Origin of the sequence: Streptomyces sp. NPDC005438 (assembly GCF_040606315.1) — a bacterium.
In the GTDB taxonomy this organism is placed as follows: Bacteria; Actinomycetota; Actinomycetes; order Streptomycetales; family Streptomycetaceae; genus Streptomyces.
Window position 1 is genome coordinate 1 of record NZ_JBEXEP010000012.1, and the last position, 57,671, is coordinate 57,671.

Annotated in this window: 34 protein-coding genes (1 of these 34 running past the window's edge); 21 read left to right on the forward strand and 13 right to left on the reverse strand. The window is 72.3% G+C overall.

What is annotated here, in order from left to right:
* The 3 genes from ABZT14_RS22235 to ABZT14_RS22245 form a co-directional block, all read right to left on the reverse strand.
* Positions 1 to 1,623: beta-ketoacyl synthase N-terminal-like domain-containing protein (locus tag ABZT14_RS22235; RefSeq protein ID WP_356305482.1), on the reverse strand; the 1,623-nt coding region annotated here is incomplete at its 3' end.
* Positions 1,623 to 13,712, reverse strand: a complete 12,090-nt coding sequence (locus ABZT14_RS22240) for an SDR family NAD(P)-dependent oxidoreductase (RefSeq protein WP_356305484.1) — start codon at positions 13,710 to 13,712, stop codon at positions 1,623 to 1,625. The genes ABZT14_RS22235 and ABZT14_RS22240, both read right to left, overlap by 1 nt.
* Positions 13,713 to 13,823: 111 nt before the next feature.
* The gene (locus ABZT14_RS22245; RefSeq protein ID WP_356305486.1) at positions 13,824 to 15,152 is read right to left on the reverse strand and encodes an NDP-hexose 2,3-dehydratase family protein; all 1,329 of its coding nucleotides are present in this window, start codon (positions 15,150 to 15,152) and stop codon (positions 13,824 to 13,826) included.
* Between the two features lie 267 nt (positions 15,153 to 15,419).
* Between ABZT14_RS22245 and ABZT14_RS22250 the strand changes: the two genes are divergently transcribed.
* The 7 genes from ABZT14_RS22250 to ABZT14_RS22280 are packed head-to-tail and all read left to right on the forward strand — an operon-like array spanning position 15,420 to position 22,297.
* A complete protein-coding gene (locus ABZT14_RS22250) occupies positions 15,420 to 16,172 on the forward strand; it encodes an alpha/beta fold hydrolase (RefSeq protein ID WP_356305488.1) in 753 nt (250 codons plus the stop codon).
* Positions 16,173 to 16,188: 16 nt separating this feature from the next.
* Positions 16,189 to 17,424 (forward strand): macrolide family glycosyltransferase, encoded by a 1,236-nt coding sequence (locus tag ABZT14_RS22255; protein WP_356305490.1) that lies wholly within the window; start codon positions 16,189 to 16,191, stop codon positions 17,422 to 17,424.
* A 58-nt stretch (positions 17,425 to 17,482) separates the two neighbouring features.
* Positions 17,483 to 18,592 carry an ATP-binding cassette domain-containing protein gene (locus ABZT14_RS22260; protein ID WP_356305492.1) on the forward strand — a complete coding sequence of 370 codons (1,110 nt, stop codon included), beginning with the start codon at positions 17,483 to 17,485 and terminating at the stop codon, positions 18,590 to 18,592.
* Positions 18,589 to 19,443, forward strand: coding sequence for an ABC transporter permease (locus tag ABZT14_RS22265; protein WP_356305494.1), 855 nt, complete (start codon positions 18,589 to 18,591; stop codon positions 19,441 to 19,443). The genes ABZT14_RS22260 and ABZT14_RS22265 overlap by 4 nt, the downstream gene beginning before the upstream one ends.
* 15 nt (positions 19,444 to 19,458) lie before the next feature.
* Entirely contained in the window at positions 19,459 to 20,682 is a 1,224-nt protein-coding gene (locus tag ABZT14_RS22270) for a DegT/DnrJ/EryC1/StrS family aminotransferase (RefSeq protein WP_356305496.1), read from the forward strand.
* A 59-nt stretch (positions 20,683 to 20,741) separates the two neighbouring features.
* The gene (locus ABZT14_RS22275; protein ID WP_356305498.1) at positions 20,742 to 21,185 is read left to right on the forward strand and encodes an FdtA/QdtA family cupin domain-containing protein; all 444 of its coding nucleotides are present in this window, start codon (positions 20,742 to 20,744) and stop codon (positions 21,183 to 21,185) included.
* Complete coding sequence (locus tag ABZT14_RS22280; protein WP_356305500.1) at positions 21,182 to 22,297, forward strand: DegT/DnrJ/EryC1/StrS family aminotransferase; 1,116 nt, start codon at positions 21,182 to 21,184, stop codon at positions 22,295 to 22,297. The genes ABZT14_RS22275 and ABZT14_RS22280 overlap by 4 nt, the downstream gene beginning before the upstream one ends.
* Before the next feature lie 468 nt (positions 22,298 to 22,765).
* Here the strand turns inward: ABZT14_RS22280 and ABZT14_RS22285 are convergent, their stop codons facing one another.
* Complete coding sequence (locus tag ABZT14_RS22285; RefSeq protein ID WP_356305502.1) at positions 22,766 to 23,338, reverse strand: TetR/AcrR family transcriptional regulator; 573 nt, start codon at positions 23,336 to 23,338, stop codon at positions 22,766 to 22,768.
* A gap of 253 nt (positions 23,339 to 23,591) precedes the next feature.
* Between ABZT14_RS22285 and ABZT14_RS22290 the strand changes: the two genes are divergently transcribed.
* From ABZT14_RS22290 to ABZT14_RS22300, 3 genes are all read left to right on the forward strand, one after another.
* Positions 23,592 to 23,951, forward strand: a complete 360-nt coding sequence (locus ABZT14_RS22290) for a darcynin family protein (protein ID WP_356305504.1) — start codon at positions 23,592 to 23,594, stop codon at positions 23,949 to 23,951.
* 225 nt (positions 23,952 to 24,176) lie between these two features.
* On the forward strand, positions 24,177 to 24,860 hold the full coding sequence (locus ABZT14_RS22295) for a siderophore-interacting protein (protein ID WP_356305506.1): 684 nt from the start codon (positions 24,177 to 24,179) through the stop codon (positions 24,858 to 24,860).
* A gap of 664 nt (positions 24,861 to 25,524) precedes the next feature.
* Positions 25,525 to 26,154 carry a class I SAM-dependent methyltransferase gene (locus ABZT14_RS22300; protein ID WP_356305508.1) on the forward strand — a complete coding sequence of 210 codons (630 nt, stop codon included), beginning with the start codon at positions 25,525 to 25,527 and terminating at the stop codon, positions 26,152 to 26,154.
* Positions 26,155 to 26,378: 224 nt separating this feature from the next.
* On the opposite strand, the gene ABZT14_RS22305 is transcribed toward ABZT14_RS22300, so the two are convergent.
* A complete protein-coding gene (locus ABZT14_RS22305) occupies positions 26,379 to 27,542 on the reverse strand; it encodes an alpha/beta hydrolase (protein ID WP_356305510.1) in 1,164 nt (387 codons plus the stop codon).
* A 146-nt stretch (positions 27,543 to 27,688) separates the two neighbouring features.
* Here ABZT14_RS22305 and ABZT14_RS22310 point away from each other — a divergent pair, with 146 nt between their 5' ends.
* Positions 27,689 to 28,648, forward strand: a complete 960-nt coding sequence (locus tag ABZT14_RS22310) for an ACP S-malonyltransferase (protein WP_356305512.1) — start codon at positions 27,689 to 27,691, stop codon at positions 28,646 to 28,648.
* 295 nt (positions 28,649 to 28,943) lie between these two features.
* On the opposite strand, the gene ABZT14_RS22315 is transcribed toward ABZT14_RS22310, so the two are convergent.
* The 3 genes from ABZT14_RS22315 to ABZT14_RS22325 all read right to left on the reverse strand — a co-directional run bounded on the left by ABZT14_RS22315 (position 28,944) and on the right by ABZT14_RS22325 (position 41,072).
* Entirely contained in the window at positions 28,944 to 38,189 is a 9,246-nt protein-coding gene (locus ABZT14_RS22315; protein WP_356305514.1) for an SDR family NAD(P)-dependent oxidoreductase, read from the reverse strand.
* Between the two features lie 107 nt (positions 38,190 to 38,296).
* On the reverse strand, positions 38,297 to 39,382 hold the full coding sequence (locus ABZT14_RS22320; protein ID WP_356305516.1) for an AMP-binding protein: 1,086 nt from the start codon (positions 39,380 to 39,382) through the stop codon (positions 38,297 to 38,299).
* A 130-nt stretch (positions 39,383 to 39,512) separates the two neighbouring features.
* Positions 39,513 to 41,072, reverse strand: a complete 1,560-nt coding sequence (locus ABZT14_RS22325) for a beta-N-acetylhexosaminidase (RefSeq protein WP_356305518.1) — start codon at positions 41,070 to 41,072, stop codon at positions 39,513 to 39,515.
* A gap of 154 nt (positions 41,073 to 41,226) precedes the next feature.
* Here ABZT14_RS22325 and ABZT14_RS22330 point away from each other — a divergent pair, with 154 nt between their 5' ends.
* From ABZT14_RS22330 to ABZT14_RS22350, 5 genes are read left to right on the forward strand one after another with little or no spacing between them, the layout of a single operon-like run.
* Positions 41,227 to 42,558 carry a macrolide family glycosyltransferase gene (locus ABZT14_RS22330; RefSeq protein WP_356305520.1) on the forward strand — a complete coding sequence of 444 codons (1,332 nt, stop codon included), beginning with the start codon at positions 41,227 to 41,229 and terminating at the stop codon, positions 42,556 to 42,558.
* Between the two features lie 4 nt (positions 42,559 to 42,562).
* A complete protein-coding gene (gene rfbA, locus ABZT14_RS22335; RefSeq protein WP_356305522.1) occupies positions 42,563 to 43,444 on the forward strand; it encodes a glucose-1-phosphate thymidylyltransferase RfbA in 882 nt (293 codons plus the stop codon).
* Positions 43,441 to 44,664 (forward strand): macrolide family glycosyltransferase, encoded by a 1,224-nt coding sequence (locus ABZT14_RS22340; protein ID WP_356305525.1) that lies wholly within the window; start codon positions 43,441 to 43,443, stop codon positions 44,662 to 44,664. Before rfbA ends, ABZT14_RS22340 begins: the two co-directional genes overlap by 4 nt.
* Positions 44,661 to 45,905 carry a macrolide family glycosyltransferase gene (locus ABZT14_RS22345; protein WP_356305527.1) on the forward strand — a complete coding sequence of 415 codons (1,245 nt, stop codon included), beginning with the start codon at positions 44,661 to 44,663 and terminating at the stop codon, positions 45,903 to 45,905. The genes ABZT14_RS22340 and ABZT14_RS22345 overlap by 4 nt, the downstream gene beginning before the upstream one ends.
* Complete coding sequence (locus tag ABZT14_RS22350; protein ID WP_356305529.1) at positions 45,902 to 47,137, forward strand: cytochrome P450; 1,236 nt, start codon at positions 45,902 to 45,904, stop codon at positions 47,135 to 47,137. Before ABZT14_RS22345 ends, ABZT14_RS22350 begins: the two co-directional genes overlap by 4 nt.
* Before the next feature lie 145 nt (positions 47,138 to 47,282).
* On the opposite strand, the gene rfbB is transcribed toward ABZT14_RS22350, so the two are convergent.
* From rfbB to mqnE, 5 genes are read right to left on the reverse strand one after another with little or no spacing between them, the layout of a single operon-like run.
* Positions 47,283 to 48,242, reverse strand: a complete 960-nt coding sequence (rfbB, locus tag ABZT14_RS22355) for a dTDP-glucose 4,6-dehydratase (protein WP_356305531.1) — start codon at positions 48,240 to 48,242, stop codon at positions 47,283 to 47,285.
* Between the two features lie 10 nt (positions 48,243 to 48,252).
* Positions 48,253 to 49,464: a cyclic dehypoxanthinyl futalosine synthase gene (gene mqnC / locus ABZT14_RS22360; RefSeq protein ID WP_356305533.1), complete on the reverse strand. Its 1,212-nt coding sequence runs from the start codon at positions 49,462 to 49,464 to the stop codon at positions 48,253 to 48,255.
* 40 nt (positions 49,465 to 49,504) lie between these two features.
* Positions 49,505 to 50,410, reverse strand: coding sequence for a menaquinone biosynthesis protein (locus ABZT14_RS22365; protein WP_356305535.1), 906 nt, complete (start codon positions 50,408 to 50,410; stop codon positions 49,505 to 49,507).
* On the reverse strand, positions 50,410 to 50,703 hold the full coding sequence (locus tag ABZT14_RS22370; RefSeq protein ID WP_356305537.1) for a ferredoxin: 294 nt from the start codon (positions 50,701 to 50,703) through the stop codon (positions 50,410 to 50,412). Before ABZT14_RS22370 ends, ABZT14_RS22365 begins: the two co-directional genes overlap by 1 nt.
* A gap of 52 nt (positions 50,704 to 50,755) precedes the next feature.
* On the reverse strand, positions 50,756 to 51,922 hold the full coding sequence (gene mqnE / locus ABZT14_RS22375) for an aminofutalosine synthase MqnE (RefSeq protein WP_356305539.1): 1,167 nt from the start codon (positions 51,920 to 51,922) through the stop codon (positions 50,756 to 50,758).
* A 553-nt stretch (positions 51,923 to 52,475) separates the two neighbouring features.
* Here mqnE and ABZT14_RS22380 point away from each other — a divergent pair.
* From ABZT14_RS22380 to ABZT14_RS22400, 5 genes are all read left to right on the forward strand, one after another.
* Positions 52,476 to 52,886 carry a DUF6069 family protein gene (locus tag ABZT14_RS22380; protein ID WP_356305541.1) on the forward strand — a complete coding sequence of 137 codons (411 nt, stop codon included), beginning with the start codon at positions 52,476 to 52,478 and terminating at the stop codon, positions 52,884 to 52,886.
* A gap of 490 nt (positions 52,887 to 53,376) precedes the next feature.
* Positions 53,377 to 55,134 carry a thiamine pyrophosphate-binding protein gene (locus ABZT14_RS22385; RefSeq protein WP_356305543.1) on the forward strand — a complete coding sequence of 586 codons (1,758 nt, stop codon included), beginning with the start codon at positions 53,377 to 53,379 and terminating at the stop codon, positions 55,132 to 55,134.
* Positions 55,106 to 55,759 carry an SRPBCC family protein gene (locus ABZT14_RS22390; RefSeq protein ID WP_356305545.1) on the forward strand — a complete coding sequence of 218 codons (654 nt, stop codon included), beginning with the start codon at positions 55,106 to 55,108 and terminating at the stop codon, positions 55,757 to 55,759. Before ABZT14_RS22385 ends, ABZT14_RS22390 begins: the two co-directional genes overlap by 29 nt.
* On the forward strand, positions 55,756 to 56,757 hold the full coding sequence (locus tag ABZT14_RS22395; RefSeq protein WP_356305547.1) for a 3-oxoacyl-[acyl-carrier-protein] synthase III C-terminal domain-containing protein: 1,002 nt from the start codon (positions 55,756 to 55,758) through the stop codon (positions 56,755 to 56,757). The genes ABZT14_RS22390 and ABZT14_RS22395 overlap by 4 nt, the downstream gene beginning before the upstream one ends.
* 77 nt (positions 56,758 to 56,834) lie before the next feature.
* Positions 56,835 to 57,671: the 5' portion of an aminotransferase class III-fold pyridoxal phosphate-dependent enzyme gene (locus ABZT14_RS22400; protein ID WP_356305549.1), read on the forward strand. It continues 495 nt past the right edge of the window; 837 of the gene's 1,332 nt are visible here — the first part of the coding sequence; the start codon lies at positions 56,835 to 56,837; the stop codon falls past the right edge of the window.

Here is a 57,671-nt window from a genome sequence, read left to right on the forward strand (position 1 = left end):
CACCCCAGACAACCCACCCACACCCGACAACAACCGACCCGCCTGACCCTCCAAACCCCCACCAGACCGCGACGACACCACCCACGGCACCACAGGCCAAGAACCAGAAGACCCAGAACCAGCAGAACCAGAAACCAAAGACCCGGAAACCGAACCCGAAGACTCCACAGCCCCAGAAGCAGACCCCTCCGAGGACTCCACCACCTCGCCCTCGACCACCACCGCGGGCTCGGGCGCCTCCTCCAACACCACATGCGCGTTCGTGCCGCTCGCCCCGAAGGAGGAGACGGCGGCGCGGCGCGTCCGGTCGCCGGCGGGCCAGTCACGCGACTCCGCCAGCAACTTCACCGCGCCGGCTGACCAGTCCACATGGGTGGAGGGGGTGTCCACATGGAGGGTCCGGGGCAGCAGCCCGTGCCGCATCGCCAGGACCATCTTGATGATGCCGGCCATACCCGAAGCGGCCTGGGTGTGGCCGATGTTGGACTTCACGGTTCCCAGCCACAGCGGGTCGCCGTCGGCTCGGGCCTGGCCGTAGGTGGCCAGCAGGGCCTGGGCCTCGATGGGGTCACCCAGGGGGGTACCCGTACCGTGTGCCTCGACCGCGTCGACCTCGGAGGCGGTGACCCCGGCGTTGGTCAACGCCTGGCGGATGACCCGCTGTTGGGCCGGCCCGTTGGGGGCGGTGAGCCCGTTGGAGGCACCGTCCTGGTTGACGGCGGAACCCCGGACCACGGCCAGCACCTGGTGACCGTTGCGCTGGGCGTCCGACAACCGCTCCAACAGCAGCACGCCGACACCCTCACCCCACCCCGTACCGTCCGCGTCCTCGGAGAACGCCTTGCAGCGGCCGTCGACGGCCAGGCCGCCCTGACGGCTGAACTCGGTGAAGTTGCGGGGGGAACCCATCACGGTGACACCGGCCGCGAGGGCGAGGGAGCACTCCTCGGACCGCAGGGCCTGGATCGCCTGGTGCAGCGCCACCAGGGAGGAGGAGCACATGGTGTCCACGGTCACCGCCGGGCCCTCCAGGCCCAGGGTGTAGGCGATGCGGCCGGACAGTACGGCGCCGGAGCCACCGGTGAGCAGGTGTCCCTCGACCCCCTCGGGGGCGGTGCGTACCGAGGAGCCGTAGTCCTGGTCGCTGGCGCCCACGAAGACGCCGGCGCGTTCGCCGTGCAGGGTCTCCACGTCGATGCCGGCCCGTTCGAAGACCTCCCAGGAGGTCTCCAGCAACAGCCGCTGCTGGGGGTCCATCGCCAGCGCCTCACGCGGGGATATGCCGAAGAAGTCCGCGTCGAACTGGGCGGCGTCGGTGAGGAAGGCGCCGTACCGGGTGTAGCTGGTGCCGGGGTGGTCGGCGTCGGGGTGGTACAGCCGCTCCAGGTCCCAGCCACGGTCGGTGGGGAACTCGCCCACCAGGTCCTCACCGGCGGCTATGCGCTCCCAGTACTCCTCCGGGGTGGCGACGCCCCCGGGGAAGCGGCAGCTCATGGCGACGATCGCGATCGGCTCCTGCTGCCGGTCCTCCAGCTCACGCAGCTTCCTGCGGGTGCTCCGCAGATCCGTGGTGACCCGGTTGAGGTAGTCGCGTAGCCGCTGTTCGTTGGCGCCGGCGCTCATCAGATGCCCAACTCCCGGTCGATCAGGTCGAAGATCTCGTCGTTGCTGGCGGCGGTGAGGTCCTCGTCGGCCTCCTCCGTGGTGCCGCTCTCGCCGGTGGCTCCCTGCTCGGCGCGTCGGAGCAGGGTACGCAGCCGGTCGGCGACGTCCAGCTCCGCCCATGCCTCGGTGGGCAGCGCGGCGAGGGAGGCCTCCAGACGGTCCAGGTCAGCGGGCACGCTGCTGGCGCCGTCGGTCAGTTCCCGTCGCAGGTAGCGGGCGAGCACCGAGGGGTTGGGGTGGTCGAAGATGAGGGTCGCCGACAGCCGCATCCCGGTGGCGACGTTCATGCGGTTGCGGAACTCCAGCGCGGTCAGGGAGTCGAAGCCCAGTTCCCGGAAGGCCTTCCGAGGCTTGATCTCCTCGGGCCGTTCGGCCTTGAGTACGGCGGCGGCCTCCCGGCGGACCAGGTCCACCAGCGTCTGGTCCTGCTCCTCCTGGCTGAGCCCGGCGAGCCGCTTCGCCAGGTCGCCCTCGGGCCGCGCGTCGGTGGACTCGGGCTCCTCGTCGGCCGTGGCGTTCGCGGTCTGACCGGCGCGCAGCTCGGCGACCAGGGGCCGCTCCCTCGACATGGTGTAGAGGGACAGGAAGCGGCTGAGGTCGAAGGAGGAGACGGCCAGGCAGGTGTCGCCGTTGCCGACGGCGTCGGCCAGTGCCCGTACGGCCAGCTCGGGGCGCATCAGTCGGGTGCCCCGGCGGGTGAGGAGGTCGGCCACCTCGCCCTCGACCATGCCGCCCCCGCCCCAGGCGCCCCAGGCGACGGAGGTGGCGGGCAGTCCACGGGCCCGTCGGTTCTCGGCCAGGGCGTCCAGGTAGGCGTTGGCGGCGGCGTAGCCGCCCTTGCCGGTCTCGCCCCAGGTGCCGGCGCCGGAGGAGAACAGCACGAACGCGTCCAGTTCGTGGTCCCGGGTGAGTGCGTCCAGGTTCCGCGCGCCGTCGATCTTCACCCGCGCGGTGCGGGCGAGTTCCTCGACGGTCAGCTCGGCCACCGGAACCTCGTCCTGGGTGAGCCCGGCCGCGTGCACCACCGCGCGCAGCGGTCGGTCCTCGGGGAGGCCGTCCAGCAGGGCGGCCAGTTCCTCCCGGTCCGCCACGTCGCAGGCGGCGAGGGTGACCTCGGCCCCGAGGGCGGTGAGTTCCTCGTGCAGGGCGTCCGCCCCGGGCGCCTCGGGCCCCTGGCGGGAGACCAGCACCAGGTGTGACGCCCCCTTCGCCGCCGCCCAGCGGGCTACGTGGGCGCCGAGGGCGCCGGTGCCACCGGTGATCAGCACGGTGTCGCGGGGGCGCCAGGGGCTGGCGTCGCCGGCCGGGTCGGTCACCAGTCGGCGGGCGTACGTCCCGTCGGCCCGTACGGCCACCTCGTTCTCCCCGGTGACGGCGGCCAGCGCCTCGGCGAGCCGCTCGACGGCCGGTTCGTCCAGGGTGGCGGGCAGGTCGATCCGGCCGGACCAGCGCTGGGGCTCGTCCAGGCCGAGTACCGTGCCCAGCCCCCAGACCGGCGCCTGGAGGGGGTGGCCGACGGTGTCACCGTCGACGGCCCGCACCGCGCCCCGGGTGGCCATCCACAGCGGGGTGTCGGGGGCGGCCGAGGCCAACTCCCGTACCACCGCGACCGATTCGGCCAGTCCGACGGCAACGGGTTGGCCGTCCACCGGGCGCTCGTCCAGGGAGACCAGCGACAGGACGCCGGCTGGGGGGACGGACAGCCGGGAGAGGGCCTCGGGCAGTTCGGCCACGGTGTGCCGGTGCACGGTCGCCCCGTGGTGGGTGAGGCCCTTGACGACGGCCTCGACGGTGGCCGACAGCTCGGCGGCGTCCTCGGGGGCGACGACCAGCCAGTCGCCGGGCAGTTCGCTGGCGCCGGTCGGGTCCACCGGTATCCAGCGGGTGCGGTACCGCCATCCGTCGATGGTGGCCCGGTCGGTGCGGGCGGTGACCGCCTCCGGTGGCTCGATCCAGTGCCGGCGACGCTGGAAGGGGTAGGTCGGCAGGTCGACGGGGGCGCTGGTGGGCGGGAGGGCCGGCGTCCAGTCCACCGAGGCGCCCCGGGCCCAGGCCTGCCCGAGGGAGAGCAGGAAGCGGTCGAGTCCGCCGTCGTCCCTCCGCAGGGAACCGACCGCGTAGGCCTGCTCGCTGTCCTCGACGGCCTCCTCCAGGGCGGCGAGCAGTACCGGGTGGGGGCTGTTCTCCACGAACAGGCCGTAGCCGCCGTCGGCCAGGGTCCGTACGGCCTGGTCGAAGCGCACGGGTTGGCGCAGGTTGTCGCACCAGTACGCGGCGTCCAGGTCGGCGTCCTCGATCCACTCGCCGGTGACGGTGGACAGGAACGGCACCTGGGGCGCCATGGGCCGCAACGGAAGGAGTTCCCGGGCCAGTTGGTCGAGGATGGGCTCGACGTGGTGGGAGTGGGAGGCGTAGTCGACCGCGATGAGCTTGGCGCGGACGTCGCTGTCCTTGCGGGCCTCCACGAACTCCTCCACGGTCTTGCGGTCCCCGGCGACGACCGAGGAGCGGGGGCCGTTGGAGGCGGCCAGGGACAGGCGGTCCTGGTACTCGGGCAGCAGCCGTTCCACCTCGTCGGCCGGCAGGGCGACGGTGGCCATGCCGCCGTCGCCGGCCACGGCGGTGATCAGCCGGCTGCGCAGGCAGACCACCAGGGCGGCGTCGCGCAGGCTCAGCGCGCCGGCCACACACGCGGCGGCGATCTCCCCCTGCGAGTGACCCACCACCGCCCCGGGCTCCACCCCGAACGACCGCCACAACCGCGCCAACGACACCATCACCGCGAAGGAGGCGGGCTGGACCACGTCCACCCGCTCCAGGCTGGCGTCACCACCCTCGCCCCGCAGCACCTCCGACAGGGACCAGCCCACGAACTCGCCGAGCGCCGCCTCACACTCGGCCAACGCCTCCGCGAACACCGGCGAGGAACCGGCCAGTTCCACCGCCATCCCCTGCCACTGGGCACCCTGGCCGGGGAAGACGAACACCGGCCGACCCAGGGGCCCGGCCACGTCGGACGCCACCTGGGAGGCGGGCCTGCCTTCGGCCAGGGCGGTCAGCCCGGCGTGGAGGTCGCCGACGACGACGGCACGCTGCTCGAAGTGGGTACGGGTGGTCGCCAGCGCGTGGCCGATGTCGGCGAGACGTGCGGTGTCCCCGGTGAGCGGGATCAGCGCGCCGGCCCGTTCGCCGAGGGCCTGGGGGGTGCGGGCGGACAGCAGCCAGGGCACCACGGTCGGGGCCGGTCGGTCCTGGGTGGCGGGGGCGGTCTCCGGCTCCTGGGGTGCCTGTTCCAGGATGACGTGGGCGTTGGTGCCGCTGATGCCGAACGCGGAGACGGCCGCGCGCCGGGGTCGGTCGCCCTCGGGCCAGTCCTGTTCCTCGGCCAGCAGCCGTACGCGGCCCGACTCCCAGTCGACCTGGGTGGTCGGCCGTTCGACGTGGAGGGTGCGGGGCAGGGTGCGGTGGCTCAGGGCGAGGGCCATCTTGATGATCCCGGCGACCCCGGCGGCGGCCTGGGTGTGGCCGATGTTGGACTTCAACGAGCCCAGCCACAACGGCTGGTCGTCGGGACGGTCCTGGCCGTAGGTCGCCAGCAGGGCCTGGGCCTCGATCGGGTCACCCAGCGAGGTGCCCGTACCGTGCGCCTCGACCGCGTCGACCTCGGAGGCGGTGACCCCGGCGTTGGCCAGGGCCTGTTGGATGACGCGTTCCTGGGAGGGGCCGTTGGGGGCGGTGAGCCCGTTGGAGGCGCCGTCCTGGTTGACCGCCGAGCCCCGCACCACGGCCCACACCCGGTGGCCGTGGCGCTGGGCGTCCGACAGCCGCTCCAGGATCAGTACGCCCACGCCCTCGGCCATGCCGAAACCGTCCGCGTCCTCGGAGAAGGAACGGCAGCGGCCGTCCTCGGACAGGGCCCGCTGGCGGCTGAAGCTGACCATGGGGCCGGGGGTGGACATCACCGAGGCGCCGGCCACCAGGGCGACCTGGCACTCACCGGAGTGCAGGGAGCGGGCGGCCATGTGCAGGGCCACCAGGGAGGAGGAGCAGGCGGTGTCCACGGTGATGGCCGGTCCGGTCAGGCCGAAGGTGTACGCCAGGCGGCCGGAGGCGACGCTCGGGGCGCTGCCGGTGACGTGGTAGCCCTCCAACTCGCCGGGCATTCCGTGCGGTTGGCCGTAGTCGGGGGTGAGGGCGCCGGCGAACACCCCGGTCTCGGTGCCGCGCAGGTCGGCGGGCAGGATGCCGGCGTTCTCGAAGGCCTCCCAGGTGGCTTCCAGCAGCAGCCGCTGCTGGGGGTCCATGGCCAGGGCCTCTCGGGCGGAGACGCCGAAGAACTCGTGGTCGAAGTCGCCGGCCCGGGGCAGGAACCCGCCGGCCCGGGTGTAGGAGGTGCCGTGCCGTGCCGGGTCGGGGTCGTAGAGGGAGTCGAGGTCCCAGCCACGGTCCTGGGGCAGGCCGCCGACGCCCTCGCGTCCCTCGGTCAGCAGGCGCCACAGGTCCCGCGGGGTGGCGACGCCACCGGGCAGCCGGCAGGCCATGCCCACGATCGCCAGGGGTTCGTCGGGGTCGGCGGACCGGGCGACGGTCACCGCGCCCTCGCTGGCCGGGGCGCCGCCCAGCAGCTCGTACAGATGGTCGGCGAGCAGGGACGGGGTGGGGTGGTTGAAGACCAGGGTGGTGGCCAGCGTCAGGCCGGTGGCGTTCACCAACCGGTTGCGCAGTTCGACGGCGGTGAGCGAGTCGAAGCCCACGTCCCGGAAGGCCCGGTCGCTGTCGACGGCTCCGGCCCCGTCGTGGCCGAGCACCCGGGCGGCGTGTTCACGTACCAGGGTGAGGACGGCCTCCCGGCGTTCGCCGGCCGGCAGTTGGTCCAGCCGGGACCGGAACCCGGCGCTGGGCTCCTGGCTGTCCGGGTCGTCCTCGGAGGCGGGCGGGGCGTACAGCTCCGCCAGCAGGGGGCTGGGCCGGGAGCTGGTGAACACCGGGCCGAACAGGTCCCAGTCGACGTCGGCCACGGCCAGGGCGGTCTCGTCGTGGTCCAGGACCAGCCGCAGGGCCTCCATGGCCCGCTCGGGGTCCAGCACCGGCAGCCCGGTGGCGGCCAGCCCGGCGAAACGGCTCTCGTCGATCATGCCGCCGCCGCCCCAGGGGCCCCAGGCGATCGAGGTGGCGGTCCGTCCCTCGGCGCGGCGGCGTTGGGCGAGGGCGTCCAGGCAGGCGTTGGCGGCGCCGTAGGTGCCGTGGTCGGCCACCCCCCAGGTGCCGCTGATGGAGGAGAACAGGACGAAGGCGTCGAGCGGGGTGTCCGCGAGCAGTTCGTCGAGGTGGACGGCGCCGTCCACCTTGGCGCCGAGTACGGTGCCGGTCTCCTCGGCGTCCACCTCGTCCAGCCGGCCCAGGGCGACGGCCCCGGCCGCGTGGAAGACGGAGCTGAGGGGCTGCTCGGTACCGATGTCCGCGAGCAGCGTGGCGAGGGCGTCCCGGTCGGTGGTGTCACAGGCGACGGTGACCACCTCGGTGCCCTGCTCCGCCAACTCCTCGGCGAGGGCGGCGGATTCGGGGGTGCCGCCCCGGCGGCTGGCCAACAGCACCCGGGGGGCGCCCTGTTCGGCCAGCCAGCGGGCCAGGCGCGTCCCCAGGGAGCCGGTGCCCCCGGTGATCAGGGCGGTGCCCCGGGGGGTGAAGGTGTCCTGGGCGGGGCCCCGGCTGGCGCGTACCAGGCGCCGGGCCAGCACTCCCGAGGCCCGGACGGCTACCTGGTCCTCCACCTGCCCGGGCGTGTCACCGGCTCGGGCCAGCAGGGCGACCAGTCGCTCCCCACACCGGCTGTCCCAGCGGGTGGGCAGGTCGATCAGGCCGCCCCAGCGGTCGGGGTGCTCCAGGGCGGCGGCCCGTCCGGCGCCCCAGAGCGCGGCCTGGCTCAGGTCGGGCGGGGCGTCGGAGGGGCCGGTACGGACCGCGCCCTGGGTGGCGCACCACACCGGGGCCTGTAGTCCGCTGTCCTCGGCGGCGCGCAGCAGTCCGCCGAGGGCCTCGACCTGGGTGGCGGGCCCGACTCCCTCGGCGGGGGTGAGCAGGCACAGCACCCCGTCGACGGTTCCGGTGTCCGCCAGGGCCTCACGGAGCGCCCGGGGCGTCCGCTCGGGCAGGGGGCGGTGGAGTACGTCCACCCGGGCGTCGCGCAGGGCGGCCAGGACCTGCCGCTGGGGCTCGTCCTCGACGGTGTCGGTGAGTACCAGCCAACTGCCGCCGGGCACCTGGGCGTCCGGTTCGGGCAGGGGGCGCCAGGTGACGTCGTAACGCCAGGAGGCCGCGCCGTCGGCCGGCGTCGGTGCGGCGGCGTCCTCGGGGCGGGGGGCAGGCGGCGTCCACCAGTAGCGGCGCCGTTCGAAGGGGTAGGTGGGCAGGTCGACGGTACGAGGCTGGTGGCGGTCCAGGAGGGTGGACCAGCGGGGGCGCAGGCCGAGGCAGTGGGCCTCGCCCAGGGCGCGCAGGAACCGGTCGAGGCCGCCCTCGTCGCGGCGCAGCGAGCCGAGGGTGGCTCCGTCGCGGACGCCGGCGTCCTCCAGGGTCTGCTGGACGGCGATGCCCAGGGTGGGGTGGGGGCCGGTCTCCACGAAGACGCGGTGGCCGTCCTGGGCGAGGAGTCGGGTGACCTCCTCGAAGCGGACGGTGCCGCGCAGGTTGCGGTACCAGTAGTCGCCGGTGAGTTCGGTGCCGTCCAGCACGCCTGCGGTGACGGTGGAGTAGAAGGGGACGTCGGCGCGCCGGGGGGTGACCGGGGCGAGCAGTTCGGCGAGTTCGTCGCGCAGTGACTCGACGTGGGCGGAGTGGGAGGCGTAGTCCACGGGGATGCCCCGGGCGTGGATGGCGCGCTGCTCGCACTGGGCGAGCAGTTCGGCCACGGCCTCGGTCTGGCCGGAGACCACCACGGTGCTCGGGCCGTTGTGGGTCGCCAGCGAGATGCGGTCGCCCCAGGGCCGGATCAGTTCGGCCACCTCGGCCGCCGGCAGGGAGACCGAGGCCATGGTGCCCTGCCCGGCCAGGCCCAGCAGGGTGCGGCTGCGCAGGCAGACCACCCGGGCGGCGTCGCGCAGGCTCAGCGCGCCGGCAACACACGCGGCGGCGATCTCGCCCTGCGAGTGACCCACCACCGCCCCGGGCTCCACCCCGAACGACCGCCACGACCGCGCCAACGACACCATCACCGCGAACAGGGCGGGCTGGACCACGTCCACCCGCTCCAGGTTGGCGTCACCACCCTCGCCCCGCAGCACCTCCGACAGGGACCAGTCCACGAACTCGCCGAGCGCCGCCTCACACTCGGCCAACGCCTCCGCGAACACCGGCGAGGAACCGGCCAGTTCCACCGCCATCCCCTGCCACTGGCCGCCCTGGCCGGGGAAGACGAACACCGGGCGGCCCAGGGGGTCGTCCCCGGCCGGGGTGCCGGTCAGCAGGGAGGCGTGTTCGCCGTCCTCGGCGAGCGCCGCCAGCGCCGGGTCCAGCTCGGCGGTGCCGTCAGCGATGATCACCGCCCGGTGGGGCAGGTGGGCGCGGTGGTGGGCCAGGGTGTGGGAGACGTCGGCCAGTCGTGGGGCGCCCTCGCGGCGTAGGGCGGCGCGGAGCCGTCGGGCCTGCTCGCCGAGGGCCCGTGGGCTGCGGGCGGAGAGGGCGAACGGCAGGGGGCCGGACTCCTGCTCGACGGGGGTGGGCTCGGCCTGGTCCGGTTGGGGCGCCTCGCTGAGGATGACGTGGGCGTTGGTGCCGCTGACGCCGAAGGCGGACACGCCGGCCCGGCGGGGCTCGTCCCCGGTGGGCCAGGGCACCGGCTCGGTGAGGAGCCGTACGGTCTGGTCCGACCAGTCCACGTGCTGGCTGGGGGTGCGCACGTGCAGGGTGCGGGGCAGCGTCTGGTGTTGGAGGGCCAGCACGGTCTTGATGACGCCGGCCATACCGGCGGCGGCCTGGGCGTGGCCGATGTTGGACTTCAACGAGCCCAGCCACAGGGGTTGTTGGGCGCTGTGGGCGCTGCCGTAGACCTCGATCAGGGAGGAGGCCTCGATGGGGTCGCCGAGGGTGGTGCCGGTGCCGTGTGCCTCCACCGCGTGGACCTGCTCGGGGCGTACCCCGGCGTCGGCCAGCGCCTGGCGGATCACGGCCTGCTGGGAGGGGCCGTTGGGGGCGGTCAGCCCGTTGCTGGCGCCGTCGGAGTTGACGGCCGTCCCGGAGAGGACGGCCAGTACGGGGTGGCCGTTGCGGCGGGCGTCGGACAGCCGCTCCAGTACGAGGCTGCCCACGCCCTCGGACCAGCCGGTGCCGTCCGCGTCGTCGGCGAAGGCCTTGCAGCGGCCGTCGGGGGCCAGGCCGCGCTGTCGGCTGAACTCCACGAAGATGCCGGGGCGGGCCATCACGGTCGCGGCTCCGGCCAGGGCGAGGGTGCACTCGCCGGACCGCAGGGCGCGTACCGCCAGGTGCAGGGCGACCAGGGAGGCGGAGCAGGCGGTGTCGACGGTCAGGGAGGGGCCCTGGAGTCCGAGGACGTAGCTGATGCGGCCGGACAGGGCGCTGTTGGTGGTGCCGGTCAGGGCGAAGCCCTCGACACCGTCGCTGGCCTCGTGCAGCCGGGGGCCGTACTCCTGGGCCATGGCGCCGACGAACACCCCGGTGGGGGTGTCGGTCAGGGTCGAGGGGTCGATGCCGGCCCGCTCCAGCGCCTCCCATGAGGTTTCCAGCAGCAGCCGCTGCTGGGGGTCCATCGCCAACGCCTCGCGGGGCGAGATACCGAAGAACTCGGCGTCGAAGTCGCCGGCGTCGTAGAGGAACCCGCCCTGGTCGACGCTGGAGCCTCCGGGTTGTTCGGAGTCGGCGAAGAGGCGGCCCAGGTCCCAGCCACGGTCGGTGGGGAAGGCGGAGATGGCGTCGGTGCCGTCCAGTACCAGGCGCCACAGGTCCTCCGGCCCCCGTACTCCCCCGGGCAGCCGGCAGCCCATGCCGACGATGGCGACGGGTTCGGCCGTGTCGCGGTCGGTGGCCTGGGCCGGGGTGCGGTCGGGTGCGGGGGTGGGCTCGGGGGCGGGGGGCGCCTGGAGGGTGGTGGGCAGGCGGGAGGACAGCCAGCGGGCGAGCCGGTCCGGGGTGGGGTGGTCGAACAGTACGGTGCTGGGCAGGCTGAGGTTCAGCACCTCGCACAGCCTGCCGCGCAGTTGCAGCGAGGACTGGGAATCGAAGCCGGCGTCCTTGAAGGTGGTGGCCGGGGCGACCGCCTCGGGTTCGCCGTGGCCCAGTACGGCGGCGGCGTGGGCGCGCACCACATCCCGCAGCAGGCGCGGGCGTTCGTCGTGGTCGGCCTCGGCCAGTCGGACCAGCGCGGTGTGGGCCGTGGTCTCGTCGGTGTCGGCGGCAACGGTGTCGAACCAGTGCCGGCGGTGCTGGAAGGGGTAGGTGGGCAGGTCGACGGTGCGCGGTCGCGCGTCGGCGAAGGCCTGTTCCCAGTCGACGTCGGCTCCTCGCACCCACAGTTCGGACAGCCCGGCGGTCAACCGGTCCATGCCGCCTTCGTCACGGCGCAGGGACCCCACGCTGACGTCGGGTTCGTTGCCGGACTCCTCGCAGGTGGCCTGCACCGCCGCCACCAGCACGGGGTGGGAGGAGCACTCCACGAACACGCCGTAGTCCTCGTCGGCGAGGTGGCGTACGGCGTCGGCGAACCGCACCCGCTGCCGGAGGTTGGTGAACCAGTAGGCGCCCCCCAGGGCCAGCGGGTCGGCCCAGTCGCCGGTGACCGAGGACATCATGGGCACCTGGCCCACCCGGGGGGTGATCCCGGCCAGTTCCTCAGCCAGCCGGTCCCGGAGGACGTCGACGGCCGGGGAGTGGGAGGCGTAGTCCACCGCGATCCGACGGCACCGCACCTCGCGCCGCTCGCACTCGGCCAACGCCGCCTCGACAGCGTCCGGGGCACCCGAAACCACCACCTGCGAGGGGCTGTTCACCACACCCACCGCCGCGCGGTCCGCCCACGGCTCCAGCAACGCCTCGGCCTCGTCGGCCGGCAGGTCCACCGACGCCATCGCCCCCGGGTCGGCCAGTTCCGCGATCGCCCTGCTACGCAGGCACACCACCCGTGCGCCGTCCTCCAACGACAGCGTCCCCGCCACACAGGCGGCGGCGATCTCGCCCTGGGAGTGGCCGACCACCGCGTCCGGTTCCACCCCGTACGACCGCCACAGCCGCGCCAGCGACACCATCACCGCGAAGGAGGCGGGCTGCACCACGTCCACCCGCTCCAGCGAGGCGGCCTCACCCTCGCCCCGCAGCACCTCCGTCAGCGACCAGTCCACCAGCCCCTCGAACGCCCGCTCACACTCCGCCACCCCTTCCGCGAACACGGCGGAGGCGGCCAGCAACTCCCGCCCCATGCCCACCCACTGGGCCCCCTGTCCGGGGAAGACGAAGGCCGTGAGGCCCACCGGTCCGGCCGCGCCGGAGACCACCCCGGCGGCGGGGTCGCCGTCGGCGAGGGCGGCCAGCCCCGGGCCGTGGTCTCCGGTGACCACCGCGCGCCGCTCGAAGGGGGTACGGGTGGTGGCCAGGGACCAGCCGACGTCCACCGGGTCGGCGTCGTGGACGACTTCGGCCAGTGCGGCGGCCTGCTGCTGGAGCGCGGTGTCGGTACGTCCCGACAGCACCCAGGGCAGTACGACGGGGGGCGTGCTCCGCTCCGGGGGCGGGAGGGGCAGCGGGGTCTCGGGGGTGGGGGCCTCCTCGACGACCAGGTGGCAGTTGGTGCCGCCCATGCCGAAGGCGCTGACCCCGGCGACCCGGGGCCGGTCGGTGTGGGGCCACTCCACGGCCTGCCCCACGACCCGCAGGTGGCGTTCCTCCAGCCGGAGTTCGGGGGCGCCGCTCTCGTAGTTGAGGCTGGCGGGTATCCGTTCGTGGCGCAGCGCCAGCAGCACCTTGACCAGTCCGGTGACCCCGGCCGCGCTCTCCAGGTGGCCGAGGTTGGTCTTGACCGACCCCACCAGCAGGGGCTGGTCGGCGTCCCGGGCGGAGCCGAGGACCTCGCCCAGGGCGGTGGCCTCGACCGGGTCGCCCACCGGGGTGCCGGTGCCATGCAGTTCGACGTACCCCACGGCGGCGGGCGGTACGTCGGCGGAGGCGTACGCCTGGCGCAGCACCTCCGCCTGGGCGCTCTGGCTGGGGACGGTGAGCCCGTCGGTGCCGCCGTCGTTGTTGACCGCGCCGCCCCGGATGACGCCGTAGACCCGGTCGCCGGCGGCGACGGCGTCGGACAGCGGTCGCAGGATCAGTACGGCGCCGCCCTCACCACGGACGAAGCCGTTGGCGCGGGCGTCGAAGGTGTAGCAGTGGCCGTCCGGGGAGAGGCCGCCGAACTCCTCGGCCAGGGTGGCGGTCTCGGCCGCCAGGTGGAGGTTGACGCCGCCGGCCACGGCGAGCCGGCTCTCGCCCCGCTGCAGGCTCCGTACCGCGTTGTGCACGGCGACCAGGGAGGACGCCTGGCCGGCGTCGATGACCATGCTGGGGCCGCGCAGTCCGAGGAAGTGGGAGACGCGGTTGGCGATCAGGCCCCGGCTGACGCCGGTCATCGCGTGGTGGTTGACCTCCGCGCGACCGCTCTGGCCGGCGCGGCTCAGCAGCAGGGCGTAGTCGTCGCGCATGGCGCCGACGAACACCCCGGTGGCGCTGCCGCGCAGGGTGGCGGGAACGGTGCGGGCGTCCTCCAGGGCGGACCACACTAGTTCCAGCATCAGCCGCTGCTGGGGGTCCAGTACGGCCGCCTCGCGGGGGGTGACGCCGAAGAAGTCGGCGTCGAACTCCTCCACCCGGTCCAGGAAGGCGCCCCAGCGGCCCCCGGCGGGCTCGCGCCCTTCGGGCACCTCGGTGATGGCGCTGACCTCGTCACACAGCAGCTTCCAGAAGGCCGAGGGGTCGGGGGCCTTGGGGAGTCTGCAGGACAGTCCCACGATGGCGACCGGCTCGTTGCGGTGGCCGTTGCCCGAGTCAGGGACCTGAGCCATGTCCATGGGTCGTAGTGCTCCCGCCTACTCCGCGATCTTGATGTGTCCGCGCCACTTGGCATGGGGGGCGGCGTCGGCGACGGCGGACACGCACACCGAGCCCGTGACCTGTCAGCCGGTGACCGCGCGCAGGCAGGCCACCAGGCTGCGGGCCTGTACGTTCAGGTAGTGCCGGTGCTGTAGCAGCCAGGCGAGCTGGGGGACGGTCACCCAACGGAAGCCGGGCGGCTCCTGGTCCGGGTACTCCGCGCCGACCTCGATGATCGTATAGCGACTGCGCGAGTGGTAGAAGCGCCCACCCTCCTCGGACATCTCCGCGTCGAACAGCACCCGGTCCTGGGCCAGTCGGCGTTCCACCTCCCGGAAGGGTTCACGTTCCTCCTCCGGGAAGCCGGCGTAGTTCTCCGGGGTGCCCTGCACCGTCGGTGCCAGCTCGATGGCGTCGATGTACCCGGGCTCGATCCGGGCCCGCAGCAGGGCGTGCAGCACCCCGTCGAACCGCTTGACCAGCAACGCGACCACCCCGAGTCCGTGGGGCTCGATCAGCGGCTGGGTCCAGCCGGACACCTCGCGGCTGTTGGCGACCACGTCCACCGCCCGGACGCTGAAGAAGGCCCCCGACTCGTGGGAGATGCGCTCCTCGTCGCGCCGCCAGCCGGCGAGCCCGTCCAGTCCGACCACCGAGGTCTCCACGTCGGGCATCGCCTGGTGGGTGGTGATCCAGTTCAGCAGCTCGGTGCTGGTGTGCACCCCGCTGCCCAGCTCGGGGCCGGGCAGACAGGACAGCACGGTGCGGGCGTCCATGTTGACCCGGTGGCTGATCGCCAGTTGCCGCTGCACCTGACCGAGGGTCAGCCAGCAGAAGTCCTCGCCGGCCTCCACCTCGGGGCCGACCTCGATCACCATGTTGCGGTTGCGCTTGCGGTAGAACCAGGCGCCGTGCTCGGACTGGAGGACGTCGGCGATCACCCCGCCGGGGCGTACGTCGACGAAGTGCTCCAGGTAGGGCACGTGGCGGCCCTGGTGCACCCCGGTGTAGTTGCTCTTGGTGGCCTGGACGGTGGGTGACAGCTGCACCCCGTTGGGGTTGCCGGGCTCGGTCTTGGCCTGCATCAGCAGGTGCAGCACCCCGTCGATCTCCCGTACCGCGATGCCCAGCAGGCCGATCTCCTGTTGCAGGATGATCGGCTGCGACCACTCCCGTACCGGTCCCCGGTCCACCCGTACGTCCAGTCCCGCCACGGAGAAGAACCGTCCGCTGTCGTGGACCAGGTTGCCGGTGCCCTCGGCGAACGACCAGTTGCGCATCTCACCGAACGGTATCGGCGTGACCTGCTGGGACTGGCTCGCGCACCGGTCGTCGAACCACTTGTCGAACTCGGCCTGACTGGTGGCGACGCCTTCGGTGGCACGTGCCGACTCCGCGAGGCGCTCGGTCAACCGGGAGTCTTCGTGACGGAGAACCCCGGGTCCGGTCGTTGGCGACATAGGAGTCTCTCTCCGGTTCGTGAGTCGTGGTGCGCTCCGTTTCCGGCCGTGCGACCGGATCTCTGCCCGTGGCGTCGTGTACAGAGGAACACGGCCCCAGGAAGGGGACATAGAAGGCAGGTTCCTCTCTAGGTGTTCACTCAGATCCCCGCCGACCTCACGCCCCGTGGCACGTCAGAGCCGACATGCTGGTCCGTGGCCGCTACCAGAGAGGCAAGGATGAACGACACCGACACGTGGATTCGGCGCTTCTTCCCGAGCGACGAGGCAGCCATCCAGCTGATCTGTCTGCCCCACGCGGGCGGCTCGGCCCCCTTCTACCGGCCGGTGGCGCAGGCCCTGAGTCCCCACGTCGAGGTGCTCGCGGTCCAGTACCCCGGGAGGCAGGAACGCCACCGCGAGCCGATGGTCGACAACATCCCCGAACTGGCCGACCAGGTGGCGCGGGTGGTCCGGGAGTCCGTCGACCGCCCCTTCGCGCTGTTCGGCCACAGCATGGGCGCCTCGCTGGCGTTCGAGGTCGCGGTACGTCTGGAGCGCACCGGCCACCAGCCGCTGCGACTGTTCGCCTCCGGCCGCCGGGCCCCCTCCCGCTACCGCCACGAGCGGGTCCACGAGCGGGACGACGACGGGCTGATCGCGGACGTGCGGAAACTGAGCGGAACCGACCAACGGATCTTCGGGGACGAGGAGTTGCTGCGGATGGTCCTCCCGGCGATCCGCAACGACTACCGCGCCGCGGAGACCTACGAGTGTCCGCCCGGCGTGCGGCTCAAGGCGTCCATCACCGCGATGTCCGGCGAGGACGACCCCAAGGCGAGCCCGGACGAGGTGGCCGCCTGGGAGGAGCACACCGAGGGGGAGTTCGACCTGCGGATGTACCCGGGGGGCCACTTCTACCTCACCGAGCACGCGGCGGACGTCCTCGCCGTGATCCGAGAGCGGCTCGGCGAACCCGCGGCGTCGCGGTAACCGGCGGGGGGCCGCGATGAAGCATGTGGCGATCTTCGTCTTTCCCGGCTTCGGGCACGTCAACCCGACGCTGGAGATGACCCGTTGCCTGGTCGCCATGGGCCACCGGGTCACCTACGTCCTGGACGAGCCGTTCGCCGACTCGGTGACCGACGCCGGGGCCCGGGCGGTGACGTACCCCTCGCGGCGGGGCCGGCTCGGCAGCGGGGCGGTCACCGGCGAGGACATCGGCGCCATGGGGCTGGACCACCTCCGCGAGTCGATGGAGGTGATCCTCCCGCGCACCCTGGAGGCGCTCGCCGACGACGTGCCCGACCTGCTGCTGTACGACCTGGAGAGCTTCTTCACCGCGCGTACGGCGGCACTGCGCTGGGACCGGCCGACCGCCCAGCTCTACCCGTACATCGCCAGCAACGAGAAGTACTCGCTGGCGCTGGAGGTCTTCGACGGCGCCACCGACCACGTGCAGCAGTGCATCGACCTGGTGGCCGGCCACCTCGCCGAGGAGGGCCTCGACCCCGACGCGGTGTGGACCTACCTGCGCAACTACGACGACCGCAACCTCGTGCTGCTCCCCCGGGCGTTCCAGCCGGCCGGGGAGTCCTTCGACGAGCGGTTCGAGTTCGTCGGCCACAGCCTCCCGGCCGAGCTGCCGGGCACCGGCTCCTGGCAGCGGCCGGCCACGGCCCGGCGCTGCGCGCTGGTCACCCTGGGCACCGAGGTCAACGACCACCGCGACTTCTTCCGGGCCGCCGAAGAGGCGTTCGCCGAGGGTGGGTGGCACGCGGTGGTGGCCGTCGGCCGGGGTGGACTGCCGGCCGACCCTCCGCGGGGCAGCCACCTGGAGATGCACGAGTGGGTGCCGTTCCACACCGTGCTGCCCCATGTGGACGCGGTCAGCTGCCACGGTGGGATCAGCACCATGCTCCAGGCCCTGTACCACGGCAAGCCGATGGTGATCATCGCCTTCACCCCGGAGGAGAAGGTCAACGGGCGACGGGTCGAGGAGTTGGGCATCGGCCGTACCCTCCCCGGCGACACCCTCACCCCCGCGCAACTCCGGGCCACCATGGAGGAGATCGCCAGCGACCCGGACATCCGCCGGCAGGTCGCCCTGCTGCGGACGCACCTGCTCGCCGAGGGCGGGCCGTCCCGGGCCGCCCTGGTGGTCGACCGCTGGCTGCGGGAGCCGCCCAGCGGTCCGCCGTCCTGGGCGCCCTGGCCCGTACGACCGACCACGGAGACCCCATGAGGAGCGGCCCTGAGCACCTCACACCGGCAGTGAACGGGGGAAATGGGGTGGACGCTCCATGAGCTACGCGATCGAGACCCAGCGACTGGTCAAACGGTTCGGCAAGGTCACCGCCCTCAACGGGCTGGACCTGCAGGCCGAGGAGGGCACGATCCTCGGGGTGCTGGGGCCCAACGGCGCCGGCAAGACCACGGCCGTACGCATCCTCGCCTCGCTGATGCGGCCGGACGGCGGCATCGCCCGGGTGTGCGGCCACGACGTGGCCCAACGCCCGCACGAGGTACGCAAGATCATCGGTCTGACCGGCCAGTACGCCTCGGTGGACCAGGAGTTGACCGGCCTACAGAACCTCACCATGGTCGGACGGCTGCTGGGCCTGTCCCGCGCGGGGGCGAAGAAGCGCGCGGACGACCTGCTGGAGCAGTTCCGGCTGTCGGACGCCGGCGCGCGGAAGGCCTCGACCTACTCCGGCGGTATGCGCCGCCGGCTGGACCTGGCGGTGAGCCTGGTCGGTGACCCTGCCGTGCTGTACCTGGACGAGCCCACCACCGGGCTCGACCCGGAGAGCCGGTTGGAGATGTGGGAGACCGTACGGGGACTGGTGGACGCCGGTTCCACGGTGCTGCTGACCACCCAGTACATGGAGGAGGTCGACCAGCTCGCCGACGACATCGTGGTGATCGACGAGGGGGTGACCATCGCCCGGGGCACCTCGGAGGAGCTGAAGGCGAAGATCGACCGCCAGTCGTTGGAGATCGTCCCCGCCGACGAGAACATGCTGGAGAAGACCTCGCAGATCGTGGCCGACCTCAGCGGCTCCCGCCCGGTGCCCGAGGGCAAGCGGCTGCTGGTGCGGGTCAACGACACCGCCCTGCCCGGCATGGTGCTGCGTCGCCTGGACGAGGCGGACATCGAGGTGAGCGAACTGGCCCTGCGCCAGCCCAGTCTGGACGAGGTCTTCCTGTCCCTGACCGGCCGGCGCCGCAAGTCCCAGGAGGCCCAACAGGCCGAGGACGGACAGGCCGACGGCCCCGAGGGTGAGGCGAAGGCCGGCGAGGGCGCCGAACCCGGGGAACCGGTCATCGAGGACGCCGTACCCCCGGGCTTCGCTCCCAGGAAGGGCGCCGCGCGGGCCGACGCGCAGACACCGGATCGGGGGAGCGAATGACCACCGTCGACTACGCCGCCGCGCCCAAGAAGCGGAAGCGCGGTCCCCGGGGCCGCCACCGGTACGCGCCACACAAGCACCGCCTGGGCCCGGTGACCGTCGCCAAGCACTGCCTGACCCTGTGCGGACGCAACCTGCTGCACCTGAAGTCCAACCCCGGCGAGATCATGGGCTTCGCGGTGGTGCAGCCGCTGATGATGATCGCGCTGCTGGTGTACGTCTTCGGCGGTGCCATCTCCGGCGACACCGGCACCTACCTGCAGTTCGCCCTGCCGGGTCTGATCGTGCAGTCCTCGGTGTTCGCGGTGCTCGCCACCGGGTCCGGCCTCAACCAGGACATCACCAACGGGGTGTTCGACCGACTGCGATCCCTGCCCATCGCCCGTATCGCCCCGTTGGTCGGCCACATGCTGGGCACCCTGGTGCGGGTGGCGACCGGCCTGGTGACCCTGCTGATCATCGGCGCCCTCCAGGGCTTCAAGGTCAAGACCGGCATCCCCCAGGCGGCGGGCGGACTGCTGCTGGCACTGGTCTTCGGCAGCGGCCTGGCCTGGCTGTCGATGCTGGTGGGCCTGGTGTCCCGCTCGGCGGCCACGGTCTACCTCTTCAGCGGGGTGCTGCTGTTCCCCCTGACCTTCGGTAGCAACGTCTACGTCCAGACCACCACCATGCCCGGCTGGCTCCAGGCCTGGGCCGACGTCAACCCCGTCTCGCACGCCACCACCGCCCTGCGGGCGCTGGTCTCCGGCGGACCGCTGGGCGACTCGGTGTGGCTGACGCTGGCCTGGACGGCGGGGATGACCCTGGTGTTCGCTCCGCTGGCGATCCGGGCCTACCGGCGTCAGGTCTGAGGTGGGGGTGTCACGGTGAAGGCTGGCATAGAGGACCTCGCGCTGCTGGGCGGCGCCCCGGCGTTCGTCCACGACCGCCGCGTCGGCCGGCCCAACCAGGGCGAACGGCGACGCTTCCTGGACCGGCTCAACCGTGCCCTGGACAGCGAGTGGCTGTCCAACATGGGCCCGTTGTCCCTGGAGTTCGAGGCCCGGGTGGCCGAGATGGCCGGCACCCGCCACTGCGTGTCGGTGTGCAACGCCACCGTGGGCCTCCAGCTCCTCATCGGCGACGAGGCGACCGCCGGCGAACCGGGGGACGAGGTGCTGATGCCGGCGCTGACCTTCCCGGCGACGGCCCACGCCGCCGCCTGGCGGGGGCTGCGCCCGGTCTTCTGCGACGTCGACCCGGTCACCGGGCTGATCGACGTGGCGGACATGGGCCGCCGCCTGTCTCCCCGCACCCGCGCCATCGTGGGGGTGCACCTGTGGGGCCAGGCCTGTGACGTACGGCGGCTGGAGAAGTACGCGCAGGACGCGGAGGTGCGGCTGTACTTCGACGCCGCCCCGGCCCTGGGCTGCACCCACCTCGACGAGCCGATCGGCGGATTCGGGGACGCCGAGGTCTTCAGCTTCCACGCCACCAAGGTGGTCAACAGCTTCGAGGGCGGCGCCATCGTCACCGACGACGACGCGCTGGCCCAACGCCTGCGCAGCGCCCGCAACTTCGGTTTCTACGACAACGGCAGCGTCGGCATGGTGGGCACCAACGGCAAGATGAGCGAGGCCTCGGCGGCCATGGGCCTCACCTCGCTGGAGTCCCTCGACGAGATCGTGGCCCACAACCGGGCCAACCACCACGCCTACCTGGCGGCGCTGGCCGAGATCCCCGGGGTGCACGTCCTCGACTACGACTGGCGGCACCGCAACAACCACCACTACCTGATGGTCACCGTCGAACCCGGAGAGGCCGGTCTGGACCGGGACCTGCTGCTGCGGGTACTGGGCGCGGAGAACATCCTCGCCAAGCCGTACTTCTTCGAGCCGCTGCACCTGATGAGCCCGTACCGGCACCCGCAGACCCCCTCCCTGCCGGCGGCCGAGTCGCTGTGCGGCAGACTGCTTGCCCTCCCCACCGGCCCCATGGTCTCGGCCGAGGACATCGCGGTGATCTGCCAGGTGATCCAGACCGCCGTCGCACGGGGCGGGGAGGTGACACGACGAGCCGGGTACGAGACCACGGACGACACACGGCAGTGATCCCGTAGGACCGAGCAGCCACACCACGCCGGCACACGGCGGAACGAGGAGAGACCACGATGGTGGCGAGCACGACCGACACCCCGGTCGGCCGGGTCAAGCCCTGCCGGCTGATCCCCCTGGAGCAGCACCACGACGAGCGCGGCAGTCTCTCGATCGTCGAGTCGGAGTGGACCGCCGGCTTCCCCATCCGGCGGGTGTACTACCTCCACGACCTCCGTGACGGCACCGCCCGGGGCGCGCACGCCCACCGCTCCCTGGAGCAGTTGTTCCTGCCCGCCCACGGCAGTTTCACGGTGTCGGTGGACGACGGTTTCCAGAAGCGCTCGTACCACCTGGACGATCCCGGCACCGGCCTGTACGTCGGCCCCATGGTCTGGCGTGACCTGACCGACTTCTCCGCTGACGGCGTCTGCCTGGTCCTCGCCTCGGAGCACTACGACGAGGCCGACTACTACCGGGAGTACACCGAGTTCCTCAACGACGCGCGGGGCCTGACATGAGGCCGGTGCCCTTCTTCGAGGTCCGCGAGCTGCACCAGGGCGTACAGCGGGAGATCGAGGAGGCCCTGCTGAGGGTCGCCCGCTCCGGCTGGTACGTCCTGGGGCCCGAACTCGCCGCCTTCGAGGAGGAGTTCGCCGAGTACTGCGAGAACACCCACTGCGTCGGCACCAGCAGCGGCTTCAACACCCTGGAGCTGGGGCTCCGAGCCCACGGCGTGGGCCCGGGCGACGAGGTGCTGGTCCCCTCGCACACCTTCATCGCCACCTGGCTCGCGGTGTCCGCCACCGGCGCCCGACCGGTGCCCGTGGAGCCGGCCGAGGGCGGTTTCCTGCTGGACGTCCACCAGTTGGAGCGGGCCCGCACCCCCCGCACCCGGGCGGTCATCCCGGTGCACCTGTACGGGCATCCGGTGGACCTGGACGAGGTGGGAGCGTTCGCCCGGGAACACGGGCTGGCCGTGGTGGAGGACGCCGCCCAGGCCCACGGCGCCCGCCACCGGGGCCGCCGGGTGGGCAGCGGCCACACCGTGGCCTTCAGCCTCTACCCGGGGAAGAACCTCGGCGCCCTGGGCGACGGGGGCGCCGTGGTCACCAACGACGGCGAACTGGCCGACCGGCTGCGGCTGTTGCGCAACTACGGCGCCCGGCAGGGCTACGACCACCGCATCATGGGCACCAACTCCCGCCTGGACGAGATGCAGGCCGCCGTACTCCGGGTGAAACTGCGCTATCTGGACAAGTGGAACGCCCGCCGTGCGGAGATCGCCCGACACTACACCAAGACCCTGGGCGACCTCCCCAGCGTCACCCTGCCCACGGTCGCGCCGGAGGCCGAGCACGTCTGGCACCAGTACGTGCTGCGGCTGCCTCAACGGGACGCCGTACAGGAGCACATGAAGGCCTCCGGGGTGGAGACCCGGGTGCACTACCCGGTACCGGTGCACCGCACCCCGGCCTACGCCGAGCAGGCCCTGGTCGGACCGGAGGGGCTACCCCGCTCCGAGCGGCTCGCGGACGAGGTGCTCAGCCTGCCGGTCGGACCTCAGCTGTCCGACCCGGCGGTCGACCGGGTGGTGGACGCCCTCCGCGCCGCCGTCGCCGCCCTGCACTAGGCCTACGACCAGGACGTGTCGTTCGGATCACCGCGAGGCTCGCTCGGGGTGTCACCGCGCGCCCCGCAGCTCGGCTCGTGGTCGCCGTGGACCGCCGCGCCGTATCGGACTTCTCCCCCACCTCGCGCTGTCCCACGGGGCACGACACCGGAACGCGCTCACTGACCTCCCGGGGGCCGGACGACACCCCCCGGGCTCCGTTCGACGGGTGGTCCTGCCCGGTTCCCCGAACCGGAGGGCACACGCGGCAGGTTGTGGAGTCCGGCACGGTGGTGACGGGAGGGTTCGTCGGGCCAGAGGGCGAAGCGCGGGGATCGCGTAGGCCGGTTGTCGCGGGGATCGAGGACCTGGTTTCACTGGGCGAGCGCGCGCCTTGCCGCCCCTACCGGAGCGGCGCGTTGACGTCGTTTCGGACACACCGATGACGGCCGCCGCCGCGTGGCCGGGAGCGGCATGACGGGCTCGCCTTCAGGACTCCTCAGGCCCAAGGCCACGGAGGAAGCTTCGTGCCAGCTCGTGGGTGTCGAGTCGCGCCGGGTCGCGCCCGCTCATGATCCAGAAGAAGGCCGGTCCGATCAGCCGGTCGATCGCTTGGTCGTCGGCCGGCCGGGCCGGGTCCACGCGGTTCAGGACGGCACTCGCGCTGGCGCCGAGAACGTCCTTGGTCGCGATCAACCGTTTCACCGCCGGATCGTGCTGCGCGGCGGCGATCAGAGCGCGGTAGCCGGCTCCTGCTGGCGAGTGGGCGAGGAAGCGCACCAGCGCGTCGAGGTAGGTCGTGATCTCGGCGAGGGGGGTGGGCGATGGCGCGACGGCGAGTTCCTCCTCGGCGTCGTCCACACACGCCTCGAAGAGGATCTCCGCCTTCGTCGACCACCAGCGGTAGACCGTCTGCCGCCCGACGCCCGCCCGCGTGGCGATGCCCTTCATGGTCAGGGCCGCGTAGCCGACCTCGACCAACAGATCGTCGACGGCGTGCAGGACGGCCTGGCGCGCCTGCTCGCTGCGGGGCCGACCGCCGCGGCCCTTCACCTGGATCATCGCGCCATCGTAGCGAGACGGGCTGACTGGCCCTTGGCCACCGAATAACTAGACACCGTGTACCGATACCACCTAGGGTTTCGATTCACGGTGAACCGAAACTGGTGAGGGAAAGTCGTGCGCGTCTTCGTCGCGGGAGCCATGGGCGCCCGCACGCGCGGGTTCCCCACTGGGGTCTGACCGTCCCGGCCTGGTCGAGGGCCTACGGCACCGCATCGTGACCACCATCCAGCCCCCTGCGAGGAGATCCTCCATGTCCGACTTCGAGCCCGCCGTCACCGCGTTCATGCTCCTCAAGACCAACCGTGCCTGGTTGGAGCTGTCCGTGCCGGAGCGCGTCACCGCCTTCCAGGAGAACGTTCTGCCCGCCATCAAGGACCAGGCCGAAAACGTACGTTGGCGCTACTTCGACACCGAGTTCTACACGGCCCGCGTCACCGACATCTGGGTCTGGGAGGCGCGCGATCACGAGTCCTTCCAGTTGACCGTCGAGGCGTTGCGCGAGACGCCGTTCTGGGACCACTACTTCGAGATCGTCGAAATCCTCGTGGGCGTCGAGAACGCCTACGCCAAGCACTACGACCCCGACATCCTGGCGACCGTCAACGCCTGAGCACGGCCCGGTGTTCGCCTGACGGTGCGGCACCGCGCCGCGCGACCGGGTACCGGACGTGTGCCCGCTGGCCACTGGCCAGGCCGGTCCCCACCCTCGGCGTGCCGGCCTCGCTCCCGCCGCGCCAGGGGCCCGCCTCCGGTCACGGCGACACCATCCCACCCAGGCACTGTCGCGGTCGACCACCCGCTGAGCACGACAACCCGCCCCGTTGAGGAGCCCCTCATGCCCGCTGTCCCGAACCCCGTCCTCGATCTTCTGACGGTACGCGGCACCGTCACCGAGGCCGAGCAGGTCACCGCCCGGATGCGTCGGCTGCGCATCGAGGGTGAACAACTGGCCGGTCTGGAGGTCCAGCCAGGGCAGCAGGTGCGCGTCCTGGTCGGCGGACTCACCCTGCGTACGTACTCGATCTGGCACTACGACCCGTCCGGCGGCGTCGAGTTGTGCGTACTGGACCACGCCGCGAACGGACCGGGCGCCCGATGGGGCCGCACCGTCGCACCGGGCGAACAGGTGCGACTACGGCGTCCCGAGGGCACGTTCACGCTACGCCCCGACGCCGTCCGCCACCTCTTCGTCGGCGACGAGACGGCCTCGGTCGCCTTCGGTGCGATGCTCGCGGCGCTGCCCCGGAAAGCCGTCGTATCCGGGTGTGTCGAGACGGCGACCGCTGCGGACCGGCTGCCCCTGGCGGGCGGCGACCGGCTCGAATGGGTACTCCGGGGTGAGACGTCCCTGCCGGACGCGGTACGGCGTCTCGCCCCCGAACCCGGTGGGATCGCGTATGTCGCCGGGGAGGCACGGGACGTACAAGCGGTGCGGCGGGTGCTCCGGGAAGCGGGGTGGGACCGGCGCGCGGTCCTGACCAAGCCGTTCTGGACGCCGGGCAAGAAGGGCATGGACTGACGGCCAGGGCGCACATCCGCCGCCCCCCCACCAGCGCCGCACCGGTGCTGAGGCATCGCGCGGACGCGTCAGCGAGCGGTAACAGCGCGACAGGTGCGCGTGCACCGAGGCGTGCCGCGAACCGAGGACGACGCCGGGTCCGCCGACCGGGGGCGCCAAGGCGGCCTCGCGAGGCAGGTCCCCGGGCCGGGAAGAGGTCGGGGGCGAAGCACCCCAGCCCCAGCCGGAGCGGCCCCGCCCCGACTCCGGCTCCATACCGCGGGTTTCACCCCGACACGCGTGGAGTGGTGTGCCGCACCTCGTACCGCGTCACCAGCCGAACCCTGGCGAGTCGGCGGTGGTCAACGAGGCTGGTGGCGACGGCGGTGAAGGCCGGAAGTGTTCGGGTTCGACAGGGGCCGGGGAACACCCAGGTCACCCCAGGTCCCGTCCGTCCTCCCTCAGGCGGTCCACCCACCCGCCTCTGCCACGACCCACGAGGATCGACGGGCCCACGGACCCTCCGTAGGCCGTCGCCACGGCACCCCGTCGCGCACTCCACGGCCCTCGCGTCCACGACCGTCACCGCCCCGACGCCTGCGGCCCCCGCACTCCGGGCCGCGTCCGTCGGCTCACCCCGGTCCACCACGAGATCGATGACCCGTCCGGCTATAGGGTCCGGCCTGTGACGGAACACCAGGACGAGACCCGGAGGGCCTACGACGGCGTCGTCGCGTTGTACGCCTCGCTGTTCTCGGACCAGTTGGAGACACGCCCGTTCTCCCGGGCCATGATCGGCACCTTCGCCGAACTGGTACGGGCGACGGGCAACCCACGGGCAGCGGACGTCGGGTGCGGGCCCGGACATCTGACGGCCCTGCTGGACGAACACGGCCTGGACACCCTCGGGCTCGACCTGTCGCCGGGCATGATCGCCCATGCGCGGCGGGCCCATCCGACCTCCCGCTTCCACGAGGCGCGGATGGAGTCCCTGCCGTTCGAGGACAGCGCGCTCGGTGGCGTACTGGCCCACTACTCGATGATCCACACGCCCCCGGAGGAGCTGCCACGGCTACTCACCGAACAGGCACGCGTCCTGGCCTCGGGCGGTCTGCTCCTGGTCTCCTGCTTCGGGACCGACGGACCGGACACGGTCCGCTTCGACCACAAGGTGGCGCCCGCCTACAGCTGGCCGGCGGACCGCCTTGCCGAGCTGCTGTCCGACGCCGGACTCATCCCCTTCGCCCGGCTGCTCCACGATCCGGCGTCGGAACGCGGCTTCCTCGACACCCACGTGTTGGCCCGACGTTCCTGAGGCCCCCGAAGGCGTACGTCGGGTGGGCGCCGCCCCACCGGCCCGAGCCTCCGAGCGGGCCGTGCCCGGAGGAGAGGGAGTCCCCATGTCCCCATGTCCCCGTATTGCCGTGTCCCCGAGTCGACAAACCCACACGGTCAGCCCGCCCCAACGGCCCCTCACCCGCGAAACGGCCACCGGAGCACGGGAGGGAGTCCGTGTGCCGGTGGCCGTCAGGGAGGGTGTCAGCGGGCGGCCTCCCGGGCGCGGGCCCAGTTCACGAAGGCCTCGACCCCGTCGACCACGGCCTCGCACCGTAGGGAGTGGAACAGGTCGTAGGAGTGGTGGGCCCCGCTCAGCTCCGCGTAGACCACGACGTTGTCGGACACCCGTCGCAGCTCGCCGACGAACTCCCGCGCGCCCTCGACCAAGACCAGCGGGTCCAGGTCCCCGTGGGTGACGAAGAACGGCGGGGCGTCCGGTCGCAGCTGGTCGAAGGGCGAGGAGGGGACGCGTTCGCCGCCGTTGACGTTGCCGTACCAGCCGTACAGCGAGATCACCCCGGTCACCGAGGTGTCCACGGACTCGAAGTCGGGTTGGTAGACGGGTTCGTTGGGGGTCAGCCCCGCGAACGCGGCCAGGTGGCCGCCGGCCGAACTGCCCGCCACGAACAGGGTGGAGGCGTCGGCCCCGTACTCGTGGCCGTGCTGCCGCGCCCAGGCGATGACCCGCTTGAGGTCGACGAGGTGGTCGGGGAAGACCGCCTCGGGGCTGAGGCGGTAGTTGGCGCTGACACACACCCAGCCCTGCCGGGCCAGGCGGTGGAGGATCGGTCGGGCCTCACGGTTCTTGCGTCCGCTGACGAAACGGCCACCGTGCAGGTACACCAGCACCGGTCGGCCGGTCTCCCCACCGGGCCTGCGGTAGACGTCCAGGGTGTTGCGCCAACCGTCCGGGCCGTAGGGGATGTTGGCCAGACGTTCCACCTTCCGCCCACGGAAGGGGAAGGGCCACAGCAGGATGCGTGCCCACGGTCTGCGTTCGCGGAGGCGCGAGGCCCAGTCGGCCGGCAGTTCGGCCCGCCAGTCGGCGCCGAGCCCTTCGACCAGGGACCGGCGGACCTGTTCCCGCGCCGGCAGGGCGCGCCAGGCGACCACCAGGTAGCCGAGGACGACCAGGACGCTCAGTCCGAAGGAGGTCCAGCCGAGCGGGGTGCGCAGGTCGTCCTGCGCTTCCGCGATGAGGGCCGCGCCCATGAGCCAGTAGATGACCACGAAGGGGATCTCGTTGAAGACGAGGCCGAAGTAGTAACTGAGTACGCCGAGGGGCCCGTGTCCGCGTATCGGGGAGAGCGCGAACAGCGCGAAGCACCCAGCGAGTACCACTGTCACCAGGTAACCGATAGGCATGGGCGGCACTGTAACCACGGGGTCCGCGTCCCCGCAGGAGTGCCGGCGGCCTTCCTCACCGGCACTAGGAGTGTCACTCGAATCTCGCGCCTAGCATCAGGTGATCCCTGTCGTGCCCCCATGTTCCACGCCAGTCGAGGTGACCTGTGGCTCTCGCGTCCATCTTCGGTACCAATCTGTTCCAGTACGAGCCGGACGGTGTCATCGAGTTCTACGAGGAGTACGAGGAGGTCCGCGAGTCCTTCCGGCTGGCGGCGGAGTGGACCGACATCCCCCTGGAGCCCCTGCTCAGGCAGGACGGTGTCTACGAGGACCAGGGCGAACGTATCCGTGTCACCTCGGTCGGGCTGGCCGCCGCGCAGCTGGGCATCCAGGACGTACTGCGCAACAAGGGCCTGGTCCCCGACGTGGTCGGGGGGCTCAGCCTCGGCGGACTGGTCGCCAGCAGTGTGGCCGGGGCCATCGACCGGCCGGGCCTGATGGCGCTGTTGACCCGGGGTGAGCACCGGCCCCAGCGGGAGGACCCACGCGCCGAGGGCATCGCCGCCGCCTACCTGCCCCTGGACCAGGACCCCGAGGAGTACCACGGGGTGCGGCGCGAAGGGGTGCACCTGGGCGCGGACTTCGGCTGCGACGCGGGAGGGCGTATCCGGCTGGTGCTGCTGGCCGGCTACCGGGACGCGCTGGAGAAGCTCGCCGCCGAGGAACCCGAGGGCATGATCAACGTCACCGAGGGCGCCCACCTCGCGGTGCACAGCCCGTTGCGGAAGGACGCCCGGGACGCGAGCCGCTCCTACATCGAGCCGGCCCCCTTCCAGGACCCGGCGTTGCCGCTGTGCTCCTCGCTGGAGCGGAAGACCCTGACCCGGGCCGACGAGGTCCGGCAGATGTTCATCGACAACGTGGCCAGCCCGATCAGCGTGGTCCACGTGACCGAGGAGATGACACGCCACCAGGCCCAACTCGGGCTGGTGATCGGCCCGTCGCCGGTGATGAACGCGCTCCAGTACCCGTTCCCGGTGGTGTTCGTGGACTCCCCCAAGGCACTGCCCCAGGTGGTGTCGGCCGTCTTCGAGCACGGCATCCGGCTGCGCCGCCCCAGCTGACCTCTCCCCCGTCGTGGGGTCCTGGCCGTGGAGTTCTGGGGGTCTTGGGGTCCTGGGGCCCCGGGGCAACGCCGGCGTACGGGGTGCCGGTAGGCCCTCGACGAAGGGATGCCGCTGCCACACCGTGCCCCGACGTGGGCGGTTCCGGTCCCGGTGCCCCCCTGGTCCGTCAGACGCCAGGCGCTCCGGCCGGGGTCCGCGTACGGGCCGCGCGGCCCGTGCCCGGCCGGGCCGGCTGACTCCCCCGTCACCGCCCTCCGGTGCGGCGGCATCCCACCGGTCGGACGCCGTGGCCTCAGGCGCCCACGTCCCGCAGCCAGGTCCGTACGGCCTCGGCGGTCGTGTCGGCGTGGGTGTCCATCATGGTGAAGTGGTCGCCCGGTACGTCGACGGTGCGGTGGGGGCTCCCTTCTCCGGCCGCCTCGGGCAGCCGCCAGCCGGTACGCCACTGGCCCGGCTCCTCCTCGGGCAGCAGCGACTCCGAGGCCCGCACCAGCAGTTGGGGCACCGAGACCGGTTCCCTCCGCCAGTCCTCGAACAGCTCGAAGTACCGGCTCATCGCGGTCAGTCGGGCGAAGTCCATCCGGGCCACCCCGTCCTGACGCCGGTACATCCCCGCCACCAGGGCGTCCAGGAACGAGGTCAGCGGGGAGTCCACGGTGGTCGGCGGATAGGTGTCCAGCAGCACCAGGGCCCTCGGCGGGGTGCCCGCCGCCTCCAGTCGGGCGGCGACCGAGTGTGCCAGTACCCCTCCCGAGGACGAGCCGACCAGGACGAACGGGGCTCCCCCGGCGTCCCTCAGCACGGCCTCGGTGTGCAGGGCGTACAGCGCCTCCGCGCTCGCCGGCAGCGGGTCGGCGGGGTCGAACCCGGGGTTGGCCAGGGCCCGTAGGGCGCGCTCGCCCCGGAAGCGGGAAGCCAACCGGACGTACTCGTGGACGCCGCCCAGGGCCACGTAGGAGCTGAGGCACAGCAGGGCGGGCGGGGCCTGTTCGGGGCTCGCCCCCTCCGGGCCGGAGGCGAGCGGGGTGACCGACGGTTCCCGGCCGAACTCCCCGGGGGTGGCGAAGGCGGGGCGCAGCCGGGCCGCACCGGACAGGAAGGCGAAGCCCTCCCGGGTACGGCCCTCGGCGCAGGCCGTACGGAACAGTTCGCCCACCGCCTGGTCGGTGCCGTCCCCCTCCGGGGTGCCGGCGCCGGCCGGGCCCCCGGGCGCGGGGGTGGCGGTGTCGCTGAGCCGCTCGTTGAGGTGGGCGGCCAGGGCGGTCGGGGTGGGGTGGTCGAACACCAGGGTGGTGGCCAGCCGCAGTCCGGTGGCGGTACCGAGCCGGTTGCGCAGTTCCACGGCGGTCAGCGAGTCGAAGCCGGAGTCCCCCAGCGCCTGGGTGGGGGTGACCTGGTCGGGGTCGGCGTGGCCCAGGACCCCGGCGATCTCGGCGACCACCAGGCGCAGCAGTTCCGGTTCCCGCTCCGTGGGGGGCAGGGCGGCGAGGCGCTGGCGGCTGTCGGGGGTGGCGGCCGGTCCGGCGGAGGTGGCGGTACGTCGGGCCGGGGGGCGCACCAGACCGCGCAGTACCGGAGGGATACGGGCGCCGCTGGCGCGCAGGGCGGCCAGGTCGAGTTTGGCCGGTACGAGCAGTGCCTCGGGGCGGGCGGAGGCGGCGTCGTACAGCGCCAGCCCCTCCTCGGCGCTCAGCGGGCGCATCCCGTCCCGGGACATCCGGGCGCGGTCGGTGGCGGTCAGGGCGGCGGTCATGCCGCCTCCCGGTTCCTCGGCGCGCTGCCCCCACAGGCCCCAGGCGAGGGAGGTGCCGGGCAGCCCGAGCGAGGTGCGGTAGCGCATCAGTCCGTCCAGGAAGGCGTTGGCCGCCGCGTAGTTGGCCTGCCCCGAGCCCCCGAGGACCCCGGCGACGGAGGAGAACACCGTGAACCGGGCCAGGTCCAGGTCCCGGGTCAGCCGGTGCAGGGTGAGAGCGGCGTCCACCTTGGGGCCGAGCACTCCGCGCAGCCGGTCCGAGGTGAGTGCCTCGACCACTCCGTCGTCCAGGACCCCCGCGGTGTGGACCACGGCGGTCAGCGGCCGGTCCAGCCCCTTGAGCAGGGTGGCCAGCGCGTCGGGGTCGGCCACGTCGCAGGCCACGATCCGGGCCTGGGCGCCCCGTTCGGCCAGCTGGGCCACCAGCCGGTCGGCGCCCTCGGCCTCGGGACCGCCACGGCTGACCAGCAGCAGGTGGCGTACGTCCTCGGTCTCGGCCAGGTGCGTGGCGACCAGTCGGCCCAGGGCTCCGGTGCCGCCGGTGACCAGGACCACTCCCTCGGGGTCGAGGGGCGCGGCCGTGCTCGGCGGGGCGCTTCGGGCGGCCCGCGCCAGCCGGGGCAGACGCAGGCTCCCGGCGCGGAGGGCGAACTGCTCCTCGCCGGACTCGACGGCGGCGGACAGGGCACGCCAGTCGGCCGCCCCGGTCCGGTCCGCCGACGCCGGGTCGAGGTCGGCCAGCACGATCCGGCCGGGGTGTTCGGTCTGTGCCGAGCGGCCCATCCCCCACACCGCCGCGTGCACCAGGTCGGTGACGGTCTCCTCGTCGGTGGTGGCGACCGCGCCCCGGGTGGTGATCACCAGGCGGGAGGAGGCCAGTCGTTCGTCGGCCAGCAGTTCCTGGATGGTGCGCAGCACCAGGGCCAGGGAGTGGTGTACGGCCTGGGGGGTGGGGACGTCGGGGGCCTCGTCGGGTCGTACGCAGGGCAGCAGTACCAGGTCCGGTGCGGGGGCTCCCGAGGTGACGGCCGCGCCGAGGGCGGCGGAGTCGCCGTAGGTCGGTACCAGTGCCCCGGCCGCCCCGGGGGCCGGTCCGGTGCCGCCCAGCACGGCCCAGCGTTGGCGGGGCACGGTGGTGGGGACGGGGGCGGGCGTCCAGTCCAGGGTCCACAGGGTGTCCCGGGTGCGGCTGTCGCCGGCCGGGGCCACCGGTCGGGTGCGCAGCGCGGCGATGTCGAGGACCGGGGCGCCGGAGTCGTCCACGGCGCGCAGCGTGACGCCGCCGTCCGGGGAGGGGCGTAGCAGCACCCGGAGTCGGGAGCCGCCGGTGGCGAACAGCCGCACCTGGTGCCAGGAGAAGGGCAGCCGCATCTCCCCGTGTCCGTCCGGGCCGGCGGCGCGTACCACGTCGGCGTGCAGGGCGGCGTCCAGCAGCGCCGGGTGGATGCCGAACTCGTCGGTCCCGTCGGGGAGTTCGACCTCGGCGAGCATGTCCTGGCCGTGCCGCCACAGCGCGCGCAGGCCCTGGAAGGCGGGCCCGTAGCCGTGGCCGCCCTCCGCGAGTCGTTCGTAGATCCCGTCCAGGGGTACGGGTTCGGCGTCGGCCGGGGGCCAGGCGGCCAGTTCCGGGGGCGCGGTGGCGGGGGTGGCCGTGGCCCGGGTGAGGACGCCGCTGGCGTGCCGGGTCCAGCTGGTCTCCGCCTCGGGGGCGACCTGTTCGCCGGGGCTGGCGTAGACCTCGACCGTCCGGCGGCCGGAGTCGTCGGGCTCGCCCACCCGCACCTGTATCCGGGTGGCGCCGTCCGGGGGCAGCACCAGGGGTGCCTCGATGACCAGTTCGTCCAGGGCTCCGCAGCCGACCTCGTCGCCGGCCCGGATCGCCAGTTCCACGAAGCCGGTGCCGGGGAAGAGGGGTTCGCCGCCGATCACGTGGTCGGCCAGCCAGGGCTGGTCGTTCACCGCGAGGCGTCCGGTCAGCAGCAGTTCGTCGCCGTCGGCCAGGCGTACGGCGGAGCCCAACAGCGGGTGGGCGGCGGGGCGTTGGCCGAGTTCGGTGGGGTCGGGGGCGGTGGTGACGGGCCGCAGCCAGTAGGACTGCCGTTGGAAGGGGTAGGTGGGCAGGTCGACGTGGGGTGGGCGGGTGTCGGCGCTCTCGGTGAAGTAGGCGCGCCAGTCCGCGTCGACCCCGGCCAGGTGGAGTCGGCCGAGTGCCTCGACGAGGGTGTCCGCCTCGGGGCGGTCGCGGCGCTGCGCGGTGACGCAGGCGGTGTCCCCGGGGTCGGCGAGTTCGGCCAGGCAGTCCTGGGTGGCGGCGGTGAGCACACCGTCCGGGCCGACTTCCAGGAAGGTGCGCACGCCCTGGGCGTACAGGGTGCGGACGCCGTCGGCATAGCGGACGGCCTCCCGTACGTGCCGCACCCAGTAGTCGGCGGTGCTCAGTTCGTTGGGGTCGGCGAGGCGGCCGGTGAGGTTGGAGACCAGGGGGATGCGGGGGCGGCGGTAGGCCAGGCCGTCGGCGACCTTGCGGAAGTCGGCCAGCATCGGCTCCATGCGCACCGAGTGGAAGGCGTGGGAGACGCGCAGTCGTCGGGTGGGGCGGCCCTGGTCGCTGAAGTGGGCGGCCAGCCGCAGTACCTCGTCTTCCGCGCCGGAGATCACCACCGCCTCGGGGCCGTTGACGGCGGCGATGTCGACGGCCGAGCCGGCCTCGGCCAGCAGGGCCCGTACCTCGGTCTCGGTGGCGCGCAGGGAGACCATCGTGCCGCCCTCGGGGAGCGCCTCCATCAGTCGGCCGCGTTCGACCACCAGGGTCGCCGCGTCCTCCAGGGACAGCACTCCGGCGACGTGGGCGGCGGTGAGTTCGCCGACGGAGTGGCCGGCGACCGCGTCCGGGCGGATGCCCCAGGACTCCAGGGTGCGGTAGAGGGCGGTCTCCAGGGCGAACAGTGCCGGCTGCGCGGCGCCGGTGCGTTCCAGCAGTTCCGGCCGTTCCCAGATGACGGGCCGTATCGGGTGCTCCAGTTGTGCGTCGAGGGCGGCGCACACCGCGTCGAAGGCCTCGGCGAAGACCGGGTACGTCTGGTACAACTCCCGCCCCATGCCGGGGCGTTGGGCCCCCTGCCCGGTGAACAGCACGGCCAGGTCGCCGTCCAGGGCGCGTCCGGTCTCCGCCCGGGCCGGGTCGCCGGCGAACAGGGCCGCCCGGTGTTCCAGCCGGGCCCGGCCGGTGGCCAGGGCGAAGGCGACCGCGTGCGGGTCCTGTCCTCCGGCCGCCGCGCGGAGGTGGTCGAGCTGGGCGTCCAGGGCCGGTTCGGTACGGGCGGAGACCACCCAGGGCGGTACCGGTCCCCGGGCCCCGGCAGATGCGGGCTCCGTGGGGGCGTCGACCGGCTGTTCCAGGACCAGGTGGGCGTTGGTGCCGCTGACCCCGAAGGAGGAGACCGCCGCCCGTCGGGGCCGGTCGTCGACCTCCCAGGGCCGGGCCTCGGTCAGCAGGCGTACGCCGGCCGAGGACCAGTCCACGTGCGGGGTGGGCTGGTCGATGTGGAGGCTGCGGGGCAGCAGGCCGTGCCGCATCGCCATGATCATCTTGATCACTCCGGCGACTCCGGCGGCGGCCTGGGTGTGGCCGATGTTGGACTTCAACGAGCCCAGCCACAGAGGCTGGTCGTCGGGGCGGGCCTCGCCGTAGGTGGCGAGCACGGCCTGGGCCTCGATGGGGTCGCCCAGGGTGGTGCCGGTGCCGTGCGCCTCCACCGCGTCGACCTCCCCGGGGGCCAGTCGGGCGTCGGCCAGCGCGGCGCGGATCACCTCCTGCTGGGCGGGTCCGCTGGGGGCGGTGAGGCCGTTGGAGGCGCCGTCCTGGTTGATGGCGCTGCCCCGGATCACGGCCAGTACCGGGTGCCCCTGCCGGCGGGCGTCGGAGAGCCGTTCCAGCAGCAGCAGCCCGGAGCCCTCGCCGAAGGCGGTGCCGTCGGCGGAGGCGGAGAAGGCCTGGCAGCGCCCACTGGTGGACAGCGCCCGTTGGCGGCTGAACTCCACGAAGGGCGAGGGGGTGGACATCACGGTCACCCCGCCGGCCAGGGCGGCGTCGCACTCCCCCGACCGCAGGGCGCGTACCGCCAGGTGCAGGGCCACCAGGGAGGAGGAGCAGGCGGTGTCCACGGTGAGGGCGGGCCCCTGGAGGCCGAAGGCGTAGGCGATACGTCCCGAGGCGACGCTGCCGGCGCTGCCGTTGCCGAGGTAGCCCTCGACCCCCTCGGGCAGCCGCTCGGAGGGCAGGGCGCCGTAGTCGCCGAACATCACGCCGGCGAACACCCCGGTACGGCTGCCCTTGACGGAGGTCGGGTCGACGCCGGCCCGTTCGAAGGCCTCCCAGGCGCACTCCAGCAGCAGCCGCTGCTGGGGGTCCATGGCGAGGGCCTCCCGGGGGGAGATGCCGAAGTGGGCGGCGTCGAAGTCGGCGGCGTCGTAGAGGAATCCGCCGGCCGGGGCGTAGGAGGTGCCGTTGCGGTCCGGGTCGGCGTCGAAGAGGTGCTCCAGGTCCCAGCCCCGGTCGGTGGGGAAGGCGCCCATCGCGTCGGTCTCGCCCTGGACGATCCGCCACAGGTCCTCGGCCGAGGCGACGCCGCCGGGGTAGCGGCAGCCGACGGCGACGACGGCCACCGGTTCCCGGTCGGTGTCGGGGCGGTTGCTGACGGACGCGGGGGCGGGCCGCCCGGTGGGGTCGCCGTCGTTCAGCCGGTCGGCGAGGTGGGCGGCGACGGCGGCGGGGGTGGGGTGGTCGAAGGCCAGGGTGGCGGGGAGGCGCAGCGCCACCGCCGAGGAGAGCCGGTCCCGCAGGCGTACGGCGCCGAGGGAGTCGAACCCCAGGTCGCGGAAGGCGGTTTCGGTACGCACCCGCTCCACCCCGAGTACCTCGGCGGCGGTGGCCCGTACCAGGTCCAGCAGCACCCTCTCGCGGTCCTCGGGTGCGGCGTCGGCCAGTTGCCGGGCCAGCTCCTCCGCCTCGGGGCTGACGGTCTCCCCGGTGCCGAGCAGGTCGCGTAGCAGCGCCGGTACCGGGTCGTCCCCGTCGGTGACGCCCGCGTCGACGCGGGTGACCACGGTGGAGGGTTCCGCGAGGGCCGCCGCCGTGTGGATCAGGGCCAGGCCCTGCCGGGTGGAGAGCACGCCTCGTCCGGCGTGCTCGGCCCAGGGTCCGGCGGCCACCGCGGTGCCGGGCAGGCCCTCGGAGAGGCGCCGATGTACCAGGGCCTGTGCCCAGGCGCCCACCGAGGCGTCGCCCTCCTGGTCCGGTCGGGCCGGTACGGCGGCCGGGGTGCAGAGCAGGAACAGTCGGGGCGGCCGGTCCCGGGTCAGGGCGTCGAGGTGCGTCAGCGCGTCCAGCCGTCGTGGGACGGGGTGCCGGTCGGAGGCGGAGGTGTCCGGGTCCGGGGCGTACACCAGGGCGGCGGGCGGCTTCGGCAGGTCGGCCAGCAGGGTGGCCAGCGCCTCCCGGTCGGCCGGGTCGCACAGCCGGACGGTGACCGTGGCGCCCAACGCGCGCAGCGCGACGAGGATGTCGGGTTCCCCCGGCGGCTCCTCGGGGGCGGTGAGCACCACCTGCCGTACCCCGGCCGAGGCGACCAGGTGGTGGGCCAGTTCGGCGCCGGGACCGCTGAGGCCGCCGAGGACGAGGGCGGGGGCCTCCGGGTCGAGGGCGAGGGCGGGCGGCGCCTCGGCCGTGGCGGGCACCGGTACCAGGCGGGGTACGTACGACTCGCCGGCCCGCAGGGCGAGTTGGGGTTCGTCGACCACGGTGGCCGCGACCTCGGCGGCCAGGGCGGGGTCGAAGTCCGCGTCGGGGTCGAGGTCGACGTGGACCACCCGGCCGGGCTGTTCGGCCTGGAGCGCGGTCAGCAGTCCGGCGAGGGGGACGTGGCCGAGGTCGCTGGGGCGCTGTCCGGTGGCGGCGCCCGGCACCCCGGTGGCTCCCTGGGTGACGACCACCAGCCGCGCCTCGGGGCGGGTCTCCTCGGCCAGCCACCGTCGTACCTCCTCCCGGGCGGCGAGGGACGGTTCCGCCGTCTCCTCCCCCGGGGTCCCCGGGGGGCACGCCAGCACCAGCAGCGCGGGCCCGTCGGGGGCGGGCGCGGTGCCGTCCAGGGCGGCCCACTCCACGGGGGCGTCCGGGGTGGCCGGGGTCGACAGGGGCGTCCACTCGGTGCGGAACAGGCCGTCGTGGTACCGGTGTCGGCCGCGCCGGATGCGGGCCGGCAGGTCCAGCAGCTCCTGGCGCCGTACCTTGCCGATACCGGTGCGCGGGATCTCCTCCACCTCGTACAGCTCGGTGGGCACCTTGAAGTACGACAGTTGGGCCCGGCACTCGGCGAACAGCCGGTCGGGGTCGACGCCCTCGGGGCCGGGCACCACGAAGGCGACCGGTACCTCACCCAGCAGGGTGTCCGGGGCACCCACCACGGCGGCCTCGGCCACTCCGGGGGCCCGGGCGACGACGTCCTCCACCTCGCGGGGGTGGATGTTCTCCCCGCCCCGGATGATGAGTTCCTTGATGCGGCCGGTGATGGTCACGTAGCCGTCGGGGTCGATCCGGGCCAGGTCTCCGGTGCGGTACCAGCCCTGGTGCATCACCTCGGCCGTGGCCTCGGGTCTGCCGTGGTAGCCGAGCATGGTGGCCGGGCCGTCCACCCAGATCTCCCCCTCCTCACCGGGCGGCACCTCGGTGTGGGTGCTCGGGTCGGTCAGGCGCAGGGTGAGCCCGGGCACCGGCAGCCCGCAGGAACCGGGTATCCAGGCGCCGTCGGGGATGTTGGTGGTGATCGGGCCGCCGGTCTCGGTGCTGCCGTAGCTGTCCAGGAGCCTCATGCCCAGGGCGGCCTCGAACTCCTGGTGCAGGGCGGTGGGGCAGGCGGAGCCGGCGACCATGCACAGCCGCAGGTCGGGGGCGCCGAGCCCGTCGGTGCCGGCGACCTCCAGCAGCTGCTGGTAGAGGGTGGGCACCCCGCACAGGAAGGTGAGCTGTTCCTCGCGGAGGGCGGTGAGGACGTCGTCCACCGCCATGCCCTCCATGATCCGGCAGGTGGCTCCGACCGCGACGACTCCCAGGACGCCGAGGTTGTGGGCCACCATGTGCGCCAGGGGCAGCGGCCACAGCACCCGGTCGCCCTCGTCCAGTCCGAGGACGGGGGCGTAGCAGGCGGCCACGCCCCACAGCGACTTGCGGTGGGTGGACAGCACGCCCTTGGGCTTGCCGGTGGTGCCGGAGGTGTAGAGCATCCAGGCCGGGTCGTCCAGCTTGGCGTCGTCCCGGGCGGCCACCGGCGGTTCGGTGGCGGCGAGTTGGTCGAAGGCGCTGACGCCCTCGGGCAGGGGCCCGTCCCCGGTGACGACCAGCCGGAGTCCGGGGTGGTCGGGCAGCAGCCGGAGCGCCTGGTCCAGGTGGGGCCGGTCGGTGACCAGCACCACCGAGCCGGAGTCGGTGAGCAGGTGCTCCAACTCGCCGTCGGTGGCGTGCGGGTTGAAGGGAACACCGACGCCACTGGCCCGGGCCACGGCGAGGTAGCTCTCGACCGTCTCGACCCGGTTGCCCAGGCAGATCCCGACGCGCTCACCGTGCCGCAGGCCCAGGTGGGCGAGGTGGCCGGCCAGGTGGCGGGTACGCCGTTCCAGTTCGGCGTAGCCGACCTGGCGCCACTCGTCCCGGAAGGCGGTCTTGTTCCCGAGCCGGTCAGCGTGGGTTCGCAGCAGTTCGTGCAGCGGCCTGATCAACTCGGTGCGCAACATACCGCCATGCCTCTCGCAGAGTGTCTGGGTGTTACGGGGTCAGTCGCCGGCGCCGCCGACGGCAACCGACGCTGCCCCCGACACCGGGTGAAGCCGCCACCTCAGGGTCAGTAGAGGCCCTCGGGCTTGTCCGTGGACACCTGGAGCGGTTGGACGTTGGCGACCCCGTCGCAGGGCCAGTCGTCGCCGGTGTCGAAGCGGATGGCCTGGTCGCGTTCGAGCACGTTGGGCAGGAAGAGGTCCTCGTGCAGCACCATCAGCCGCACCCGTCCGACCTCGCCGTAGTCCACGACCCGGCTCTCGTCGTCGCGGTCCACGATGGTCATGGTGGTGTGCGGGAAGTTCGGTACGTAGGGCAGGGTGCGACCGCCGTCGGGCGAGGGCATCCCGTTGGCGTTGCCGAAGGTGTTGCCGTAGGTCATGCCGATCACGCCGTCGGGCATCGCCTCGGCGAACTTCCGGTAGGCGTCGGGGGTGAACTGGGTGCCGCCGAGGTAGACGCCCCTGAGCTTGGACATCAGCTCGGGCCGCTGGTTGATCAGGGCCTGCACGGTGGCCGGGGTGGTGCGCAGGTAGTCGACCTGGCGGGTGTCGAGGATGTCGACGATCTGCTCGACGACGTGGTCCACGTACTCCTGCATCTCGGCTAGGCGCCCGCCCCGGATGAGGGTCTTGATCCAGCGCGGGTCCAGGTCGATGGAGTACACCATCGAGCCGTACATGTCGGCGAGGTGGTCGGCCTCCTCACCGACCAGGTGGGGGCCGCTGGGACAGGCGTCGATCCACACCCCGCCCTCGGTGAACCCGGCCATGTGGCGGCCCAGGTGGCGCCAGGCCGCCCAGTGCTGCGCCATCGCCTCGGTGTAGAAGACCCGGCACGGCTTGCCGGTGGTGCCGCCGGACTCCCAGACGCGGCCGGCCAGTGGTCGGGGCACGCTGTGGGGTACGAAGTCGGCCGGGTCGAGGTCCCGCAGCTCCGCGAGGTCGAAGTTGTCGAAGGCCGACAGCTCCTCGTAGCGGGTGATCTCCAGCGGGTCGAAGTCGAGTTCGGAACGCTTCTTGAGCCAGTAGTCCGAACCCTGCTCCGGGTCGAAGTGCCGTCGGAGCACATGGCGTGTCCATGCGTCCAGGTCCTGTGCGAGCCAACCCGTGGTCAGCTCCTGAAGTGTTTCCCTGCTCACCTTGACCGACATGCTCTGGAGTATCGGCGCCAACCCAGTGGGGGTCTCCCTAGGGTGTGCCGCCCCGTGCCCCCGACGGCCCGCTCCCGCCCGCGTCAGGTGACGGGCGGGAGCGGTGCGGGTTACGCGGAGCGGGCGGGCGTCAGCTGCCGAAGGGCCAGCGGACCTCGGGGACCCGGTAGTAGTTCACCCCGGCCTGCCGCAGCCGTGGCCCCTGGGAGGCGAGCCGGGTGGTGAAGGAGTCCCAGTCCTTGGCCTCGGGGGCCGACCAGGCGACCTCGGCCACCGCCAACAGGCGGGGGAAGGCGAGGTGTTCGGCCTGGTCGATACCGTAGATGGTCTCGGTCCACAGCGCCGACTCCACCCCGAGCACCGAGGAGGGCGGCAGACCCTCCAGCACGGCCTCGGGCTGCCAGTCGTAGGCGCGCCGCAGGTCGGTGGTGCCGGCCCACACGGTGCCGATGGGGTACTCCGGCTTGTCGGAGGCGTACCGCATGTCGAGGTAGGCGCGTTCGGCCGGGGACACGATGACCCGGGCCCCGTCCTTGGCGGCGCTGAGGACCTCCTCGTCGTTGATGCCGGGCACCCAGAACTGGGTGATGTTGCTGGAGGGGGTGAGGTAGGCGGCCGACTCCTGCCAGCCGATGAGCTGCTTGCCGTGCCGTTGGACGATCTCCTGGACCCGGCTGAAGTAGTGGGCCAGGTCCTCGGACGGGCGGTGCGGGGTCTCGTCCCCGCCGATGTGCAGGTAGGGGCCCGGGGTGAGGGCGGCGATCTCGCCGATGACCTCGTCGAGGAAGGCGTAGGTGGGTTCGTGATGGATCGCCAGGCCCTGCTGGCTGGGGCCGTAGCCGAGGTGGGGCGGGGGCGCGGTGCCGTCCTCGTTGAGTTCCGGGTACGAGGCGATGGCCGCGTGTCCGTGGTTGGGGCCCTCGATCTCGGGGACCAGGGTGATGCCGCGTTCCCAGGCGAACCGCACCAGGTCGCGGTACTCGTCCTGGGTGTAGTGGCCCTGGCTGACCCCGCCGACGCCGGTGGCCCCGCCGATGGCGGTCAGGTCGGGGCGTGAGGTGATCTCGATACGCCAGCCCTGGTCGTTGGTCAGGTGCAGGTGGAAGTGGTTGATCTTGTAGCGGGCGATGGTGTCGATGAAGCGCTTCACGTTCTCCACCGGCATGAAGTTGCGCGCCACGTCCAGGTGGGCGCCCCGGTACGGGTACCGGGGCCGGTCCTCCACCCGTCCGCCGGCCACCGGCCACGGCCCCTCGACGGGTTCGCGGCTGTCCACCCGCAGCGGCAGCAGCTGGCGCAGGGTGGCGACCCCGTTGAACAGGCCCTCCCGGTCGGCCGCGACCACGGTCACGCCCTGGGGTGTGACGTCCAGGGTGTACGCGCCGGGGGTGGCCCCTCCCTCGGATCCCCCGGACTCCAGCAGCAGGGCGACACCGCCTCGTGGGCGGTCCCCGGCGGGCGCCTCCTCCACCGGCAGCCGGTACCCGGTCGGCACCCGCAGCAGCTGGGCGAGGAACTCGGCGGCGTCGCGGGCCTCCTGGGAGCCGGCGGTGGCCCACACGGAGTCCTCCGGTACGAGCAGGTAGTCCGCCGACGGGTCGGGCCGTACGCTCACCGGCGCCGGCACCACGTGCGTCGACGGCACGGCGTCGCCGGACGGACCGCTCGTGCCTTGGGTCGTCACAGTCATCTGAGAACGGCTCTCCTTCGCGAGGCTGTCTTCCGGGACGCCACGCCCTCGGGTGTGTGGCTGTGCGATCAGCTTCTCGGGTGCGGTCTAGCGAGAGCCCTAGTCTTGCCCCGCACCCGGCGAGCGCGGCAGCCCAAAAGCCCATACTCGCCGCGTGGATGGAATACCGGCGCCCCAGCTCGCACCTGGACGAAGCGGCCATGTCGCCGTCTTCACCTTCCCCGCGTACGCGCACATCGCCCCCGCGCTGCCGACCCTGACCGAACTGGTCCGCCGGGGACACCGGGTGACCTGCTTCGTGGTGGAGCGCTTCGCCGAGAAGGTCCGGGCCGCCGGGGTGGAGGCGGTCGTCTACGAGTCGTCGTTCCCCTGGGCCGACGGTCCGACCGGCTCGGTGCTGGAGAACATGCTCGACTTCTTCGAGGAGGCCCTGGCTCCCCTGTCGGCGGCGGTGGCCCACCTGGAGCACGACCGCCCGGACCTGATCGCCCACGACCTGGCGGCCTCGGAGGCGGCGCGGATGCTGGCGCGCGGCTGGGACGTGCCGGTGCTCCAACTGTGCCCCACCATCGCCTCCAGCCCCGAGTTCTCGATGTCCGAGCGGCAGGGCCGGGAGGCCTCTCCCCCGGCCGACCCGATCGACCCCCACCACCCCGCGATCACCGACTTCCTGGAACGCCGGCAGCAGCTGTTGGACCGCCTCGGGCTGCGGGACGTGCCCCTGGACGGGTTCGGCGGGGAGCACGGGGACAACCTGGTGTTCCTGCCCAAGGCGTTCCAGATCGCGCCGGAGACCTTCGACGACGACCGGTTCGCCTTCGTGGGCCCCTGCCTGGAGGGCCCCGCTCCGGTGACGGACGATCAGGAGGTCAGCTGGCGCCCGCCGGACGACGGCCGGGACGTGGTGCTGCTGTCCCTGGGCAGCTCCTACACCCCCGGGCAGGGCGCCTTCCTGCGGTCCTGCGTCGAGGAGTTGGCCGGATCGCCCTGGCGCGTGGTGGTCACCCTCGGCCACCGGGTGGCGGTGGAGGAACTGGGACCGCTGCCGCCCAACGTCGAGGCGCACCAGTGGCTGCGCTACCCCGACGTGCTGCGGCACGCGGTGGCCTTCGTGACCCACGCCGGCATGGGCAGCCTGATGGAGTCGCTGACCTTCGGGGTGCCGGTGGTGCTGGTCCCGTACCACGTGGACCAGCGGGTGATCGCCACGCGGGCGGCCGAGTTGGGGCTGGGCCGGGTGCTGTACCGGGAGACCACCGGCCCCGGGGCGCTGCCCGCCGCCATCGAGGAGGTGGCCTACGGCGACCGGACGCGTACCGCGGTGGCGGAGATGCGCGGCCACATCGAGAAGGCCGGGGGCGCCCAGCGGGGAGCGGACTTCGTGGAGTCCCTGATGGCCCCCGCCACCCCGACCGACCCGGCCGCCCCCGACTCACCGGCTGACCGACCGACGACCCCCGACCGCACCGCCGAGCAACGGAAGTGACGCGATGAAGGGCATCATCCTCGCCGGAGGCGCCGGAACGCGTCTGCACCCGGTGACCCTGGCAGTCTCCAAGCAGCTGCTCCCCGTCTACGACAAGCCCATGATCTACTACCCGCTGTCCGTGCTGATGCTGGCGGACATTCGGGACATCATGATCATCTCCACCCGGGAGGACCAGCCGCTGTTCCAGCGCCTGTTGGGCGACGGCTCCGAACTGGGACTGCGGCTGGAGTACGCGGTACAGGACCAGCCCAACGGGCTCCCCGAGGCCTTCCTCATCGCCTCGGACTGGGTCGGCGACGACTCGATGGCGCTGATCCTCGGCGACAACATCTTCTACGGTCCGGGCCTGCCGGGCTTCCTTCAGGAGAGCCAGCGCGGGCTGGACGGCTGCGTGCTGTTCGGCTACCACGTCTCGGACCCGGAGCGGTACGGGGTGGGCGAGGTGGACGAGGACGGCCGGCTGCTGTCCATCGAGGAGAAGCCCCAGCACCCCCGTACCAACCGGGCGATCACCGGGCTGTACCTGTTCGACAACAAGGTGCTGGACATCGCCAAGAACCTGGTGCCCTCCGCCCGTGGGGAGCTGGAGATCACCGACGTGATCCGCTCCTACCAGGCGAGGGGCAAGGCCAGGGTCGTCGACCTCGGGCGGGGCTTCGCCTGGCTGGACACCGGCACCCACGACTCCCTGCTGGACGCCGGACAGTACGTGCAGGTGCTGGAGCGCCGGCAGGGCGTACGGATCGCCTGCATCGAGGAGATCGCGCTACGGCGCGGCTTCATCGACGCCGACGCCTGCTACCGGCGCGGCGCCGCCCTTCCCAAGTCGGGCTACGGGGAGTACGTCATGGAGACAGCACGTAAGGAAAGGGAGACCCGATGACGGGTGGGCGGCACATCGCCTTCTTCAACTACGCGGCCCACGGCCACGTCAACCCCACGCTTCCGGTGGTGACCGAACTGGTCAACCGCGGCCACCGGGTGACGTACACCGTCGCCTCGCACTTCGCCGACGTGGTCGCCTCCACCGGGGCCGAGGTGATCGCCTACGACTCGGTGGTACCCAAGTCCTGGAACACCGTGGCCATCCCGAACCACATCACCGGCAACGACATGGCCGAGGCCTCGGTGGCCCACCTCCAGGAGGGTTTCGCGCCACTGGAGGCGGCCGAGCGCCGGCTCGACGGCGACCGGCCGGACCTGATGGTCTACGACTCCTTCGGCTTCGCCACCGGCCGGCTTCTGGCCCGCAAGTGGGACCTGCCCGCGATGCTGACCGCGACCACCTTCGTGGTGGGCGACAAGGTCAACCCCTACGCCGAGCTGGCCGCCACCATGACCCCGCCGGACGCGGACCACCCCGCGCTGGCCAAGCACCAGGAGCTGACCCGCGCCACGCTGGACGCGCACGGGCTGACCGACTGGACCAACGAGGAGTTCGCCGCCGGCGGGGCCGAGCGGCAGACCATCGTCTTCGTACCGCCGGAGTTCCAGCCCGGCGCGGAGACCTTCGACGACCGTCACGTGTTCGTCGGCCCCTGCGTCGGGGACCGGGCGCACCAGGGCGAGTGGACCCCGCCCGAGGACGGCCGGCCGGTGGTGCTGGTCGCCCTGGGCAGCTTCGGCTACGAGAACCAGGTGGACTTCTACCGGCACGCCCTGGCCGCCCTGGGCGACCTGCCCTGGCAGGTGGTGATGTCCCTCGGCGGGCTGGTCACCCCCGAGGACCTGGGGCCGCTGCCGTCCCACGTGGAGGCCTACTCCTGGGTGCCGCAGCTGGCGGTTCTGGAGCACGCCTCGGCCTTCGTCTCCCACGCCGGGATGGGCAGCACCATGGAGTCGCTGTACTACGGCATCCCCCCGGTGGTGGTGCCCCGTACCGGCGAACAGGACCTGGTGGCCGACCGGTTGGTGGAGCTGGGCATGGGCCGCTCCCTGAAGCCGGCCGAACTGACCGCGCCCCGGCTGCGGGAGGCGGTGCTCGCCCTGCACGAGGACCAGGCCGCCCGGCAGCGGGTACGTCAGCTGGCCGACGGCATCGCCGGGCGCAAGGGTCCCCGGTTGGCCGCCGACACCATCGAGGCGCAGTGGGACGCGGTATGACCGAGGGCGTGACCGGCCGTGGGGGCCCCCGGCACCTGGCCTTCCTGCCCTATCCGGCGTACGGCCACACCATGCCGGTGCTGCCCGTGGTGGCCGAACTGGTCGCCCGGGGGCACCGGGTGACCGCGTTCGCCACCGAGGAGTTCCAGGAGCGGATGCGGGCCACCGGCGCCGAGGTGCACCCGTACGACCCGCCGTTGTCGTCCGAGTCGCCGCCGGAGCACATCGACGCGGACGAGTGCGCCCGCGCGCCGCTGAAACTGCTGCGGTCCAGCACCGCCGTGATGGGCAGCATCGAGGCGGCGTTCGCCGACGGCCCCCCGGACGCGGTGGTCTACGACACCACTCTGTGGCTCACCGGCCGGCTGCTGGCCGCCCGTTGGGGCCGCCCGAGCGTCCAGGTCTCCCCCACCTTCATCTCCAACGAACACTTCAACCTCTCCGAGCAGAACCAGGAGTTCGCCGGCCAGATCGACCCGAAGCACCCGGCGCTGGTGGAGTTCGCCCACGAGCTGCGCGAGGTGGTGACCGGCAGCGGGCTGTCCGAGGAGCGGCAGGCCGAACTCTTCTACGGGCACGAGGAGTTCACCCTCGCCTTCCTGCCCAAGGAGTTCCAGTTCGCCGGGGAGACCTTCGACGAGCGCCACGTGTTCGTCGGCCCCACCGCAGGCGCCCGCCGCGAGGAGGACACCTGGAAACCCCCGGGCGACGGCCGGCCGGTGCTGCTGGTGTCCCTGGGCACCACGGTGCACGGCCGCCCCGAGTTCTTCCAGGACTGCGCCCGGGCCTTCGCCGACAGCCCCTGGCACGTGGTGATGGCCCTCGGCGGCCGGGTCACCCCCGAGGAGGTGGGCCCACTGCCCTCCAACGTCGAGGCGCACCCGTGGGTGCCGTTGGGCGCCGTACTCGACCACGCCTCGGTGTTCCTGTGCCAGGCCGGCATGGGCAGCCTGATGGAGTCGCTGTACGCCGGGGTGCCCCTGGTGGTGGTCCCGCACCACCCCGAGCAGAAGATCAACGGGAAACGGCTCGCGCAGCTGGGGCTGGCCGAGGTCATCCGCCCCGAGGACGCCACGGTCCAGGCCCTGCGCGCGGCCGTCGACCGGGTCGCCGAGGACGAGGCGTTGCGCGCCCGGGTGGGGCGGATGCGACGGCACACCCGGGAGGCCGGTGGCGCCCCCAGGGCGGCCGACGTGATCGAGGCCCGTCTCACCTCCGCCCCGCCTCTGGAGCACTCATGACCGACGCCGAGCAGGAACCGCTGCCCCTCCCCCTGGAGCGGGGCTGCCCCTTCGACCCGCCCGCCGCGTACGACACCCTGCGCGCCGAACAGCCGGTGGCCCCACTGAGGTTGACCGTGGGTCCGGGGCACGGGACCGGCTGGCTGGTCACCGGTCTGGCCGAGGCCCGGGCGGTGCTGAGCGACCGGCGCTTCAGCCACCGCAACGAGCTGATCGGGCTGCCGATCAAGCCTCCGTTCCCGATGGAGGAGTACCAGCCGCCACCCGCCTCCCCCGGCGCCTTCATCAAGATGGACCAGCCCGACCACTCCCGCTACCGGCGCCTGATCACCCGCCGTTTCACCATGCGCGGGGTGGCCCAGCTGACGCCCATGATCACCCGGGTCACCGAGGAGTACCTCGACGAGATCGCCCGCACCCCGCCCTCCGCGCGTCCGGTCGACCTGGTGAGCGCCTTCGCCGAACCACTGCCGGTACGGGTGATGTGCCAGATGCTGGGCGTACCGGACTCGGTGCGGGAGCCACTGAGCGAACACCTGGCCCTGCTGGGCCGGATGACGTACACGGTCGAGGAACTCATCGAGGCCTGCACCGTCATCGGTGAGGCCCTGCAGAAGCTGGTGGCGGTCAAGCACAGCGAACCGGGCGACGACCTGCTCAGTGACCTCGCCCAGGGCGACAAGGTCACCGACGAGGAACTGGTCAACATCGCCTGGGCGTTGCTCGGCGGGGGCTTCGACACCACCACCAACATGCTGGCGCTGGGCACCTTCGCCCTGCTGGAGCACCCCGAGCAGCGCGAACGGCTGCGCGCCGAACCGGAACTGGTCGACAACGCGGTCGAGGAACTGCTCCGCTATCTGACGATCTCCCATCTGGGCGCCAGCCGTGCCGCGTTGGAGGACGTGGAGCTGGGCGGGGTACGGATCAGGGCCGGGGACACCGTGGTGGTGTCCCTGCCGGCCGCCAACCGGGACCCCGAGCAGTTCGAGGACCCCGACCGGCTGGACCTGGCCCGCTCCACCCAGGGTCACCTGGCCTTCGGACACGGCGAGCACCAGTGCGTGGGCCAGCACCTGGCCCGCAGCATCATGCGCGTCGCCTATCCGGCCCTCTTCGCCCGGCTGCCCGGACTGCGGCTGGCGGTCCCGGCCTCCGAGGTGCCGCTGCGCACCGACATGCTGCACTACGGGGTACACCGGCTGCCGGTGACCTGGGACGGACAGGCCTGAGCGGCCCTCCCCCGCGCGGTCCCGGCCGGCGCCCTCGGCGGGTGGCCGTCCGAGTGGTTCGTACGGCCACTGACACGGCCCGGGGCCGGTACGGGAACGGTGTTCCGCGTAACCGGCCCCGGGCCGGACACCCGTGGGCGGGAGGTCAGGAGTCGCTCGACCACCAGGACGGGTGGTCCCGGTACCAGCGCACGGTGTCCGCCAGCCCCTGTTCGAAGTCGATCGCCGGGGTGAAGCCCAGCTTGGTGATCTTGCCGAAGTCCAGGGAGTAGCGCAGGTCGTGGCCCTTGCGGTCCTCGACGTACCGGATCAGCCCCGGGTCCGCGTCGCAGAGCTGCACCAGCCGCTCGGCGATGGAGCGGTTGGTCACCTCCACCCCACTGCCGATGTTGTAGACCTCGCCGGGTTCCCCGTCGGTGAGCACCCGTTGCAGGGCGGCGCAGTGGTCGGACACGTGCAGCCACTCCCGCACGTTCCCGCCGTCGCCGTAGAGCCCCACCGGCTTGCCCGCCAGCAGGTTGGTGATGAACAGCGGGATCAGCTTCTCGATGTTCTGGTACGGCCCGTAGTTGTTGGAGCAGCGGGTGATCCGCACGTCCAGCTTGTGGGTGCGCCAGAACGCCCGCGCCATCAGGTCGCTGCCGGCCTTCGACGCCGAGTAGGGCGAGTTGGGCAGCAGCGGCTCGTTCTCGTCCCAGGAACCGGACTCGATCGAGCCGTACACCTCGTCAGTGGAGACGCACAGCACGGTGCCCACCCCGGCGCGCAGGCTGTGGTCCAGCAACTGCTGGGTGCCCAGCACGTTGGTGGACACGAAGGGTTCGGCCCCCGCCACCGAACGGTCCACATGGGACTCGGCGGCGAAGTGCACCACCACCTCGTGTCCGGGCAGCGCCCGCTCCAGGGCGGCACCGTCACGGATGTCGCCCTGGACGAAGGTGAGCCGCTCGTGGTCCATCGGCAGGTTCGCGGTGTTGCCGGCGTAGGTCAGCAGGTCGAAGACCGTGACCTCGGCGTCCTCGTACCCCGGGTACGCGCCCGCCAGCATCGCGCGGACGTACTCGGAACCGATGAAGCCCGCGCCTCCGGTGACGAAGACCCTCATGTCCGCCCCCTCAGCCCGCGGCGGTCGGCAGGACCTTGAGGGAACGCCGGTGGCCGGCGCCCTCTCCGGTGTCCGCCGTGGAGGACAGGTGGGAGACCACCCGGTCGTCGGCCGGGTCGTCGGCCTGGTCGTCGTGGACGCGCAGGATCTCGTAGGTGGTGGCCCGCTGGGCCGGCACCCGGTCGGCGCCCCGGATCAGTTCGACCAGCTCGGGCAGGTTGGAGCGGTGCTTGGCGCCGGCGGAGGAGACCACGTTCTCCTCCAGCATCACCGAGCCGAGGTCGTCCGCCCCGTAGTGCAGGGTCATCTGACCCATCTCCTTGCCGGTGGTCAGCCAGGAGCCCTGGATGTGGGCGACGTTGTCGAGGAACAGCCGGGCGATGGCGATCATCCGCAGGTACTCCAGGGAGGTCGCCTGGGTCTGGCCGCGCAGCTTGTTGTTCTCCGGCTGGTAGGTGTACGGGATGAAGGCGCGGAAGCCGCCGGTGCGGTCCTGTACGTCGCGGATCATCCGCAGGTGTTCGATGCGTTCGGCGTTGGTCTCGCCGGTGCCCATCAGCATGGTGGTGGTGGACTCCACGCCCAGGCCGTGGGCGATCTCCATGATCTCCAGCCAGCGTTCGCCGGACTCCTTGAGGGGGGCGATGGCCTTGCGGGGGCGGGCGGGGAGGAGTTCGGCGCCGGCGCCGGCGAAGGAGTCCAGTCCGGCGTCGCGGATGCGGCGGATGGCCTCCTCGGGGGTGACGCCGGAGATCCGGGCCATGTGCTCGACCTCGGAGGCGCCCAGGGAGTGGATGACCAGTTCGGGGTGGGCCTTCTTGATGGCGGCGAAGTGTTCCTCGTAGTACTCCACGCCGAAGTCGGGGTGGTGTCCGCCCTGGAACATGATCTGGGTGCCGCCCAGTTCGACGGTCTCCGCGCAGCGGCGCAGGATGTCGTCCAGGTCCCGCACCCACACGTCCTCGCTCTTGGGCGGGGCGTAGAAGGCGCAGAACTTGCAGGCGGTGACACAGGAGTTGGTGTAGTTGATGTTCCGCTCGATGATGTACGTCGCCAGGTGCTCCTGACCGGCGTACCGGCGACGGCGCACGGCGTCGGCGGCCCGGCCGAGCGCGTGCAGCGGTGCCGAGCGGTACAGGTCGACCGCCTCTTCGGGCGTGATGCGGCCACCCTCGGCGGCACGGTCCAGTACAGCGGTGAGACGACTGGTCGGGTTGGCCACTTCGGGCCACCTTTCTCTCTCGGGTGTGTGACCGGCGTCGCTACGCCGCGTGTCCGGTCTCCAGCAGGTGAATCCGTACGTCCGGGGAGAAGCCCGCCTCCACGCCGCCGACGCGGCTGGCGAACTCCCGGATACCGGCGAGCTGACGCTCACCGAGACTGAAGTCGAGGGCGGAGAGGTAGTAGCCCTTGAGCGTCTGGGCGTCGAAGGCCTCCCAGCGCGCCGCCTTGGCGCACACCTCGTCGATCTCGTCGAGGAACAGCTTCCGGGAGGCCAGGAACCCCTCGTGGACCTCGTGCACCAGCTCGGGCTTGGCCTCCAGGAAGGAACGCCGGGCCGCGAACACGGCGAAGACGAACGGAAGGCCGGTCCACTCCCGCCACATCTGCCCCAGGTCGTGGATCTCGTAGCCGAAGGTGCCGGCGTCCAGCAGCGAGGCCCGCAGGGCGGCGTCCCCGATGACCACGGCCGCCGGGGCGCCGGCCATCATGGTCGGCAGGTCCGGCGGGCAGCTGAAGTACTCCGGGCGCACCCCGATCGAGTCGGACAGCAGCAGTTCGGCCAGCCGTACCGAGGTACGGCTGGTGGTGGTGCAGGCCAGTGGTTTGCCGTCCAGCTCCTCCAGGGGCAGCTGGCTCAACAGCAGGCAGGACATCACCGACCCGTCGGCGCCGACCGCGATGTCCGGGAGGACCACCAGGTCCTCGGCGTTACGCAGGTACTCCATGACGCTGATCGGGCCGATGTCCAGCTCACCGGCGACCAGGGCGTCGCTCAACCGCTCGGGCGACTCCCTGCGCAGGTCGAAGTCGAAGAGGTGACCGGTGCGGGCCAGCCCCCAGAACAGCGGCAGGCAGTTCAGGAAGTCGATGTGCCCGACCCGGGGACGGCGTGCCGTCCCCGGCTCTCCCTGGTCGGCCGGCGACTGGCCGGCGAGGAGTGGCATCAGTCCTCTTCTGCGTCGGGGCCGTAGACCTCGACGCCGTCGCTGACCCGCCGCACGTGGATGCAGTCGCCGGGGCAGTCCTTGGCCGAGTCCCGGACGTCGCGGACCGCGATGGTGGGTATGAGCACCGAGTCCCCCTCCTTCTGGAGGAGTTCGCCCTCCTCGTCCTTGACGTAGGCCAGGCCGTCGATGTCGAGTTCGAAGATGTCCGGGGCGTACTGACAGCAGATGCCGTCCCCCGTGCACAGGTCCTGGTCGATCCAGACCTCTAGCTTGGTGTCCTGCTCACTCATCCCTACCTACCCTCGCTGTGGTCGTCTGCGGGTCGCCGTACGTCCACCGGGCTCACACCCTCATGGGCTGCGGGGACTCCCGCCGCGACGGGTCGGGGCCGTCGAACTCGCCGATCACCTCGTAGCGGGTGTTGCGCTCCACCGGCCGGAAGCCGGCGTCCCGGATGAGGTCGAGCAGGTTCTCGCGGGACATCTTGTCCGGGGTGCCGTAGTCGTCGGCGTCGTGGGTGATCTTGTACTCCACGACGGAGCCGTCGATGTCGTCGGCGCCGTGGGACAGGGCGAGTTCGGCGGTGCCCAGGCCGTGCATGACCCAGAAGACCTTGACGTGCGGCACGTTGTCGAACAGCAGCCGGGAGACCGCGAAGGTCTTCAGCGCCTCGGCGGGGGTGGCCATCTTGGTCATGGCCATCAGCCGGTTGCGGACCTTGCCGTCCATCGAGTCGTGGAAGTCGTGCTGGTAGCGCAGGGGGATGAAGACCTGGAACCCGCCGGTCTCGTCCTGGAGTTCACGCAGCCGCAGCACGTGGTCCACCCGGTGGCGCGGCTCCTCGATGTGCCCGTACAGCATGGTGCAGGGGGTCTTGATGCCCTTGGCATGCGCCAGCCGGTGGATGCGGGACCAGTCCTCCCAGTGGGTGTCGTGGTCCACGATGTGCTGGCGGACGTCCCAGTCGAAGATCTCGGCGCCGCCGCCGGTCAGCGACTCCAGCCCGGCGTCGATCAGTTCGTCCAGGATCTCCGAGGCGCTGAGGCCGGAGATCTTCTCGAACCAGTGGATCTCGGTGGCGGTGAACGCCTTGACCGCGACGGTGTCCGGCAGCGCGTCCTTCAGCGCCCGGATGGAGCGGGGGTAGTAGCGCCAGGGAAGCGTCGGGTGCAGGCCGTTGACCACGTGCAGCTCGGTCAGCTGCTCGTTCTCCATGGCCCGGGCCAGCTTGACGGCCTCCTCGATGCGCATGGTGTACGCGTCCTTCTCCCCCGGCTTGCGCTGGAAGGAGCAGTACGCGCAGGAGGCGGTGCACACGTTGGTCATGTTGAGGTGGCGGTTGACGTTGAAGTGCACCACGTCGCCGTTCTTGCGGGTGCGCACCTCGTGGGCCAGACCTCCGAGCCAGGCCAGGTCGTCGCACTCGTACAGGGCGATACCGTCCTCGCGGCTGAGCCGTTCACCGGCAGCCACCTTCTGTTCCAGCTCGCGCTTGATCCCTGCGTCCACCCGTGCCATCTCCTCAGGTATGTCTTCGACATGACTACAGTCCGGTTCGGCACCGCGCGGGTCGACCGCCTGGTATCCGTGACCGTCGGACCGGTCCGCGCACCCCGCCCGGGCCCGGACGCCCCCGGCGCCCCCGCGTGTTCGAGCGGTACGGGGGAGGAATCAGGACAGTCCGGGAACGAAGGGTTCGCGGTCACCGCACCAGCGGCCGAGCGGATACAACACCCCAAGCAGGTGCGGCTCCAGCCTGGACGAAACCCCGCTAAGGGAATCCCTACAGGCCCGCCCCGGGCGGGTGCGCGCCATCCCCACACGGGCCCCCGCCGGTTACCGTCGATCACCCCGAACGGACCCGTCTGGTCCGGGACGTGCCGAGAGGACCATGGTGGACAGGGCACCGGGACCAACCGCCCGGTGTCCTGCGTACGGCGGAGCGGTTCGAGGCGAGGCTTCGGCGCAGCGCGAGCGGGCGCGGTGCCCCGCCATGGTCCCCACGGCACGCTCCGGCGACGCGGGTCCTTCCTCTCCGACCCCCGCGCAGGAGGCTGATGTCATGACCGGCACGACACCGGCGAGTTCGAGCACCCGCACCACCCGGATCGGCACCGTGGCCGCCGCCACGGTGGCGACCGTACTGACCTGGATCATCGCGAGCGTCCTGTTCGACGTGGACGTCACCGCCAAGACCGGCGGCTCCGAGACCGAGGTCAACGTGGTCTCGGTCATCCTCGCCACCGTGGTATCCGGCCTGCTGGGTTGGGGACTTCTGGAGCTGCTGGAGCGCAAGGCCTCCAACCCGCGCACCGTGTTCACGATCAGCACCGTGGTGGTGTTCGTGCTGTCGCTGTTGGGCGGTCCGCTCGGCGGGGTCACCACCGGCGCCAAGGTGACCCTGGTGTTGCTGCACGCGGTGGCGGCCCTGGTGCTCATCCCCGGCCTCGCCCGTACCGCCCGGAAACGCTGAGGGCCACCACCCCCGGACGGTGTTCGTCAACAGCGGTCGACGAATCCCGACATGGCGTCACAGGTCGCCCCTTCGGGGGGCGAGGGTTGTTTCTCCTACCGTTTTCGGCTGATACGGCGGTCCCGCGTCGTACGGGATTTCCGAGGTCCACCGTGACGAGAGTGCACCGAGTGAACGGATGAACCGGCCGCGCGCCCCCAAGTCCCGCCGGACTTGGGGGCGTTCGCCCGTCCGGTCGGCGAACCGGAGAGAAAAGCAGGTCACGGCCTCGCTGTTCGCCCCCGGGGCAACTCGGTTCCGTTGAGAGCCGGTTGTTACTAGCCTGTCAAGGGCTCACTAGAACAACCACTACCGTCCACCGGCCACCATGGCCGCGCCCGCCCCCGGCTCCCTACGCTCCGGGGTTGACCGACCCGCTCCAAGGTGCCCCCCGCGCCTGGCGGCGACCACAGTCGCGGAGCCGGGGCGCACCGGTACCACGGGAGGCTTCATGCACAGCGGCGGTCCACGTGTCGCCGACTACCTCGTGAGTTCGCTTGTGTCCATCGGGACCAGGCACCTCTTCGGGGTCGGCGGCGCGAACATCGAGGATCTGTACGACGCCGCGCACCACAGCCCCGAGGAGGTCCGGGCGGTCGTCGCCAAGCACGAGTTCGCCGCCGCCTGCATGGCGGAGGGCAGCCAACGCACCACCGGCGGCCTGGGAGTGGTGATGTGCACCTCCGGGGCCGGGGCGATGAACCTGGTGCCGGGGGTCGGCGAGGCGTTCCAGGCACGGGTGCCGATGCTGGCGCTGGTCGGCCAGCCTCCCCGAGGGCTGGAGGGGCGGGGCGCCTTCCAGGACTCCAGTGGCCGCGCCGGTGCCCCGGACGCGGTGCGACTCTTCGGTCCCATCAGCCGGTACTGCGCGCGGGTCGACGACCCGACGAAGGTGGACCAGCAGTTGGCTGAGGCCATCGAGGCGGCGCGCGGCCCCCGGGGCGGCCCCTCCGTACTGCTGCTGCCCAAGGACGTCCAGCAGACCCGCGTACCCGGGCTGCGCCCTCTCGACGAACTGCTGACCGCCCCCCGGGTGGCGCCCGCCGCCCAACGGGACGCCGCCGCCGAACTGCTGGCCGACGCGGTCGGCCGGCGTGCCGAGATCATGGTGATCGCCGGTGACGGGGTGAGCCACCAGGAGGCCAAGGACGAACTGGCGCGACTGGCCGTGCTGTTGGACGCCGCCGTGGCGGTCACCCCGGAGGGCAAGGGGGTCTTCGACAACCACGACCCCCGCTTCCTGGGGGTCACCGGCGCGATAGGTCACCCCTCGGCCTCGGACATGCTGCACAAGGCCGAGGTGTGCGTCCTGGTCGGAACCCGGCTGTCGGTGATGGCCCGGACCGGGCTGGACGACGCCCTGGCGGGCACCCGGCTGGTCGCCCTGGACGCCGAGCCGCCCTGGCCCGAGGCTGCCGAGGGCCGGCCGGGGCCGATCCACGTGGCCGGTGACCTGCGCGCCGAACTCCAGGCGCTCAACGAGAGCCTGACGCGACGCCACGGCCGGCGGGCGTGGGAGGAGGCGCCCGGTCACGGTCCCCGGCACCTGTCCCTGCCCGAGCCCCGTACCCCTCTGTCGGGAGTGCCTCTGGTGGAGGCGATACGGGCGATAGAGGAGGCCGTGCCGGAGGACGCCACGGTGGTCTCGGACGCGGGCAACGCGAGTGCCGTCGCCATCCACTACCTGGCCACCCCCCGGCGGGGCTCGTTCATCGTGGCGATGGGCATGGGCGGCATGGGGCACAGCTTCGGCGCCGGCAACGGCGCGGCCTTCGCCACCAGCCGGCGCACCTACGTGCTCAGCGGCGACGGCGGCTTCTACGCCCACGGGATGGAACTGCACACCGCCGTGGAGTACGGGTTGCCGGTCACCTTCGTGATCTTCGACAACAACGCCCACGCCATGTGCGTCACCCGGGAGCAGCTGCTCTACGACGGCACCTACTCCTACAACACCTTCAAGCCCGCGGACATCGCGGCCGGGGCCGGGGCGCTGTTCCCCTCGCTGACCACCGTGGAGGCCACCACTCCCGAACACCTGCGTGACACCCTGCTGGAGACCAACCCGACCCCCGGACCGGTGCTCATCGCGGTCCGCTGCGATCCCGACGACATGCCGCCGTTCACGCCCTTCCTGGCGCTGATCGACGACACCACACCCACCCGTACAGGAGCATCACGTGGCGACAACACCAGCCCAGTTGGCTGACATCCCCGGTCTCATCCGCTGCGAGACCACCCCGCCGGACCAACTGCTGGCCCAGTGCCAGGAGATGACCAAGGAGCAGTACTCCCACCAGGAGGTGTACGGCGACTACTGTCCGATCCAGATGTACGTCGACTGTCCCCCCGAGGACGTCTTCGACTACCTGTGCAACATCAACAACCTGGACGAGTACACGGTCAGCACCCGGTCCTTCGAGCCCACCGACACCCCCGGCTTGTACGTCGGCTGGGACCTGCTCGCTCCCGACACCCGCATCTACATGCGGCTGCTGCCCAACCGGGAGACGATGACCCTCGACTACCACTGCGCCTGGGACCAGGGCGAGGAACTGTGGATGCGGTACTTCTTCCGCGTACTGCCCGCCCAGGAGGTGCTGGGCAAGCCCGGCTCGGTCGTGCTGTGGGTCAACTGCCACCACAAGTACTACGACAAGAACCCCTACCCCGAGCTGGCCCCCAGTCCCGACCGCATCTGGGTCGGCGACCTGTGGCCGCTGTTCTACGCGGGTCACCTGGCCGAACTGGACAACCTGCGCCGCATCCTGGAGCACCGGCACGCCGCCGGACTCCCCACCTCCGTCGCCCCCGACCCGGAGGTCACCTCATGAACCCGGTGAGTCTGGTGGAGGTCGGCAGTTATCTGCCCGAGCAGGCGGTCGGGGCGGACTTCTACACCGACCCCGACGCCCCGCCCGACGAGAACCAGATGTTCCGGGCACCCGCCTTCCGCCGGCACGTCTCCGCGGAGGAGACCATGGTCAGCATGGCCGCGGAGGCCGCCCGCCCCATGCTGGAGCGGATGCGCGAACGCGGCGAGGACACCCGGGTGGACATGGTCCTCACCAACGTCTCGATGCCGGACCGGATGTTCACCGGCGCGGGCGCGGAGATCGTGGCCCGCCTGGGACTGCGGCCGGTGCCGGAGTGGATCATCGACGTCCACAACAGCGGCTGCGCCTCCTTCGTCTACATGATGAAGATCGCCCGGCAGGTCATCGCCAGCGGCGCCGCCCGCAGCGCGCTGCTGTGCAGCGGGCAGAACATGGCCGGAAAACTCTTCGCCCGGCCTCAGATACGGCACCGCAAGCACGCGGCGATACCCGGCGACGGCTGCGGCGTCGGCTTCCTCCGCGTCGGCGACGAGTCCCCCGTACTGGACGTGGTCACCCACCACAGCGTCGAGTACGCCGAGGACATGGACGTCCGGGGCAGCACCCGGAAGTACTGGGAGGCCGGCGAGGACGAGATCGACATGAACTTCACCGACGAGGGGGTGGAGAGGATCGTCGACCGCGGCAACCGGCTGGTCCCCCAGGTGACCCGGGAGCTGTGCCAGCGCCTGGACACCTCCCCCGCCGACATCGACCTGCTGGTCACCAACCAGCCGAACCGGATGTTCCTGCGCAACTGGCACGAGTCACTGGGCGTCAAGCCCGAGCGTCACCCCGACACCTTCGACGAGTACGGCAATCTCTTCGGTGCCGGCATCCCGGTCACCCTCACCAGGGCCCGGGACGAGAACCGGCTGCGCAAGGGTGACCTGGTAGTGCTCTCCGGGTTCGCGCACGCCGGCGACTTCGCCGCGGCCACCGCCGTGCGCTGGTGACCTGACGCCGTCCGCCACACCGCCCACACGTCCCACCCCACCCTTCGCCCGTGTCCCCGTACCCCGGAGGCCTCCCCATGAGCGACACCACGACCACGCCCTCCCAGGGCGACGAACTCGCCGAACTGGACCGACGCCACCTGCTGCACCCGTGGACCCCCTCCGGGGTCTCCGAGCAGTTGGTGGTCGTCGCCGGACAGGGATGCGAGATCACCGACTCCTACGGCCGCACCTACCTCGACGGCCGCAGCGGCCAGTTCAACGCCACCCTGGGATACGGCAACAAGCGGGTGCTGGACGCCATCCAGGAGCAGGCCGGCAAGCTGATGACCTACGCCCTGCTGGGCGCGTCCAACGAGCCGGCCGTACGACTCGGCGCCCGCCTGGCCGAGTTGCTCGGCGAGCCCCTGACCCGGACCCTGTTCTGCAACTCCGGCTCGGAGGCCACCGAGGCCGCCCTGCGGATCGTCCGCATGTACCACGCGCTGCGCGGCAACCCCGAGCGCACCACCATCATCTCGCTGGCCGACTGCTACCACGGCACCACCACCGGGGCGACCGCGATGATGGCCAACCCCCTGGCCTGGACCGGCTGCGGCCCCCGGCCGGAGGGCTTCGTCCAGATCCCCTCCCCCTTCCCCCCGCGCGACCCCGCCGCCGCCCAGGACGGCGAGGTTCCGGGTGCGGAGGCCCTGGAGGAGGCCATCCAGGAGCAGGGCGCTGACACCGTGGCCGCCTTCTTCGTGGAACCGGTGCTCGGGGTGGGCGGCATACGTCCGCTGCCGTCCGGCTACCTGGCCCGTATACGTGAGATATGCGACCGGCACGGGGTGCTGCTGGTGGTCGACGAGGTCACCACCGGACTGGGCCGCACCGGAGCCTGGTTCGCCCACCAGCGCGAGGGGATCACCCCC

What these genes read in the sequence shown, in the direction of transcription:
- ABZT14_RS22240 (WP_356305484.1), bottom strand. Translation starts at nt 13,712, where the DNA reads ATGGCTCAGGTCCCTGACTCGGGCAACGGCCACCGCAACGAGCCGGTC.
- ABZT14_RS22250 (WP_356305488.1), top strand. Translation starts at nt 15,420, where the DNA reads ATGAACGACACCGACACGTGGATTCGGCGCTTCTTCCCGAGCGACGAG.
- ABZT14_RS22255 (WP_356305490.1), top strand. Translation starts at nt 16,189, where the DNA reads ATGAAGCATGTGGCGATCTTCGTCTTTCCCGGCTTCGGGCACGTCAAC.
- ABZT14_RS22260 (WP_356305492.1), top strand. Translation starts at nt 17,483, where the DNA reads ATGAGCTACGCGATCGAGACCCAGCGACTGGTCAAACGGTTCGGCAAG.
- ABZT14_RS22265 (WP_356305494.1), top strand. Translation starts at nt 18,589, where the DNA reads ATGACCACCGTCGACTACGCCGCCGCGCCCAAGAAGCGGAAGCGCGGT.
- ABZT14_RS22275 (WP_356305498.1), top strand. Translation starts at nt 20,742, where the DNA reads ATGGTGGCGAGCACGACCGACACCCCGGTCGGCCGGGTCAAGCCCTGC.
- ABZT14_RS22280 (WP_356305500.1), top strand. Translation starts at nt 21,182, where the DNA reads ATGAGGCCGGTGCCCTTCTTCGAGGTCCGCGAGCTGCACCAGGGCGTA.
- ABZT14_RS22285 (WP_356305502.1), bottom strand. Translation starts at nt 23,338, where the DNA reads ATGATCCAGGTGAAGGGCCGCGGCGGTCGGCCCCGCAGCGAGCAGGCG.
- ABZT14_RS22290 (WP_356305504.1), top strand. Translation starts at nt 23,592, where the DNA reads ATGTCCGACTTCGAGCCCGCCGTCACCGCGTTCATGCTCCTCAAGACC.
- ABZT14_RS22295 (WP_356305506.1), top strand. Translation starts at nt 24,177, where the DNA reads ATGCCCGCTGTCCCGAACCCCGTCCTCGATCTTCTGACGGTACGCGGC.
- ABZT14_RS22305 (WP_356305510.1), bottom strand. Translation starts at nt 27,542, where the DNA reads ATGCCTATCGGTTACCTGGTGACAGTGGTACTCGCTGGGTGCTTCGCG.
- ABZT14_RS22315 (WP_356305514.1), bottom strand. Translation starts at nt 38,189, where the DNA reads ATGTTGCGCACCGAGTTGATCAGGCCGCTGCACGAACTGCTGCGAACC.
- ABZT14_RS22320 (WP_356305516.1), bottom strand. Translation starts at nt 39,382, where the DNA reads ATGTCGGTCAAGGTGAGCAGGGAAACACTTCAGGAGCTGACCACGGGT.
- ABZT14_RS22325 (WP_356305518.1), bottom strand. Translation starts at nt 41,072, where the DNA reads ATGACTGTGACGACCCAAGGCACGAGCGGTCCGTCCGGCGACGCCGTG.
- rfbA (WP_356305522.1), top strand. Translation starts at nt 42,563, where the DNA reads ATGAAGGGCATCATCCTCGCCGGAGGCGCCGGAACGCGTCTGCACCCG.
- ABZT14_RS22340 (WP_356305525.1), top strand. Translation starts at nt 43,441, where the DNA reads ATGACGGGTGGGCGGCACATCGCCTTCTTCAACTACGCGGCCCACGGC.
- ABZT14_RS22345 (WP_356305527.1), top strand. Translation starts at nt 44,661, where the DNA reads ATGACCGAGGGCGTGACCGGCCGTGGGGGCCCCCGGCACCTGGCCTTC.
- ABZT14_RS22350 (WP_356305529.1), top strand. Translation starts at nt 45,902, where the DNA reads ATGACCGACGCCGAGCAGGAACCGCTGCCCCTCCCCCTGGAGCGGGGC.
- rfbB (WP_356305531.1), bottom strand. Translation starts at nt 48,242, where the DNA reads ATGAGGGTCTTCGTCACCGGAGGCGCGGGCTTCATCGGTTCCGAGTAC.
- ABZT14_RS22365 (WP_356305535.1), bottom strand. Translation starts at nt 50,410, where the DNA reads ATGCCACTCCTCGCCGGCCAGTCGCCGGCCGACCAGGGAGAGCCGGGG.
- ABZT14_RS22370 (WP_356305537.1), bottom strand. Translation starts at nt 50,703, where the DNA reads ATGAGTGAGCAGGACACCAAGCTAGAGGTCTGGATCGACCAGGACCTG.
- ABZT14_RS22380 (WP_356305541.1), top strand. Translation starts at nt 52,476, where the DNA reads ATGACCGGCACGACACCGGCGAGTTCGAGCACCCGCACCACCCGGATC.
- ABZT14_RS22385 (WP_356305543.1), top strand. Translation starts at nt 53,377, where the DNA reads ATGCACAGCGGCGGTCCACGTGTCGCCGACTACCTCGTGAGTTCGCTT.
- ABZT14_RS22395 (WP_356305547.1), top strand. Translation starts at nt 55,756, where the DNA reads ATGAACCCGGTGAGTCTGGTGGAGGTCGGCAGTTATCTGCCCGAGCAG.